This is a genomic window from Deefgea piscis (assembly GCF_013284055.1).
GTDB lineage: Bacteria > Pseudomonadota > Gammaproteobacteria > Burkholderiales > Chitinibacteraceae > Deefgea > Deefgea piscis.
The window spans coordinates 3,048,705-3,106,375 of the sequence record NZ_CP054143.1 but is presented as its reverse complement, the minus strand read 5'-3'; the positions used below and the strand labels follow the sequence as shown (position 1 = coordinate 3,106,375).

Below are 57,671 nucleotides of genomic sequence, written 5' to 3'. Positions count from 1 at the left end.
TGTTTTTGCCGGCGCAAGTGTGATTGCCTCAGGGTCTTGGGGGCCTGAACTCTTTACGGATGAATCTCGAGCCTATACCGGCGTTGAGGATGCTTACGCTGGCGTGATTGGCCGCAATACCACTGAGCAAGGAGGCGTTCGTCAAATGAGCTTGCTGTACGGGCGCAAAGCTTTTCAGGTTGATAATGGCATGATCCTCCGGTTGTCATCTGCCAATGGTGGTGAACGAGCTGCCTTGCAATCAAATCCCAGAAATGCGGCAGAGCAACTGATTCACGCGCAGTTTGTGTATGACGCGCATAAGCTGGAGATATTTCGCTTAGACCCAGATGAATTAGTAGAAACAGATAGCAAAACGCGTCTTCATGGTGTTAATTATGAGGGACAAGTACTACCTCAACTGCGCTTAGGAGCGATGTGGCTGCAGGTACCTAAGTCAAAATTCTCTTATTACACACTGAATGGCACGTTATCTCGCGAAGGCTTACGAGTAGCAGATCTTCGCCTTGCTTATGACGCGCTTGCGGGTGAGTCGAATTTTTACGCTCGTGCTGAAATTGCACGGCAAACCAATGCAAACTTTGATATGGATGCCCGTGGCGGCTACGTTGAAGCTGGCTACCAAGTGCTTAGTTTGCCGTGGCGGCCAACCTTCAGTTATCGCTACTCAAAATTTACGGGCGACAATCCTGATACGCCCACTTTCGAGCGCTGGGATCCTTTGTTTGCCGGAGGCAGTGGTGATGAATGGGTGCAAGGGTTGAATCAATATAAAGTGGTACAAACCTCAAATGTGATTGCCCATCGATTTATGTCTCGCCTGCAGCCTGCTCCGCGTTGGGAGTTAACACCGCAATTTTGGATATTTAAAGCCGATACCTTAAATAATTTGGGCGGTGCACAAGCTTTGTCGGTACTGCAATCGGACGACTTGGGTATGGAGCTTAACCTGACAGCAAGGTATGTGGCCAAGCCTAATTTGATTTTTGTTTTTTCTGCCGCTTATACCAAGCCTGGCGCCGCCATTCGCAAGGCATTAAACGATGATTACCGTAATTGGTTTAGTGCGAGCGCATTCATGATTGCACGCTTCTAAATGTTTGTCTCACGAGGTTTGTTCGTCTTTTAAAAGGAAAAATCATGCTTACGCTAAAAAAAACGTTAGGGATTGCTTTACTTGCCAGTAGTTTATTGGCTTTGGGTGGTCCGGCAATGGCAGCGTCTTATCAGACCGTCGATATAAAACCGCTTGATCCAGCTTTTTTTACCCCTAAGCGCCATGAAGGTCGCACCTATTTAATTACCGGTGGCGCACGCGGTATCGGCGCGGCATCGGCAATTCGCTTGGCGCGCGAAGGTGCCAAGATTGTGATTTTTGATGTGTTGGCAAAAGAGGGGAATGAGACCGTAGCACAAATCCGAAAAGAAGGTGGTCAAGCCGAATTTGTGAAAGGGGATGTTCGAAATAATGCAGATTTACAAAAGGCTGTGGATCTAGCGGTCAGTCAATATGGCGAACTCAATGGGGCACTCAATGCTGCTGGCGTGATGGCCGCCATGTCTCCTGATGTCGTGTTTGATTACCAAGCACAAAAAGATCTTTTACCCACGCCGATCGCCGATGCGGGCGATGAATATTTTGATACGTTGATGGCAATCAATGCGACGGGGGTATTTAAATCCATGCGTGCGGAATTAAAGCCCATGCTCAAACAGGGCAAAGGTGGTGCGATTGTTAATATTTGCTCGATTGCAGGGTTAACAGGCTTGGCAGGCAATTCGGCCTATGTTGCTAGTAAGCATGCGTGTAGTGGTCTTACTCGCAGCGGCGCCATTGATTATGCGCCATACGGTATTCGGGTAAATTCAGTCAATATGGCAGCGACCGAAACGGCCATGACCGATATGGCGATAAAGTATGTTATGGCTGCAGCTAAAGAAAATGCCCAGTCAACAGTGCCAAATATGGGGCGCACTAAGACGCTGAGTCTGCAAGCATATGCCGACAGTAAAAAACGTCAGGCAACGGTTTGGGAGCAGGCATCCGTGATTGCGTTTTTATTGTCAGATGAAGCCTCCAATTTAACCGGCGCACTTTATGCTACGGATGGGGGTTGGACTGCTTATTAAGTAGCTTGTCTCTTGCTTGAGTTGGGGCGCTAGTCGCTCGCAGCGTTCAAATTGCTTGGTATACGGTGTTCGTGTCGCCAGCACCAGCTTGGTGGTGCAGCATTTGACGGGTCGTTGGTAGTACTTGGGTTTAATTCGCTAATACAGGTATTGATTGATAGGGTATTGCGTTCTGTGCTTTTTTAAATAAAGCACAGAAGCCAATACCCTTTTATTTTGTGGGGTGTTTTTTGAACTATTGCTTGTGCTTCGCGCAAGAATAGCTGGAGCGCTCTAGACTGAGTGACAATTGATTGGAGTTTGTCTTTTGGGGGATTGAGATGATTTATTTGATCTGTGGGTTTTTACTGGTCGTCGCCACGGTGTTGATTCATGTGGTGGGCATTTTTTTAATTACTTATGTTGAAAAATTCTTAATCCAGCAATTTGCCAGCTCGATCATGGTTGAGGCGATTTTATTTGCCATCGTGACCTATTTATTGATGGTGGTGCATTTGGTATCGATCTTTCTTTGGGCCTTTGTGTATGTCGAGATTGGCGCCATGCATAATTTTAGCGATGCTTTTTTCTATTCGATTTCTAGTTATTCCACCGTCGGTTTTTATGCCGAAGGCCCAACTGGGCCGATTGGCCGATTAAGCGGGGCATTTGAATCTTGCGTTGGCATGGTGATGTTTGGCTTATCCGCGTCGTATTTATTTGGTATTCGCGGCAAGTTAAATGCCAATGCGCTTGCCAATAACTAAAGGGTATATGTCTGTGGTATATGTTTATAAATGATAGTGAACATATACCCTTGTATTTATGATAGGGCGAATTGAGCAACGTGTTGGATGTAATGACTCAATAGTGTTGAGGTCTGATTGTGTCTTTTTCCTTAATTTGGCTTTGACGAAGTGGGTGTTGCTGCGTCACTGGCTGCTTGCGCTAGTCGCTGGCGGCGTTCACGTTGTTTGGCGTCATAAGCCGATTTGTGCGCGATATACAATACGCGATCGACTTCGGCGCAGACATCGCCCTTGGCGTTCACCATTGCCACGGCATAGGTGCGGGTGATCTCTGGCGTGATGGCGAGTAATTGATGGATTTCAGTCAGTTCTGCTGCATCTAGTCTAAATTCCGCCGTTAGCGTGCTGAGCGCCGGGCGTTTAAAGCGGATGGTGCCGCCTTTATCCCAAACCACATACTCTTCGCCCAAATTAAAATACAGCATGCTCATATAAAAAGGATCGGTGGCGGCAAACATGCTGCCGCCAAACAGGCTGCCATTGAGGTTGCGCGTTTTCCAGTTTAGCGGCAATTTCACCGTGATTTGCCGCACGTCAGTGCTGATTTGGCTGACTTTGCAACCGGTGCGGCGGATCGCCGGATAGAAATTAAAACCGATTTTTAATAGCGCGGCAGCAAGGCGCGGTCGAGCAAGGATGGCAAAGGCGAGTTTTTTTACTAGGGGGGACATAGGTCATCCATCGGTTGATCATTGAGTTAAGCAATCCTGGTGCGCGTTGAACCCCAATTAAAATTCATAATCACGCTCCACTTTGGCAATGCGGGTTTTGTACTGGCTATACCACTGGGCGCGGCCTGACTTTTGCGCTAGTTGATGCTCGCTATGGGCTTTCCAGTTTTGGATTGAAGCTAAATCTGCCCAGTACGACACCGTGATGCCAATGCTGGCTCGGGCAGATTCAACCCCTAAGAATCCCGGTTGCTGTTGCGCTAATGCCAGCATTTTTTCCGCCATTTCAGCGTAGCCTTGGTCGTCCTCGGTGCGCGATGAGGTGAAAATCACGGCGTAGTAAGGTGGTTTTGGCGTGTTGGCATAGCTTGGGTGTTGGTTTTCAGTTGTCATGATGGTGCCGCCATTGCCTTGAAGTGTTAATCAGGGAAATCGTCAGTGATATGTCATGTTTACTGCATGCTGTACCACTGACGATGAGGGTTTAATCGGCTTCTTCGCCTAAAAATCCGCCGCTTTGATGTGACCACAGCCGCGCATACAGCCCGCCTTGTTCCAGCAGGCTTTGATGGTCGCCTTGCTCAACAATCCGTCCTTGGTCGAGCACGATCAGGCGATCCATCGCGGCAATGGTGGATAAACGATGGGCAATCGCCACCACGGTTTTGCCTTCCATTAAGCGGTATAAGCTGGTTTGAATCGCCGCTTCCACTTCAGAATCGAGCGCGCTGGTGGCTTCATCGAGCAATAAAATCGGGGCGTCTTTAAGCATTACACGCGCAATCGCAATCCGTTGGCGTTGCCCACCCGAGAGTTTGACGCCGCGCTCGCCCACATGCGCGTCGTAGCCGGTGCGGCCAGCAGGATCGCTTAAGTTCAGAATAAAATCATGCGCTTCGGCGCGTTTGGCGGCCGCAATCATTTCCTCATCGCTGGCATTGGGGCGACCGTATAGGATGTTTTCGCGCACCGAGCGATGTAATAGCGACGTGTCTTGCGTCACCATGCCGATATGGGCGCGTAAGCTGTCTTGCGATACTTGCGCGATGTTTTGGCCGTCTATCGTGATTTGCCCCGCCTGAATATCGTAAAAGCGCAGCAATAGATTAACAATCGTTGATTTTCCCGCGCCGGATCGACCGACTAAACCGATTTTTTCGCCGGCGCGAATGTGTAGCGACAATTGTTTCAGTAGCAAGCGATCTGCTTCGTAGCCAAAATCAACGTGTTGAAATTGCACCTCTCCGCGTGGAACGGTGAGTGCGGTGGCGTCTGGGGCGTCGTTGACTTCATGTGGCGTGGTGAGGGTGTTGATGCCGTCTTGTACGGTACCAATATGCTCAAACAGCGCGGCGATTTCCCACATAATCCATTGCGACATGCCGTTTAAACGCAGTGCCATCGCCAATGAGGCCGCCACCGCGCCCGCAGTCACTTGGCCGTGGCTCCATAAATACAATGCCGTCCCAGCGCTGGCAATAATCAAGCCGACGCTTAAGGTGTGATTGACGACTTCAAAGCTGCTGACCAAACGCATTTGCCCATGCACGGTATGCATAAACTCTTGCATGGCGCTGCGGGCAAATGCCGCTTCTCGGCGGCCGTGCGAAAACAGCTTTACTGTTGCAATATTGGTATAAGCATCGGTAATTCGCCCCGTCATCAATGAGCGAGCGTCTGCTTGGTTTTGCGCCGCTTTGCCTAGGCGCGGCACAAAATAAAACATCGCGCCAATATACAGCAGCATCCATGACAAGAGCGGCACCAGTAGCCACAGATCAAAGCTGCCAGCAACGGCCAGCATGGTGAAAAAATAAATCGCGACAAACACCATAATGTCGGTCACGATAAATACCGTTTCGCGTACCGCTAACGCCGTTTGCATGACTTTGGCTGAAACGCGACCGGCAAATTCATCTTGATAAAAACTCATGCTTTGGTTGAGCATTTGCCGATGAAAATCCCAGCGCAGCAACATCGGGAAATTACCCGCTAAGGCTTGATGTTTCAGCAAAGTTTGCAGCCCGACCAGCAGTGGGCTGAGTAATAACACCCCCGCAATCAGGCTAAGGCGAAAGTGCTCTTGCGCCCAGAGTTGACTTGGCTCGACGTGAGCTAACCAATCAACAATATGCCCCAGCAAACTATACAAAATTGCTTCAAAAGAACCAATGATGGCGGTGCAGAGCATCATGCCAAAAATCAGTGGGCGTAGTCCTTTTGTACAGCGCCATATAAATGATTTGAAATCATGAGGTAAGGTTTTGTTTTGCTGTTCAGGGTAGGGGTGAACTATATTTTCAAAAAGTCGAAACACTGAGAGTGAGCCTTGCTGCCATTCGGATAGCTAGATTGTACCGAATCTGTCGCAAGCAGCGCGGGCTATTGTCAGTTATCATCCGGTTTTTATGCAGTTTGAGTTGAGTGATGTTGCTCAACTTAGCGCAAGGCAATTTCGGCTAAGCCGACTTAATTCGATGTGTGAGGGTGTGCCAGATGGATAGAAATGATTTACTCATTGCGACGCGCTCGGTGTTTTTGGCTGAATTTAATCAAAGAATGCCGATGGTGCTGGCGCATTCGACAGGGCAATTATTTAATCAGGCCGATCGGGCCACCTCAATGCTTGAGCAACGCCGTTTACTCGCTGCGCGGCAATTGATTATGAATCACGATCAAAAGTTGGAGCAGCAGCTATCGCGTCAAGTTGAGCAATTATTGCATCGCAGTTTTCAAACGGCTTACAACCATTTTCGTCCGTCCTTTACCGAGGGGCTTAATGCCACATTGTCCTTGGTGGAATCGGCGTCGTTTGAAGAAGAATTGCATATTGACCAAATTACCACGCGTTTTCGGCAAGAGGCCGAAGAAGGTATTCGTGATTTAAATATTCGTATTGCATTATTGCTTGAGCAAGACGTGATTAAAGAACGTGAAAACCCGTTTCGTACTTATATTATCTCGCGCAGTATTGCCAATGCTTTAGAAGAAACGGTGGCCGAAACCGCCAGCGATAATGAATTAATTCCTGTGCTATTAGCGCAACTCACCACATCAATGTGCCCGCATATCGCGCCGCTGTATGAGGCATTAAATCAGCTACTGGCCCAGCATGGGATTGCCGCCCAATTGCAGTTGAAGGTCAGAAAACAAAGTGAGCCAGCGGCCATCGCGGCCGGCAATTTGCTTGATCTACCGGATGAATCGCCCTCGGCATTAACGCCCGACGCGCAATACAGCGAACCGGCATCGCGAGGCAGTGAGTCGCCGCGTGCCGCGTCAACCCCACGTTTGGCGGGCTCATCCACGGGTTCATCGGCGGGCTCGGTAGCCGCAGCACCGTGGGGCGCACGCTCGGAAGATCAATTTTTGGATTTTGTGCAATCTAGACCGTCTGCATCGCAGGCTGCATTGCAAGGGGCTGCGCCAGCGAGTGTACCGAATGCTGTGGCAGGCATGGGGTCTGGCGGTTCTGGCGGTTCTGGCTTGATGGATTCGGCGGCAGAGCCGTTGATGGCGTCGAGTAACGAGGCACGCGCCAGCATGGTGCGGGCACCGTCATGGCTGAGTCATATTGGGCAGGTGGGTCGCAGCATTCAGCAATTTTTTAGTGGGCATAGTCTGCAGCAAGGTGCGCAGGGGCAAGCCCCGGTGTGGGATGACGCCGCATCGCTGGAACTGCGTTCGGTGAGTGCGCCGCTGAGCCAATCACTGCAAAGTCTGATTGAAGTCGCCACGCCAACGGCAGAAGCCATGTGGAATGGCGATGGCAAGCTACGCAATTTGATTTTAGAGCAGCGCCAACAATTGGGTGCCAGCACCAGCGATGTCAATGAAGCAATGACCATTGATGTGGTGGCCATGCTGTTTGAATTTATTTTGCGTGACGATAAAGTGCCGGCCGAAGTTCGGGCGCAGCTAGGGCGTTTGCAGTTTTTGGTATTAAAAATCGCGCTGCAAGATCCAAATCTATTTGCCAGAAAAACCCACCCGGCGCGCATGTTGGTTAACCGAATTGGCTCGATCTCTCTGGGGATGCAGCAAAACAGTGAAAGTGCCGTCCGAGTCAATACCGAAATTTGCCGCATTGTGGCGATTATTTTGGCCGATGAAAACGAAGATCTGGCCTTGTTTGTGCAAATGCTCGATGCGCTGGATGCGTGGGTCGCCAATGAATTAGCGCATTGTGAAAAAATGGCCAGTAGCGCCACGCAAGTTTTGGATTCTGCCAAACAGCGCACATTACATTTTGCGCGTATTACCGCGATGATTTCCGACGCTTTATCGCCCTATACCATTGAGCCGTATTTGTATGATTTTTTGGTCAGCACTTGGGCGCGAGTGATTGAGTTAGCGGGGCGCGAAGCGCCGCATAAAGCAACGCAGTATCGCTTATTGGTGCCCGATTTAATTTGGAGCTTGGCGCCAAAAGTTGATCGTGATGAATGCAAAATTTTATTGGGTTTGATTCCAACCATGATCGCCACTTTGCGCGAAGGGGTGTTAACGCTCAATTGGACGGCCGAACAATTACAAGAATTAAATCTGCACTTGGTTGACGCGCATCGTTTGGCGATGCGCTCAGGCTCAAGTCAGGTGCTGAGTGCTGTGCCGCCGCCTTTGTCAGTGATGCACGAGGCTTTTGCGCCGTTTTTGGATGCGGTGCATAGCACTGAAATCACCGAGAATGAGGTCGTGGTCACGTTAAATCCACTGTTTATTCAAGCTGAGATCGATGCTTTAGAAGTTAATCTCAATCTGATTGATCAATTGATAGAGTCGGAATTAGGGCCGCAAACTGCAGTTGAAATCGACAGCGTAGATGAAGATTTTACGGCGTGTTTAAGTAATGGCGTGGCGGTGGAGGTTAATTTTGCTGGCACCGCGCGTATTGCCCAGTTGAGCTGGCAAGCGAATCATCCCGATGCGATTGTCTTGACTTGGCCTGATCAAGACGCGCCGGCAGTATTGAGCTTGCGGGCGTTTCGCCGTTTGTTTGCGCGTGATCGCGTGCGCTTTTTAGAGCAAGCACCACTCTTTGATCGGGCAATGAGCGAATTATTGGCCTCGGCCGAGCAAGTGGCCAGTACCGAAACGGCATTGCCCAGCATGGCAATGGCCTAAATCGCCCCAGTCATGGTAATGGCTTAAAACAACCCAAGTAGGGGAATGGCCTAAAACGGCCCAAGCATGCAATGCCCTAAAATCGCGTCTGGCTGGTGCTGGCCTTAATTTTGGCTCAGCGTGACGTGCCGATTGCGGTTCAAAACCTACTTTGTGCGCCTTTTCTGGCAACTGAAGTCAGCTTAACAAGGTAGAATAAGTCTTGCTTCTTACTTCGGTGCCCGCATGTCCAGCCGCCTGCATATTTACCAGTCCAATCGCCTCGAAAATCTGTTCGAATTATTGCAAGCGCTGTATGGCGTCGCTTTGAGCGATCCGTTTGCCAGCGAAAAAATCATTGTTTCCAGTAAAGGTATGGAGCGCTGGCTGCGGTTTAAATTGGCCGATCGCGTTGGGATTTGCGCGGGGATAGACTTTCAACTGCCCGCCAGCTTTGTCTGGTCTTTGCTCAAAGACGCATTACCGCATTTACAAGCTGATTCGCCATATAGCGCTAGCCCGCTGGCTTGGCGCTTATTTGGGGTGTTGCCAACATCCGGCGCTCGCGCTGCTAGCCCGATTGTGGCGGCGTATTTGAGTGAGGGGGACGCGCGGCGGCAAATGGCGTTGGCGGGTAAATTGGCCGACGTGTTCGATCAGTATTTGGTGTTTCGCAGCCATTGGATTGCAGCGTGGGAAGCGGGTCAGTTAGTGGGCTTGGGGCCCGATGAAGCGTGGCAAGCCACATTGTGGCGTGAAGTGAAAGCCAGTATCGACGGCGATTTTGGCGCCATGCCACATCGTGCCGATATGTTTGTGCAGCTATTTAATGCGTGGCAAAACGATGGGCCAAGTCGTTTGCCTGAGCGCATTACCGTGTTTGGTATTGCCGGCATGCCGCCGGCGTATATCGACGTGCTGGGCGCTTTGGCTGAGCACATCGACGTGAATTTATTTTTGCTTAATCCTTGCCGCGAAGAATGGGGGGCGATTGTCAGTGCCCAAGTGATTGCGCGCCGCGAGTTAGACCGCAAGCAAGAATCACTCTACCTCGATATTGGTCATCCTTTATTGGCCTCGATGGGTAAGGCGGGGCGTGATTTTTATCGCGCGGTAACGGAGGCTTTCCCGTGGAGTGGTGGCGGTGAGCAGTGGTTGTTTTATGATCCACTCGAGCATATTGCCACGCCAAGCCTATTGCAAACGCTGCAATCGGATGTGCTCAATTTACTTAATCGTGATGTATTAAACGCTCAAGTAGTCGCAAAGAACGATCGCTCACTAACGTTTCATAACGCACATAGCGCGATGCGTGAAGTTGAAATCTTGCATGATGAAATTGCCGCCATGCTGGTCAATGACGACAGTTTATTGGCCTCCGAAATTGCCGTGTTACTGCCCGATATGGGGCCGTATGCCCCGCTGATTGAGGCGGTTTTTGGCGATGCCAAAGCCTCTGGCGCACCCAATATTCCGTTTAATATCGCCGACTTAACCACGCAACAAGAATGCCCGGCGGTTGATGTGTTGATGCAGCTCTTGCAATTGCCGGAAAGCCGCTGCAAAGCCGATGAAATGTATGGCTTACTCGAAACGCCGCAAGTGGCGGCGCGCTTTGATATCAGTAGCGATCAGCTATTGACCCTAAGGCATTGGATTGCGGCAGTCGGCATCCGTTGGGGCTTAGATGCGGCGCACCGGGCTGAGTTTGATTTGTCCGATATGGGCGCGGCCAATACCTGGCAGTTGGGTTTAGATCGATTGCTGTTGGGTTTAGCCTTGCCCAATGCATTGGCCGGTGACGCAGTACCGCTGTGGGGCGAGGACACTTCTGAATTAGCCGCGCTGGCGCCGTGGGATGATTTGGAGGGCTCGCAAGCGAGCTTATTGGCCAAATTAACCACATTTATTACCGCCGTAGGGCAATGGCGGGCGGCGCTCAGTGTTGCGCGCACTTTGCCGGAGTGGCGCGATGCAGCTTTATTGCTACTCGAAAATTTTATTTTATTTGACGAACATGACGAGGCCGAACTCAAACTGGCTGAAGCCATACGCACGACGCTAGCGGATTTGGCCGATGAAGCGCAATTGGCCGGTTTAACTGAGCCCGTGCCGCGCGAAGTGGTGTGCGATTGGTTGCAACATCGCTTTGAAAACAGTAGCCGTGGCTCGGGCTTTATGTCGCGCGGGGTGACGTTTTGCACCATGGTGCCGATGCGTGGCTTGCCGTTTCGGGTGGTGGCGGTGTTGGGTTTGAATGAAAATGATTTTCCACGCAATCCGCCCACGGCGGGATTTGATTTAATTGCTCAGCATCCGCGCTTAGGCGACCGTTCGCGCCGCTTGGATGATCGGTATTTGTTTTTAGATTTGATATTGGCAGCACGAGAAAAACTCTATTTGTCGTGGGTTGGGCGCAGCTTAAAAGACGATGCGCATTTTCCGCCTTCGGTATTGGTGAGCGATGTGCTCGATTGTGTGGCGCAAGGGTTTTTCCTTGAGGGCGATATCGACGCAAGTATCGAAGTGCGACGAGCCAATTTATTGCAGCATTTAACCCTTGAGTATCCCTTGCAGCCCTTTAGCCTACAAAACTTTGTTGGCCATACCCCTGAAAACAATGCAAATGCCATTGCGTCGTTTAATCCGCTGTGGTGCCGTGCTGCCGAACAAATTGCATTGGCGGCCATGGGGCGAGTGTCGAGCGTTACTAAGAGCGCAGACGAGGGTGAGGCGGTATTGAGTGAGCAGATGCAAAGCGATGCGCTGAACGATGCAGTCGCGAGCAATTTAGCCGCCGCCGAGCAATATCCGCCATTTGCCATGCCCAATAGTTTGCGCTGGGATGAATTGGCGCAATGTTTGGCCAAACCAGCGGCTTACTTTTTGCGGCATCGGGCGAATTTGCATTTTCAGCCTAGTGCCAATGATGCCGGCTTAGAGGACGATGAAGCGTTTGATTTAAAAGATTTTCGCGATAATGCCGTGCGCGATCTTGGCCTTAAGTATGGGCTTGAAGCGCATGATCTGGCTTTTGCGCGAGGTAATACCCCTTTGGGTGTGCCGGGTGAAATGCTGGTGGATGAGCAGCTGTTTGCCGCTTGTGCGCTGCTGGACGCTTTGCCGCGCTATCAATGCAGTGATCAGTTGCCCGCGCAAATGGTGCAAATGACTTTGTCGCCGTCTTGGTCGCGATCACCATCTGATGTGCAAATTACCGGTTGGTTAGATGCGTGTTATGCCGATGGGCGCATTGTTTTAAAAAGCCAAATTTATCCGCGCGATGTGTTTCGGGCGTGGGTTGAGCATTTACTACTGTGCGCCATGCAGCCCAGCGCCATGCAAACTGTGACCCGTTGGCTGTCGCCTGAGCGTGTTTTGTACTGCTCGCCGATTGCACCGGAACAAGCGACAGCGTATTTGAGTGATATTTTGGCTTTATATCAAGCCGCAATGGCCGCGCCATTGCCGTTTTTCCCGCACAGTGCTTTGGCGTGGGGTAAGGCGCTGCCAAGCGATACGGTCGAGGATGAAGACACCCAAGCCTTACGTTGGGCAGCGGCGATCAAGCGTTGGTTGCCGAGCTTTAACCGCGATGGCGAATGGCTAGAAGTACAAAATCAATTGCTATGGCCGCAAGATCCGCTGCAAATCGATAGTGCCAACGGCGTGCAATTTACGGCGTGGGCGACGCGAATTGTGTTGCCGATGTTGGCTGCAGTCGAGGAGCGAACCTTGCATCATGATTTAAACCGCTTGTTAGCCGAACAAGGAGCTGCGTGATGACTGAACGCCAATTGGATGGATCGATGGCGCACGCCAGCGTGGTAGAGGGTACTGCCGCCGACAAGTCGGGCCTGCCTGAATTTGCGCCGTTAATGGTGCACGATGTGGCACTCGGTGGCCGAGTATTGATCGAAGCTTCGGCCGGTACCGGAAAAACCTTTAATATCACCGGCCTGTATGCGCGTTTGATTTTAGGCGCGGGTATTGCTCCCGACGAGCCAGCATATAACGCAGCCAAAGGATTACTCCCCGAGAGTATCTTGGTGGTGACGTTTACCAAGGCGGCAACGGCCGAACTCAAAGATCGGATTCGTTTACGCTTGGCGCAATTGACGCAAACCTTTGTTGAGCAAACGCCGGTGATGGTGGGCGGCGCGCCAGAGCCATTCTGTGCCGAGGTGTGGGAGCGGGTCATCGCCGAAGGGTTGGACCCCGATCCTTTATTGCGGCAACTGCGCTTGGCGCTCGCGACGCTCGATTGCGCCGCGATTTCGACGATTCATAGTTTTTGCCAGCGCTTATTAACGGAGCAAGCGTTTGAGGCGGGCTTTGATTTTGATCGGCAATTGCTTGAGGACGAAAGCGAGTTACTGGCTGAAATTACCCATGATTTTTGGCGCAGTCAGGTGTATGCGGCTGATATGGCGTGGGTGGCGTATTTGCGCGAGCAAAAAATCGATGTGCCGTATTTAGAGCAATGGGCTGGTCAAGTAAAAAGCCTTGATCCGGGGTATTTTTTGCCTTTGCCTGATTTGCCATCGGCCACGTATCGGAATGAGCGCCGCGCGCAATATGCTGAGCAATGGCGACAATGCCAGTATTGGTGGGATCAAGACGAAATCGCCGCGTTGTTACTCAATGCCCAAGCCGGCGGCATTTTTTCTGGCACGTATAAGCTGACGAACGAAAAATGGCAGGATGGGCTAGCAGCGGTGAATCGTTTATTGCAAAGCCCAACGCCCAGCGTGTCTTTATGTAAAGACTGGGAAAAATTCACCCAAAGTCATTTGCTCAAAATGACTAAAAAAGAATTTAAACCGGTGGTGCCGCAACATGAGTTTTTTGCCGCCGCCGAGGCTTTATTGGCCAATGCCGACAGTATGGCCGCGGATTTGGCCTTGCAACTCAAATACTGGCGCTTGGATTTTGCGCGCTATGTGCGTGAGCAATTGGCGCTTCGCAAAGCGCACAGCGGCAAAATGTCGTTTGATGACAGCATTACTTGCTTGGCTGCGGCACTGGACGATACGGTGCGGGCGCAAAACTTAGCCAATAAGGTCAATCAAAAATATCGCGCGGCCTTAGTCGATGAGTTTCAAGATACCGATCCGTTGCAATTTAAAATTATTGATCGTTTGTTTGGTCATGCTTTAAGCGACGGTAGCGAGCCGCCGTTTTTTATGGTGGGCGACCCGAAGCAAGCGATTTACGCTTTTCGCGGTGCCGACGTGTATGCCTATTTGGGCGCGCGAGGGCAGGCTAAAGCGTGTTATTCGATTGAGACTAATTTTCGCTCTGACGCGCCGATTGTTGAATTTGTGAACGCGCTATTTGCGCCCAAAGATGCTTTTGTTGAACGGCAAATTAGTCATCCCACCATTGCCGCCAAGCAAAGCGGTGAATCTAAATGGCAATGCGCCGATGATCGCGCCGCGGTGCACGCTTTTGTGTTTGATGGTGGTAATCCCGACACGGCGGAAAAAATGCTATTGGCGGCAACGGCCGATGAAATTGCTGGTTTACTGAATGCCGCCAGCCAAGGCAAGGCCACGCTAAGTGGGAACGCTTTAAGTCCAAAAGATATTGCGGTTTTAGTGCCGAGCCATCGGCAAGCGCACGCCATGCGCCATGCGCTGGCGGAGCGCGGCGTGGCGGCGGTGATGCAAACCCGAGAAAGTGTTTTTGCCTCGAGTGAGGCGCAAGGCTTGTGTGCGATGCTGGCGGCGATTGAAGCGCCAGCGCAAACCAGTTTGCTGCGTAAAGCCTTGGTGAGCTCGGTGATGGGCATTAGCGTGGCGCAATTATTGGCGCTGCAATTGGATGATGCAGCGTGGCAAGACGAAGTCGAAAACCTACAAAGTTGGCGCGATGAATGGCGCAAGTTTGGCTTTATGCCGATGTTTCGGCGCTGGTTGGTCGAGGCCGATATTGCCAGCCGTGTATTAAAGCAAGACGGTGGCGAGCGGCGCTTGACCAATTTACTGCATGTGGCGGAGCTGGTGCAGCATGAATCCAGATCTCGCCCCAATCCGGCCTTATTGCTGGCGTGGCTCGAGCGGCAAATTGCTGAGCCCAATCAGGGCGCAGAAAGCCAGCAAATGCGTTTAGAAAGCGACGCTGATCGTGTGCGCTTGGTGACGATTCATGCGTCCAAAGGCTTGGAATATCCGATTGTGTTTTGCCCATTTGCATGGAAAGGCAAGGGGGAATTGGTGCGTAACCCGCAATGGGTGTCGTTTCACCAACCAAGCGCGGCGCATGCGTTGCAGATTGATGTGGGCACGTCTGAGCTTGAAGCGCATCTGGCGCAAGCTGAGCACGAAGCGTATGCCGAGCAGATTCGTCTGTTGTATGTGGCCGTCACTCGCGCCAAGCATCGGCTGTATTTAGCGTATCCGGCGTTTGAAAAGCTCGCTTGGCAGTCGCAGGCGGGACTAAAAAATGCGCCGTTAACGCATTTATTGCGCACGGAATCAGGTCAAGCCATTAGCGAACACCTCAAATCGCTCACGCTGCCTTTGCTCAGTGACGCATTTAAGCGCTTAGATGCGCGCGTGTCGGTGAGTGGCCTACCTGAGTGGACGCGATATGCCGGCACGGATCGTGCACTACCTGAGTTGCAATTGGCTGCGCGCTCTAAGCGCTTTGATTACGCGCCGTGGAGTTTGGCTGCGCCGTGGCGCTTAGCCAGCTTTACTTCGCTCACGCGCAGTTACGCCAGCGATGCAGTGGCTGAAGCGGGGACGGATTACGACGCTGATGGGGTGCAAGTGCCTCGCTTGGATAGCGAAGCGTTGTCGGATGAAATGCGCTTTCGATTTATGCGCGGTAGTCGGGCCGGTACCACATTGCATTCGGTGTTTGAGCACACTGACTTTACGCGAGTCGATGCCGCAGTCTTGGCGCAAACGGTGACGCAAGCGATGCAAAAATCCGGCTTGGCCTTGGCGCTCGATGCCGCACCTCAGGTCGCCGATTGGTTGCTGGCCGTGCTCGCCGCGCCCATTGAGCTGGCGACGGGTGTGTTGCGGTTAAATCAATTAACGCATCGCCAGCGCTTAAATGAATGGCAGTTCTTATTGGGGTGTAAGTCGGTGGATATCGCCGCCTTTTGCCGCGTATTGGCCCAGCCTGAGTTTGGCGTTGAGCCGCGCTTTATTGCCGCTGCCCAGCGGCTAAAGCCAGAAAAATTCGTCGGTTATTTAAATGGTTTTGTCGATTTGGTTTTTTTCTGGCAAGGCCAGTATTTTATTGCCGATTACAAATCCAACTTTTTGGGCGATCGCTTGAGCGATTACGATCCTGCCGCATTGCGTGACGTGATGAGCGACTCGCATTATTACTTACAGTATTTATTGTATAGCTGCGCTTGGCATCGGCATATGTTGGCGCGCTTGGGAGAGCGCTATGACTATGCGCGTGATTTTGGTGGGGTGTTGTATTTATTTATTCGAGGTATGTCGCCAGAAGTCGCTAATTGTGGCGTTTGGCACGATAAACCCCCTTTAAAACTCATTGAGGCGCTCAATCGTGCCCTAGGTGAAGGAGTGGCGCAATGAGTAATACCGTAGAAACCAGCACGCCATTGACGGCGATGAATCCCAGCGCAGTAGAAAAAATCGATTTTTCTAGCGTGCTGCTGGATTTATTGCGGCGTAAAAACCCCAACGCCCCCGCTGATTTATTGGGGCTTGCCGCACAATTGGCTAAAGCCAGCGAGCGCGGCGATGTCTGTGTGGATATTCCGGCGCAAACCGATTTGGCGGCATGGCTAGCCAGTGGTTTGGTGGGCGAGGCTGGGGACTTTATGCCCTTAATTGCCTCGCATCAGCGGCTGTATTTAGCGCGTTATCACGCGTATGAGTCGCGATTGGCCTTGCAATTGCGCGCCATGGCGCTTGATGCGCCGCCAGCGCCAGATGAAGCTCGACTGGCGGCACATTTACAGACTTTTTTTGCCGGCAGCCATGAAAACCCCGATTGGCAAAAAATCGCCGTGACCGCTGCGCTGCATCAACGACTGAGTATTGTCAGCGGTGGCCCCGGGACTGGAAAAACCACCACGTTGATTAAATTATTAACCTTGCTGCAAATCAGTAGCGATCGCGTGCTCAATATTGCGCTGGCGGCGCCGACAGGTAAGGCGGCCATGCGCATGCAGGCGGCGATTAGTCAGGGCAAGCAAGATTTAGCCGCAAAAGGCTTGTTAAGCGCGGAGTTGGCAGCGCAAATCCCCGATCAAGCCACGACTTTGCATCGTTTGCTCGGTAGCCAATTTAATTCAGTGCAGTTTCGCCATCATGCCGCGCGCCCTTTAGTGCTCGATGTGCTGGTGCTGGACGAAGCGTCGATGATCGATTTGGCCTTGATGAGTAAATTGGTCGATGCTTTGCCGCCACACGCTCGGCTGATTTTATTGGGCGATAAAGATCAGCTCGCTTCGGTTGAAGCGGGCGCAGTGATGGGGGATTTATGTGCCGAAAGTGGGTTTTCGCCTGACTTTGCTGCCAAATTATCGCGCTTAACTGGCCAAGTGGTTGAGCCAAGCTTTTCCGCATCGGCACTGGGCGAGCATGTGTTGACGTTGCATAAAAGCTATCGGTTTTCTGGCGCGATTGGCGCTTTGGCCAAGGCGATTAATGGCGGCGATTTACGCACAATCAGTACGCTATTGCAGGCCGCTGCCAGCCCAGTCAATAGTGATGCGCCATTGCTTTGGTATGCCAGCAATCCAGCTGCCAGCGGTCAGGATTTAACTGCGCCATTGCTGGCGGGATACGCAGCATTTTTTGCGGCAGTGGCGGCCAATGCCGCGCCAAGCGAGGTGTTTAAGGCGTTTGATGCGTTTCGAGTATTGAGCCCGGTGCGACAAGGCGCCGCCAGTGTGTCGCGTGTGAATCATTTGATTGAGGCGCAATTGGTCAAACAAGGCTTAAGAATGAATGACCAAGTTTGGTATGCCGGCCGACCGGTATTGGTGCCGCAAAATCTATACGATTTGGCACTATATAACGGCGATATTGGTCTGACTTTGATGGATGACGCCGGCAAGTTATGGGTGCATTTTCCCGATAGCAATGGCGGTACACGCAAAGTTGCGCCTGCGCGCTTGCCCTCGGTGGAAACCGCGTTTGCAATGACGGTGCATAAATCACAAGGCTCGGAGTTTGCGCATGTGTTGTTGCTGTTGCCCAGCCCAAGTGATGGCAGCGTGAGCGCTTTAAGTCGGGAGCTGGTTTATACCGCGATTACGCGTGCGCGCCAGCAAGTGAGCTTGTGGGGTGAGGAAAGCATTATTACCAGCGCCAGCCGCAAAGGCATTACGCGGCAATCGGGTTTGGCGCTGCGTTTATTGGCGTGAGATTAGTGCTAAACAAAAATTTGGCGCTGCAGTGACGTACTCGGTTGCGGTGCTTGGTACTCGATTTGGTGGGTATCTAAAGCCGCTAAGCAGCCTAATTCTTGGATTACCCAGCTCATATCGGCGGCGACTGGCGCAGTAATACTGAGCATTTGTCCGCTAATGGGGTGTTTAAACTGCATCTGAGTGCACGCCAATAATAGGCGATTCACGCCAAAAGCTTGCGCAAAGGCGCGATTGTGTCGACCCTTGCCGTAGGTGGTGTCGCCAATAATTGGATGGCTTAGGTGTTTGAGGTGGCGGCGAATTTGATGGCGGCGGCCAGTAATTGGATCGAGCGTGACTAAGGCGTAGCGGCTGCTGGGGTATTTGTCGACCATCCACGGCAGCTCGACACTGGCAATACGTCGATAGTGGGTTTGACTGGCTTGCGCGGCTTTTTCAACAATGCCACCAAACACTTCGGCGTCGTCTTTACGGATTTCTAATGGATGATCGATTTCGCCTTGCTCATCCGGCCAGCCGCGCACTACCGCAAGATAGTTTTTTGCCACTTGCCGTTCGGCAAATTGCATCGACAGGGCGCGGGCGCTGTCTGAGTTAAGGCCAAACAATAAAACCCCCGAAGTGGCTTTGTCCAAGCGATGCGCCGGAAAAACATGCTGGCCAATTTGATCGCGTAATAGTTGCACCGCAAAGCGCGTTTCGTAGGCGTCTAAGCTACTGCGGTGAACCAATAAATCACTGGGTTTGTGAATGGCAACGAGATGATCGTCTTGATACAAAATGGGGAGCATAGTGCTGCTTTGTGGCGAGGGGTTTTGATGAGACTGGCTGGTTTATGACGAAATCAGTCAGCATGTGCTAATGTAATGGTTGTCTGCATGTGTTTTGGGTACGTCATGTCTATGGTTCAGCAATTGCCACATTACATTTGTGGCCATCATCATCCGCTTGAAGCCTATCAGCAAGCGGATGATCACTCACAAACTTTGTGCTGGTCAGCAATGACCTTACCATGCCCAAATTGCTGCACGCAAATTGTGCAAACCTTAGATTTGAATCCGCAAGTTTACGTTAATCTTCAGCAATTATCATCCAGTTTGACCGCTTTTGTGATTGAGGTGAGCGAGGTGAGTCAGCCTTTGGATGGCGTTTTATCACTGACGGGTTATGTGCAGCGCGCGGCGTCGATTGATGAATTGCATCCTGGCGGTGATATTTTTGACTTGCCAAATGCAGTGTGGCGCAAAGAATATTGGTTTGATAATGACACTGAGCCGATGCACGTGGTGGCTTTGCTCAGGCATTTAAAACAAGAAATGCGCTGGCTAGAAACATACCTGCCGCAAGGCATGCGCGCGATTCATTTTGCTGATTTTGTCGGCACGGCTTAATTTTTAATGGGTCATCGATGGTAAAAAGCCCCAACGTTGTAAGGCGTTGGGGCTTGGTTGTTTTTAGTCAGCTGAAACCATCATCCAAATAGATTTTGCCAAGTGGCTTGCACCGATTGCAGATCGTTTTCCAGCGGTGCAATCATATCGGGCGTGAGCGGCGTGCCGTTGAGGCGATTGATATGCTGCAAGCGGCGTAGTGCGCGGTAGGCAATGCGGGCGTGCTCAGCAGCGTGGCTGCTGATTAAGCCGTGTTGGGCGGCGGTGTCGAGTAAGGCGATATTGCCCAAATTGGCAGTGAGCGCCGGAATGGTGGCTGAATACGCCAAAATCAAAAATTGCATAATAAATTCAATATCCACAATCCCACCGCGTAAATGCTTCACATCCACGGCGCTGGCGGGGTGGGTTTCAAGGATTTTTTCGCGCATTTTTTTAACTTCGGCTTTGAGCGAATCAATATCACGCTCAAGGCAAATCACCGCATTGCGAATGAGCGTGAATTTTTGACCGATGGCGACATCCCCCGCGCAATAGCGAGCGCGTGTGAGGGCTTGATGCTCCCAAACCCAGGCTGAATTGCGCTGATATTGCTCGAAAGCATCAATGCTAGAGACCAGCAATCCCGATGTGCCATTAGGGCGTAAGCGTAAATCAATATCGTACAGCTGACCGGCCGAGGTCATGCTGGTGAGCCAGTTGACCACCCGCTTAGCAAAGCGAGCGTAGATTTCGCCCGCATTGGGGTGCTCGTCCTCGTATAAAAACACCAGATCCAAGTCCGACGCGTAGCCTAATTCTTTACCCCCCAATTTGCCGTAACCAATGATGGCAAATTGCGGCGTTTCGAGGTGTTTATTGGGCATTTCGCGCCAAACTTCTTCGATGGCGACCGATAAAATGAGATCAGCAAGATCGGATAAATGATCCGATAGCGTTTCTAAAGGCAATAAGTCGGCCAAGTCTTGCGAAACTAAGCGAAAAATCTGCGTGTGTTGAAAGTGCCGTAAGCAATCCATCTTGGCTTCGGTGTCGTCTTTAAGCTGGCCAATGTCTTGCCTCAGCTGCTCGCCTAATTTGCCCCAATCTGGCGCTTGATGTAGTAAGCGTGAGTCGAGTAATTCATCGAGCAAGATCGGGTGGCGAGTGAGGTATTCAGACACCCAAGGGCTAGCGCTATACAGTGATGCGAGCCGTTTTAACGCCTGTGGGTGTTCTGCTAGTAGTGCCAAGTATGATTCGCGGCGACCAATGGCTTCGAGTAAGTCAAGTAATCGCGTGAGCGTAATGTCGGGGTTGCTCACTTGGGCCGAGATGGTAATCAGTGACGGTAAGATCGCATCGAGTCGTTGTCGGCAGCGATCGGGCATTTGCCGATATTTGCTGCTGTCATGTAAAGCATTGAGTCGACGTTGGATTTCCAGCGGTTTGGCAAAACCCAGTGCGCTCAATTGGCTGGTGTCTTCGTCAAGGTATTGGTCGATATGCGTTTCGGTATTGCTGGCATTGAGAGCACTGTGCTCAGGTAGCGCAAAAATTTGTTCAAATTGCGCGGTCACTTGCGCGCGGTGCATGTCGAGCGTGGCTTTAAATTGCGCCCAGTTGTCGAACCCCATGCTGAGTGCCAGTCGCGCCTGATCGTCGCTTTGCGTTGGCAGCATTTGGGTTTGCGCATCGTCTAAATACATAATTCGATGTTCGACATTGCGTAAAAACACATACGCCGCTTGCAGTTGATTGACGATGTCGACAGGGAGTGTGCCTTGTTGTTCCAGCTCGTTCAAAATGACTTGTGTGGGTCTTTGCTGCAAAGCCTTGGTGCGCCCACCGCGGATGAGCTGGAACACTTGGCCGATAAATTCAATTTCACGAATGCCGCCAGGGCCCAATTTGACGTTTTCAAAACGATCTTTGCGCGCCACTTCACGGCGGATTTGGCTGTGCAGCTCTCGCATAGAGTGATACGCGCCGTAATCGAGGTATTTTCGGTAAATAAACGGCGTGACTAAGCTCATTAAGCCAGCGGCGTCACCACTTAAAGCGCGGCCTTTAATCCACGCGTATCGCTCCCACTCGCGCCCTTGGGTGAGTAGGTAGTTTTCTAAAGCGGCAAAGCTGGTGACCAAGGGGCCAGAGTCACCAAAGGGGCGTAAGCGCATGTCGACTCGAAATACAAACCCATCGGCGGTGGTGTCGCCAATGATGCGAATTAGCTTTTTGCCAATTTGGGCAAAGTACTCATGATTGCTGATGCGCTTAGTGCCATTGGTTTCGCCGTCTTCGGGGTAGACAAAGATTAAATCAATGTCCGATGAGACATTGAGCTCACGGCCACCTAATTTACCCATGCCAACAATAATCAGCTCTTGCACCGTGCCGCTGTCTTCGCCAATGGGTTGACCTATGCGTTCGGTGGCTTGGCTTAAAAATTGTAATGCGTGGCTGAGTGCCACTTCAGCTAAATCGCTAGTGGTGGTGACTACTTCATTGAGGTCAGATCGACCGCTGATTTCTCGGGAGATGAGTCTGGCCATCACCGCTTGGCGCAAATTACGTAATTGTTGGCTGAGTTGTTCTTCGGTTTCAATGGGCTCTTGCGCCAGTTGATCGAGCATCGCTTGCCGAGTAAAGACTTGCTCGAGCGACGCGATGGTGGTGTCGATCAAGTGGGGGTGACGCATAAAGAGATTATTAAGGTAGCGGCTATGCTGGCGTGCGGCAAGAATGGCAGGGTTGGCGGAGGCGATATCGGTCATAGGCTCACTCGTAGGCATTGGCAATTGGCGCTATGGGGCTTTCCCTGAAGGTGTCTAGTGTGATGCGGGGCATAGACGGCGGCAAATCTTTGCGAGAAATGCCAAGTGAAGCAGAATGCCGCTTTGGAATCAGGGTAAAATAGCGTTCTTGTGCGTAACCCTAGCATAGCCGAGCCTGTTTGGGCGCTTTCCCTCTTTTGAATTTGGACGTTTTTTAGTGCGCCGCATCAAACTTGCTTTATTTCATCTTCCGCACAGCCTCTATCGTTGGCTCAAGCGTCTTGTGCTGGCTTTTTTGTTGCTGTTGCTGATTGTGGCGAGTGCTTGGCAGTTTTGGTTTATGCCGCGATTGAATGATTATCGGCCTTGGCTGATGACGCAGCTCGAACAGGCGATGGGTGTGCCGGTGTTTATTGGGCAAGTCAGTGGCGGCTGGCAAGGGGGCTATCCACAGTTAATGGTGCGCGATTTTGCTGTAGGTAAGAATCGCCAAGCGCCCGACCTGCGCTTTGCGACCCTCAGTGCCACTTTATCGATTCGCACGCTATTTTTAGGGCGGATTCAATTTCATCAAATTGTGCTTCAGTCGCCTTTGCTCGACATTAGTCGCTCTATGGATGGTCGTTGGTGGATGGGGGGTGTGGCATTAAGCCAACAATCTAGCGAGCACCGCGATGCCAGTATGCTCAATTGGTTATTGGCGCAAAATGAAATCGTCATTGAGCAAGGGCAAGTGCGGTTTAGTGACGCACAAGGCCAGTATCCTAGTTTGACGGTCAGTCAGGTGGACTTTTCTACCGATCAATTTTTAGGCGCACATCGCTTTAATTTGGCTTTAACGCCACCACCCAGTGTGGGGCCGCGCATTCAAGTGCAGGGGCGATTAAAAGGGCGAGATGTTGCGCAGCTGCAGCAATGGTCGGGCTGGCTTAAATTGCAATTGCCCGAAAGTAATCTGATTAAGTTTATGCCGTGGCTGAATGCCTTAATGCCTAAAACTTTGTTGCTTGAGCATGGTGTGGGGCAGTTAAATTTGCGTGTTGATTTAGCACAAGGCCAATTGCAAGCCATCGAGGCCGATTTGGGCGCGCGTGATTGGCAAATGCGTGATCAAGCTACGGCCACCCTGTATCAGCTGCCAAGGCTTGATGCCGTTGTCTTCTGGTCTGATACCCCCAAGGGAAAAACCTTAAAAATTAATGGTCGGCAGATTGCCTCGCCGTCTGGGGTGTTGTGTACCTCTTGTAATCTGACATATAGCCAAACCAAGACCGAATCGACGACCGAGGCGGCTCTACAGTTAAAGCAGTGGCAACTTGCGGGTTTAAATGCGTATTTGCCGTTACTCAAGCCTTATTTGGCTAGAGCAAGGATGCCGCAATTGAGCAGTGCCCCCGCTGAGGTGGGCGGGCTGATTCAAGAGGCAGAGCTTAGTTGGCAAGGCCCATTATCTGCCGCCAAGGCATTCGCAGGACGTTTTGATGCGCAAGCGCTGGTGCTGCGCCATGCAGATTTGAATCTAGGTCCGGTTGATTTGACGGGGCAGTGGCAAGAACAAGGTGGACGACTTGATGTACGGGGACGTAATACCGAGTTTAACTACCCGGCACAATTTGTCGATCCCATGCTGCTCAACGAGCTAAGTACCCGCATCGAATGGCAAAAGAAGGCGCAAAACTGGCGCTTTGATTTGCTGAATTTCTCAATGATGAATCCAGCCATTCAGTTGAAATTAGATGGTCACTATGAAGGGCCAAGTTCAGGATTGGGTAAGGTCAAAGTGTCGGGAGATATTACGCATCTGTCGGCCAATCAGGCGTATCGCTATTTGCCACGAATTTTGGGCGATGATGTCCTTGATTGGTTAAAACAAGCTTTGTTGGCAGGGGATGCCAGTCAGGGGCGAATTACTTGGCAGGGGGATGTTGCGGGATTTCCTTATCATAAAGGTTCGGCGGATGAGGCGCGTGGCCAATTTGCAATTTATGCTAAAGCGGCGGATGTGACGCTGAACTATGTGCCAGGCTGGCCAATGATTGACCATATCAATGGTGATTTGGCTTTTGAAGGCTTGGCGATGAAAATTAATGCATCGGCTGGCGAAATCTCAAAAACCCGTTTAAGTGGCGTGCAGGTTGAAATTCCGAATTTAGAACAAGATCAGCATATCTTGGTGAGCGGTCAAGTGAATGGTCGTACGCATGACTTTTTGTCGTTTGTTGCCAATAGTCCGGTTAAGGAGAGCACACAAGGGTTTTTAGATACTTTGGAGGCCGAAGGCGATGGCACGCTGGATTTAAAACTCGATATGCCCATGATCAATATTGAAAATACCAAAGTGAGTGGTCGTTATCGCTTTAAGCAAAATCAATTGCGCTTTGGCGGTGCGATTCCGGTACTCAATGCCGCGACTGGCGAGGTCGAGTTTTCCGAATCGGCGATTAAAGTGCCCTATGCTCAGGCCAAAGCGCTTGGCGGTACGGTTAAATTATTGGGCTCGAACGATGTGAATGGCGCTTTGGTATTGAATTTAACCGGCGACGCAGCAATGGGGCAGATTGCGACCGCCTATTTGCCGGCACTGCAAGCGCAGATTTCGGGGCAAAGTCAGTATCAAGCGCAGCTTAAAGTCGCACCTAAGCAATTTGATCTGTCGGTGAGTAGTGATTTGCAGGGCGCTAAAGTCAATCTGCCAGCGCCCTTGGGCAAAAATGCCGCGCAAAGCCGGGCGCTGAATGTCAAAGCCAGCGGTGGGGCTTTGCAGCATCAATTAACGTTTTCTTTAGGCCAATTATTATTCGGCAAAATGCAAAGTAAGCAATCGAGCCCTAGCGCCGAACCGAAAGTGCAAATGGTGCTTGGTCTAGGGAGTGAAGTGAGGGCGTTACCAGAAAGTGGCGTCCTAGTGACTGGGCATTGGCCAGCGCTAGATGTTGAAAATTGGCTCGATTTTGTTGAGAAAATGCCGCGACCATCGAGTGGCTCGGCAAATGCCGCTAGCAATAGCCTGCCGGCAATTACCGTGAAAGAGCTGGGTTTTAAGCAGGTGAATGCATGGGGGCGCTTATTTAATGGCGTCACCATCAGCGCTAAGCCTGCAGCACAAAATTGGCAGGTTGATTTAGAGAGTAAAGAGTTGGCGGGCCGAATCAACTGGCAGGCCGGTAGTCGGCAACTGAATGCCAAACTGAGTAAATTATGGTTGCCATTATCAATGGAGTCGCAGGCAGCCCCGACGCACGTGATGGGTTTAACTGGGCCGGTTCAAAATAATGCATTAGACGAGCCAAGTGCTTGGCCGCAAATGAATTTGGATGTGGCTGATTTACGCTATGAGCAGATTGAATTGGGTCGGTTAAATGTATTGGCGGTACCGCAAGGCGCGGCGCTCAATATTGAGCAGTTACAGTTAAAAAATACCGACGGTGATTTAACATTAAATGGAATCTGGCGGCAAAAAGACGGTAAAAATCTGACTCAAGGGCAGGTGCAACTGACTTCAGCCAATTTGGGGCGATTATTGACTCGGTTTGGCTACCCAGAGGCGATGACGATGGCGCCGCTGCATTTTGGCGGCAATGTTGAATGGCAAGGTCCACCGTGGTCTCCCAAACTCAATTCAATGCAAGGTCAGTTTAAGATTGATGTGGGCGCGGGGCAGTTTTTAAAAATTGATCCGGGCGCAGGACGGTTTTTAACGGTGCTGAATTTACAAGCAATTCCACGGCGTTTAAAACTCGATTTTGAAGATTTAATTTCACAAGGCTTTGGCTTTGATCGAATCACCGGGGACGCCACGATGAATCAGGGCGTTGCTAAGACTAAAAACCTCACGATTGACGCGCCATCGGCCAAAGTGCGTTTTAAAGGCGACGCCAATTTTGTCGCTGGGACGCAAGACATCGTAGTGCGTATCGTTCCAGCAGTGGGCGATGCAGTGGCTTTGGGCGTGGCGGCGATTAATCCCATTGCGGGTTTGGCGACTTTTGCCGCGCAGCGCTTGTTTGATCAAAATCCCTTGGGAGAGCTGGTTTCGTTTGAGTATCAAATCAGCGGTTCAATGCGTGATCCACAGGTTAAAAAATTAAACTAATGGGTATGTTGCTGTAGTTAATATTGAATGTGGCTTTTGTGGCTATACATGGCGAGGGTAATATGCAGTCAGTTCAAGTCTGTGCGATTCAAATGATTTCTGGCCCGGTGGTGGCTGACAATTTACAGCGCGCCAAGCTGCTGATCGCTCAGGCTGCTCAGGCGGGGGCCAAGCTGGTGCTGTTGCCGGAATATTTTGCGATGATGGGGCAAACAGATCAAGACAAATTGGCAATACAAGAAACCTTTGGCGCTGGGCCGATCCAAGACTTTCTGGCCGCAGCGGCGCGCGAGCACGACATTTATTTGGTGGCCGGTACGATCGCATTGCGCTCTGAGCATGCCACAAAGGTTAAAAATAGCTGTCTGGTATTTGACCCCGCTGGCGCGTGTATTGCGCGCTACGACAAAATTCATTTATTTGGTTTTGACAGTGATACCGAGCAGTTTTGTGAAAGTAATACCATTGTTGCAGGCGATGCAGTAGTGACGTTTGACACGCCATTTGGCCGCGTCGGTTTGGCCATTTGTTATGATTTGCGCTTTCCAGAGTTGTTTCGCCAAGTGGACGGTGTTGATATTTGGTTATTACCGGCGGCATTTACTGCAACGACCGGCCGCGCGCATTGGGAAGTATTGCTGCGTGCTCGGGCGATTGAAAATCAATGTTTTGTCATTGCTGCCGATCAAGGTGGCGAACATCCCAGTGGTCGAACCACCTATGGGCATAGCATGATTATTGATCCTTGGGGGCAGGTGCTAAACTGCCTAGCCAGTGGTGATGGGCTGGTGGTGGCCGAATTAAAGGCCAGCCAGATGCAGCGGGTTCGCAGTAGTTTGCCCGCCTTGTCGCATCGGGTGCTGTCATTGCCGGCAAGCGACTAACCGGCGCTCGATGGCGATGATGTTTTCTTTGCTTTAAATTGCCGTTCGGACGCGATGAAATTGTTCGTACTTTTTTTGGTCTTTGATGGACAATCGCGGTAACTGAATGTTGTAAAAATGTGCAGGGTTAATTTTGATTGCAAGGCCTTGCCGACTTGCTGCTCCACGACAACTTAAACACCCTAATTAAAAGTGAAATCCAATGACCGTTTTTGCCTTAGCTGAACAGCAATTACTAACCCCATTTAATTTGGATGAGGCGGCGCTCAGCCAAGTTTTTAGCGACATCATGACGCACAATATTGATTACGCCGATTTGTATTTTCAGTACAGCCGCTCTGAAGCGTGGAGTTTGGACGAAGGGATTGTAAAGTCAGGTAGCTTTAGCATTGACCAAGGCGTGGGTGTGCGGGCGATTCAAGGCGAGAAAACGGCGTTTGCCTATTCAGACGACATCAGCTTGCCCGCATTAACGCAGGCCGCTTATGCCACTCGGGCGATTGGTCGGCAAGGGGGTGAGGGTATTGCTCGCCATGTCACAAAACATAATGCACGTCAGCTTTATACCCCAACTGATCCTATTTCTAGCTTGAATGAAGCGGCCAAAGTGGCCATGTTGGAAAAACTGGAGCAATTGGCGCGCAGTCTCGATCCTCGCGTAGTGCAAGTGATGGCCAGCTTGGCGGGCGAGTATGAATTGGTGTATATCGCGCGTCACGATGGCCATCGTGCTGCGGATGTGCGCCCGATGGTGCGCTTGTCGATTAATGTGATTGTCGAAGCCAATGGTAAGCGTGAACAAGGTAGTGCCGGTGGTGGCGGTCGTTTTGATTATGGCTATTTTACCGACATGGTCTTGCTTGATTACGCCAAAAAAGCGGTTGATCAGGCGGTGCTCAATTTAGATGCTAGACCGGCTCCGGCGGGCGAAATGACGGTGGTGTTAGGGAATGGCTGGCCAGGTATTTTGTTGCACGAGGCCATTGGTCATGGTTTAGAGGGTGATTTTAATCGCAAAGGCAGCTCGGCTTTTGCTGGCAAAATTGGTCAGCGTGTTGCGGCGCCGGGCGTAACGGTGGTCGATGACGGCACGATTGGTGATCGTCGTGGCTCGCTCAATGTTGATGATGAAGGCAATCCAACGCAGCGCACGGTGTTGATTGAAGACGGTATTTTACAAGGCTATCTGCAAGATAGTCTCAATGCTCGTTTGATGGGGCAGCCGGTGACTGGCAATGGCCGCCGTGAAAGTTACGCGCACATCACCATGCCGCGCATGACCAATACCTTGATGGAAAACGGCGATAAAGATCCGCAAGAAATTATTGCGTCGATTAAACGCGGTTTGTATGCGGTGAACTTCGGTGGTGGTCAGGTGGATATCACCAGCGGCAAATTTGTGTTTTCTGCGGCTGAAGCATGGTGGGTTGAAGACGGCAAAATGCTGTATCCGGTGAAGGGCGCAACGCTGATTGGTAATGGCCCAGATGTGCTGACTAAAGTGTCGATGCTGGGTAACGATTTGTCGCTCGATCCCGGTGTGGGAACGTGCGGTAAAGACGGGCAAAGCGTGCCCGTTGGTGTAGGGCAGCCCACGATGCGAATTGATGGCGGCTTAACGGTGGGTGGTACTGGGGGTTAAGATGGCATTGGTGATTCGAAAAATTGTCGCCGATGAATATCAGCGTGCCTCAGAGGTGGTGCAAACCACTTTTGCGCATTTGGCGGTGCAGTATCAGCCCCCTGCTGGGGTGGCAACGTTTACCCGCTTGTCGACTGCCGATGAGATTGCCAGTCGCGATGCGCGGCACTCGGTGACGTATGTGGCTTTGATTCAAAACGTGATCATTGGCGTATTGCAGGTGAGGTCGTCGCAACATATAGCCATGCTGTTTGTATTGCCGGAAATGCAAAGTCGCGGGGTAGGCCGCGCTTTACTCAAAGCGGCGGAGCACGATGCGCCACTACAAACGGTGAATGCGAGCCTCAATAGTGTGATGGCGTATATGCGCTATGGCTTTATGCCCAGCGGCGCCGACCAAATCAGCCCGTCGGGGATTCGTTTTGTGCCGATGCAAAAAGGGTAATGAATTGATTTATTCTGCCACTTTTATTTTTGACACCAAGCAATTTGACGCTGAATTTCATCAGCTTGACCAGCAAATTGCTCAAGCAGCCAAAGAAACCGAGGGTTATTTGGGTGAAGAGGCTTGGCAGAATGTAGCGAGTGGTCGGCTTTGCAATGTGTATTATTGGCAATCTGAGGCGGGCTTAAAGGCGTTAATGCAGCATCCAGCGCATTTGGAAGCCAAGCAGCGTTACGCGCAATGGTTGTCTGGTTATCAAGTTATTATTGCTCAGGTGGTTCGATCTTACGGTGATTCGCTAATCAATCATCCTTGCGCAGTTAATCAGTCTTAAAACACGCTCAGAATTTCTTGGCATGCTTCATTCATCTCGTTGATCAAGTTGGTGTATTGCGGGTCGCTGAGCTCGGTGGGTACAAAGGCTTCGGGCAGATCTTGTTTGTTGATTTCGTCCAACCCGCCGGCGAATAAATTGGCCACATAAATCACGTCGGTTAGGCGTCTTAATTGTGTGGTCGGTGGCCGAGGCAAATCATTGTCTCTGACTGCTTCGATGATTTCTTCTGGTAGCGATAAGGTATCAAGCAAGACGGTGCCAATGCTGTCATGCCATTGCGCGACTAAATATTCTACAGTTTTGGGTCTTTCGAGAAGTTCAGGGTTTCTGCCGGCGCGATCGAGCATAAAGAAAGCACCTAAATCGTGAACCAATCCGGCTAAAAAAGCGACTTCTGGGTTGAGACGCGGCGCGAGGTGTTTGCAAAGAACTCGGGCGACGGCGGCAGTTTTGAGGCTATGTTGCCACCAGAGGCGAGATTGCGCCTCAAAGGGCGCCAGTTGCGCTGAGCGTGATAGTTGATCCATTGCACAAGCTAGCGCAGCCGAACGTGCGACCCCCATGCCTAGGCGAATCACGGCATTTTCGATATTTACAATGGCGCGCCCTGAAGGGTTGTAGCTGGCAGAGTTGGCGAGCTTAAGTAGCTTGGTTGTGATGAGTGGATCTTTTTCTACTTCGCTGGCGATTTTTTGTATCGAAGCATTGGGGTCTTTCATCGCCGCGCCAATTTGGATTGAAATATCAAAACAAACTGGAAAAATCGTATTGCCGTCGAGCTCTTTGGCAATATCCTCTAGCATTGCGAGGTATTGGTCTCTGAGCTCAGTGCTGGATTTGTTTTCAGTGGCTGTCATGGTCATGGCATGCTGAGGCTATTTGATAATGGTTGTCGCTTAAGAATAGTATGTATTTAACTGTGTGTTGCCTTCGCTGTAAAATAATAAGCGCTTTCTGGCGCTAACAATGTCTTATTTACAGTCTTTTTTGCATAAACACCGTAAAATTGCGAATCTCGGCTTTTTTAGGAAATGTGCGTATGTCGCAAAATAAAATTATTCATGGGTTTCATGCAGTCACATCGCGCTTGCGGCGTTTTCCCGATTCTGTGCTGGAGGTTTACGTTAATAGTGAACGTAGCGACCCACGGATGAAAGACTTACTGAAAACCGTGAAATTACAAGATGTAAAACTGGTTCAGGTGGATGGTGCGCGTTTGGATGGTATTGCTGGCCATGTGCGTCATCAAGGTGTTGCGGCGCTGATTGATACTGAAAAAAGCTATTTGTCGATTGAAGATGTGTTGGATGATTTAGATGAGCCACCGTTTTTATTGATCTTAGACGGGATTACCGATCCGCATAATTTGGGCGCCTGCCTTCGGGTGGCCGATGCCATGGGCGTGCATGCGGTGATTGCACCGAAAGATAAATGTGTTGGCGTAACGGCGACCGTATCCAAAGTGGCGTGTGGTGCCGCTGAAGTCGTGCCGTATGTGATGGTGACGAATTTGGCACGAACGATTCGCGACTTAAAAGAGCGTGGCATTTGGGTGGTGGGTACTGCGGCTGATGGTCAGTGCGATTTGTTCCATTATGGCCAAACAGGTCCGATTGCTTGGGTGTTGGGTAATGAGGGTGAAGGCATGCGCCGTTTGACGCGTGAGCTTTGCGATAGTTTGGTATCGATTCCAATGTATGGTTCGGTCGAAAGTTTGAATGTTTCGGTAGCCGCAGGGATCGTCTTGTCTGAAAGCCGTCGTCAGCGCGTGATGGCCAAGTAAGCCATAGTCGCTGCGTTGGGTTTGGGTGTGCTTGACTGAAAGTTGGCATGATTAAATAGGTATTGCGATGTAGGCTTTGTTCCATAAGCGCTGCATTGCAATACCTATTTTTGTTTGCGCTTAATTGCTAGGCGTAGATTGCGTGGGGATTTGTAAAATAAAGCTGGCTAATTGTTGGGCTGGCGAAGTATTAGTTTGGCTCCATGGGCCAAAAAATTGGCGTTGTAATGGAGAGTAGGGCTGGAAGTCGTGTGCTGGCTGCTGGCTGAGAAATTCGTTGGCAAGCTGTTGTAGTGCGATGCATTGTTGTTGCTGTTTACCCATTTGCTGGGCGAGCTCGGCAATGAACTGTGCTTGGTTGAGCGGATTGGGTGTGGGTAGGCTTGGGATGTTTTGCCAAAAGGCGGGGTTTTCTTGTGAGGGGTTGCCGGTCATGATTTGCCAGGCGCGATGTGCAAAGCTGGCCGCGCCAAAGTCGCCAATATGCAGCCAACCATTGGCAATCGGGGCGAGTGCATCCAGTAGCGGGGCCGCACTTTGTAGTGCGGTTATCGAGCCCGCTGCGGCAAAGATAAAGCCGTGATCGGCTGCTTGTAGTGCTGGCAGGGCGAGTAGTTCAATATCGGCGTGGAAAGTGTTGGATGCCGCGTGTGGATTGGCTTGGACAAACATCATTGCCGATTGGGCGTTGGTTTTGTCGCAAAATTGATAGTCAATCGCCGCGAAATGTTTGAGACGATGTGCGAGCAGTGCTTGTAGAGGTTGTGGCGCGACGATGGTGTAATGCATTGTAGCTCCATTGGGCTGCCGTGATGAATTGGGCAGCCCGTGCGAGATTATTCGCCTTGGCAGTTGCTCAACAGCTTTTTCAAACTGTCACCATCAATGATTTCAATTAATCGATTTTGAACTTTGATAAAACCTTGGTCTTGAAATTTTGATAGCGTGCGGCTGACGGTTTCAAGTTTGAGCCCGAGGTAGCTACCGATTTCTTCACGCGTCATCCGCAAATGAAAGCTAGTCGATGAGTAGCCGCGAATGGCAAAGCGTTGCGATAGATTGAGTAAAAAGGCTGCCAAGCGTTCTTCTGCTTTCATATTACCTAATAGCAGCATGACGCCATGATCGCGAACGATTTCGCGGCTCATTACTTTATATAGGTGGCGCTGCAAGAGCGGTACATCGCCGGCTAATTCTTCAATTTCGCCAAACGGCAGTTCACATACTTCACTGTCTTCGAGTGCGATGGCGTCGCAAGTGTGAAAGTCTGAACTAATCGCATCCATGCCCATTAATTCACCTGACATATGAAAGCCAGTGACTTGTTCTCGGCCATCTTCGGAAATCACACTGGCTTTAAAAAAACCAACGCGGATGGCAAACAGCGATTTAAATGGTTCACCTGCACGGTAAAGGGCTTCGCCGCGTTTGATCGGTCGGGCTTGCGTGATAATGGCATCGAGCTCTTGCATTTCTTCGGGGTTAAGACCGATAGGGAGGCAAAGTTCACGCAAGCTGCAGTTAGAACATGATTGACGAAGGTGGCGAGGAGTGAGTTCGCGTATTTGAATATTTTGAATCATATAAGGCTCGATGTACGCTTGAATGATAATTTCAGCAGCTGTTGTAAAGCAAAATCAGCTATCTATAAAGAGGGATGTTATATTTTATCTGATTTAGATCAAACTTTATTCTACAGGTCCATCTTATCCTGCGACCAAAGTAAAGTTACTGGGAAAGACCATGATCTCGAAAAAAATTAACATTACTGCGCCAGCTATTGATTTCGATCGTGAGTTAATCGTGCGTTACGATGGCAAAGGCCCTCGATATACCTCCTACCCAACCGCAGATCGATTTGTTGCTGGCCTTAGCCAAGAGGCGCATTCGGCTTGCCTAAGTCAGCGCATGCCTGGCGCTTTGTCGATGCCTTTGTCATTGTACTTCCATTTGCCGTTCTGTAATACGATATGTTACTACTGCGGTTGTAATAAAATTATTACTAAAGATCAGTCTAAAGCCGATGAATACCTCGATTATCTCACGCAAGAGGTAAAGATGTACGGTGATTTGTTGCCGAATCGACCTAAAGTAAGCCAGTTGCACTTAGGGGGCGGCACGCCGACCTTTTTGTCGCATGCTCAGCTGCAGCGTTTAATGGATGTGGTCAATACCCATTTTACTTTGCTGGAAAATGGCGAGTATTCAATTGAAATTGACCCGCGCAAAGTCGGTGAAGAGACGATTAAGCATTTGGCCAATCTTGGCTTTAATCGAATGAGTGTTGGCATTCAAGATTTTAATCCCGAGGTGCAGGTTGCAGTCAATCGCGTGCAATCGGAAGCCGAAACGCGCACCGTGATTGAAGCGGCTAGAATGTATGGTTTTCGCTCGGTCAGCGTTGATTTGATTTATGGTTTGCCAAAACAAACGGCGGCATCGCTGGCGGAAACCATTGATCGCGTGCTGTTGCTCAAGCCTGATCGTATTGCGCTATATAACTACGCGCATTTGCCCGAGCGATTTATGCCACAACGTCGGATCAATGCCGATGAGTTGCCATCGGCAGAAGTGAAGCTCGATATTTTACAAAATTCAATCGAGCAATTAACTCAGGCCGGTTATGTCTTAATTGGGATGGATCACTTTGCGCTACCCAATGATGATTTGGCCGTCGCGCAACGTCGTGGCCGCTTGCAGCGAAATTTCCAAGGTTATTCAACGCATGCCGATTGTGATTTGCTGGCATTTGGCGTGTCTTCGATTGGTAAAGTTGGTGCGAGCTACTACCAAAATGTGAAAACATTAGAAGCGTATTACGCCAAGCTAGCCGTAAATGAATTTCCGATTGAACGTGGCTTGACCATGAATCGAGATGATGCGCTGCGCCGTGCGGTGATTCAGGCTTTAATGTGTCAGTTTGAATTATTCTTTCAGACGTTTGAATCTGGCTACATGATTGATTTTGTTGACTACTTTGCCGAAGAGCTTGAGCTGCTTAAGCCTTTTGTTGCAGATGGTTTGTTGGTGTTGGAAGCGGATTCTATCGTGGTAACGCCTAAAGGACGGATGTTGATTCGTTCGATTGCGATGGTGTTTGATGCGTATTTACGGACAAAAGCGACTAAAGCAAGGTATTCTCAGCTGATTTAATTGCTTGTGAAGCGGTATGCTTGAACTAGATTGGCTGGCGTTATTTTTAGCAGGTTTACTCGGCGGCGGTCACTGCGCAGGGATGTGTGGTGGTATTGTTGCAGCGTTTAGTGCCAATTTACCCAAAGGCCCAAGGTGGATGTACGACTTGGGCTTTAATTTTGGCCGCTTAGCAGGGTATGTCGCTGTAGGCGCAATATTGGGTGGCATTGCGAGCTTTACTGCCCTTGGTCAGCTGCAGATATTAAAATCAATTTTATTTATTTTGGCCAATATATTGCTCATTGTTTTGGGTTTATATATTGCAGGTTGGTCGTTGTGGCTCACTCAAGTTGAGAAAGTCGGCCAGCCGCTTTGGCGGGCGATTCAACCGATTTTACGGCGTTTTTTACCGATACGTTCGGTATGGCATACACCTTTGATTGGTTTTTTATGGGGCTGGATTCCTTGTGGTCTGGTTTATACCGCCAGCTTGGCCGCGCTATCAACGGCATCGGCATTCAAGGGTGGGGCGGTGATGTTGGCGTTTGGTTTGGGGACGCTGCCGAACTTGTTGCTGATGGGGTTTTTTGCCGCACGCTTTATGCGCGTATTAAATTACCCTGGAGTTCGTCCTAGCTTTGGTTTGGTGATTATGGCTTTTGGGGTGTATCGACTATTGAGTCTGATTTGATTTTTGTCTGAAAAAAAGCGCCGCGGTGAGTGCGGCGCTTTTTTTATTTTCTATTAGACTGTGGCGTAAGAATGGTCGGTTTGGCTTGCGGAGCCATGTCTGGGTAATCCCGGCTGTAATGTAGGCCACGGCTTTCTTTTCTGGCCATGGCGCAACGAACGATAAGCTCGGCGGTAATAACCAGATTACGTAATTCAATTAAATCGTTTGATACGCGGAAATTGCGATAAAACTCATGAATTTCGCTCTTGAGTAATTCAATCCGGTGTAGTGCGCGCTCAAGTCGTTTGGTGGTGCGCACGATGCCAACGTAGTCCCACATAAAGCGTCGCAGCTCGTCCCAGTTGTGGGAAATCACCACTTCTTCGTCAGGGTCGGTTACGCGGCTTTCATCCCATTCGGCAACGTGAGGGAGGGTGCGAGGGGTTTGTTGTAAGATGTGCTCGGCGGCCGATTTGCCTAAAACCATGCATTCAAGCAAGGAGTTTGAGGCGAGTCGATTGGCGCCGTGTAGACCGGTGCAAGCTACTTCACCTACACCGTAAAGGCCGGCAACGTCGGTTTGCCCGTTCAGATTGGTGACTAAACCGCCGCACGTATAATGCGCGGCGGGTACCACGGGAATCGGTTCTTTAGTGATGTCGATACCCAGCTCAAGGCAGCGCAGGTAAATATTGGGGAAGTGCTCTTTAACAAAGGCGGCGGGTTTATAGGAAATGTCTAAATAAACACAATCAAAGCCGCCTTTTTTCATTTCAAAGTCAATGGCGCGCGCCACGATATCCCGAGGCGCTAATTCTGCCCGCTCATCGTGATTGGGCATAAATCGCGTGCCGTCCGGTAGACGCAAGATGCCGCCTTCACCGCGCACGGCTTCGGTAATCAAAAAAGATTTAGCGTGGGGATGGTAGAGGCAGGTTGGGTGAAATTGAATGAATTCCATATTGGCAACGCGGCAACCTGCGCGCCAGCCCATGGCGATGCCGTCGCCAGTGGCCACATCCGGATTGGTGGTATACAGATAGACTTTGCCAGCGCCGCCAGTAGCGAGTACGGTGTGTTGCGCAAGAATGGTTTCAACTTGGTCGGCGATTTTGTTGTATACATAGGCGCCGATGCAGCGATTTTCGCTGGTTTTATCAGTAATTAAATCGACGGCGATATGTTCTTCAAGTACGGTAATATTCGGGTGTGCGGCTACTTTGATAGCCAGCGTGTCAATCACTGCCGCGCCTGTAGCGTCGGCGGCATGAATGATTCGGCGGTGACTGTGGCCACCTTCTCTGGTGAGATGAAAGCCGTGGTAGCTGGTTTGGCCTTCGTCGTCTTTGGTGAAAGGCACGCCCATTTCGATGAGCCAATCAATGGCTTCTTTGGAGTTTTCGATGATAAATCGAGTAGCGTCAAGGTCGCACAAACCTGCGCCAGCCACTTGCGTGTCATTGATGTGTAGCTCGCTGCTGTCGGAGCCGTCGAGTACTGCGGCGATACCACCTTGTGCCCATCCGCTGCCACCATCGCGAAGCGCGCGTTTGGTAATGAGGCCGACTTTAAGTTGGTTTGCCAATTGAAGTGCGATGGTCATGCCACCGAGTCCGCTGCCCAGAATCAATACATCAAATGTGCGCATGGTGATTTATTTCGAAAAATGGATGGGCAAATATTAACAGAGCGAACGATCTCTGGCTTGGCTTACAACAATGTGGCTTGCAATTTTCAAGCCAAACCCAATATATCAAGGTTGAAATGTAATAAATGCAATTAACTGTGGGAGTTTTTACCCTTGCTTAAAATCAGTGAGCGCGATTTAGATCATGAATTGGTCTTGCGGGCGCAAAATGGCGACCAGCGTGCTTTTGAACTGTTGGTTGTAAAGTATCAGCGACGTGTGGTGCGACTGTTGTCGAGAATGATTCGTGATCAAAATGAAATCGAAGACGTAACCCAAGAGGCTTTTATTAAGGCCTATCGGGCTTTGCCGTCTTTTCGCGGTGAAAGTGCGTTTTATACTTGGCTGTATCGCATTGCGATTAATACCGCGAAAAACTACCTGTCGACGTTGGGTCGCCGGCCGATTTTGTCTGCGGAGTATGAAGATGAGGATGGCGATACCGTCGATGCGGCTGCATTAGTACCAGACTTTCATACGCCAGAGACTGAACTATCCAATAAGCAGATTGTCTCTACAGTCAATGAGGCGGTTGATGCTTTGCCTGATGAATTGCGCGAAGCGATTACTTTGCGTGAGATGGATGGGATGAGTTATGACGAAATCGCTTTGGCGATGGATTGTCCGATAGGTACCGTGCGTTCGCGTATCTTTCGCGCGCGGGAGGCGATTGCCAATCGCCTGCGTCCTTTGCTGGGCGATGTGGGCAAGGATAAACGCTGGTAGTCGGGCGTGGCGTATGGCGGCGGTTAAAGACAGGGGTTTGTAGTATGAGTGAAAAAATTTCAGCCTTAATGGATTGTGAAGTTGCGCCGCAAGATGTTGCAGCTGTAGTGGATGAGTTGCTTGCGTCGGCAGAGCAGCAAGAGGATTGGTGTCGTTGGCATTTGGCGCGAGATGCGATTGGGCAGCCGCATCTGACGACGTCGTCTGAATTTATGCAAAAATTTTCTGCCAGATTGGCGCAAGAGCCGGTGGTGATTGCGCCTCGCCAGTTGCGACCAAAGAAAACACCGTGGGTGCCATTGGCGGCGGTTGCTTCCGTGGTTTTTGTCGGTTTGATCGCGTGGCAATATACTTTACCAAGCGCTTTGCCTGTTAATGTGATGGCGCAGCAAAAACCGATTGAATTAAAATCAGCAGAAATTAGCCCTTATTTGGTTGCGCATCGGGACGGCTTTTCAAATCCTTTGGCCTCTGAGCAATTTGCTCAAGCGCATTTTGAAGTTGGAGAGCAGCATTGATGGTGGTGAAAGTGTATTGCCAAATTGTGGTTATATTGGGATGTTTATGCGCCTTTAGCGCGCAAGCCACGCCTTTAGATAAAGCTGAAGCGCAGCGTGTGTTGGCGCGATCTGCGTCGGCCGCCGAGGCGGTGAGCTATACGGGCAATTATATTTATCAATCAGGCGAGAATATTGCCAATTATAAAATCAGTCATGCGATCGAGAATGGCGTGGCCGCAGAGCACCGTGAGCTATTAGATGGTGAGCCGCGTGAGTATTTGCGAGTGGGTGATAAAGTAAGCATGTATCCGGCGCAAGGCTATGCTGTGCAATTGGATCGTCGCTATACCTCTAAATTATTTCCAAATCATTTGCCTGATGATGTGAGCGAGTTGCTGCATTCTTACGGGGTTTCTAAAGTAGGGCGTGAGCGGGTTGTTGGTCGAGAGACGACGATTTATCAGCTTGATCCATTGGATGCTTACCGTTATCCGCAGCGTTTTTGGGTGGATGATGAAAGTGGTTTGATTTTGAAATGGTTGATGATGGGTATGCGCCAAGAAATGGTGCAGTCGTTTAGCTTTACCCAAATTCAGGTTGGCGGCAAAATTAATCAAAAATTGCTAAAGCCCATTTATCCGTTACGTAGCGTAAAGGTGAATGACGGCGCTGTGTTGGATCTGGCTGAAGATAAAAAATGGCGAATTAAGCCGACTGTGCCGGGTTTTAAGCTGATCAAAAAAAGCACCCGAAGCTTGCCGCATAAATCACGCGAAGTGGTGCACTACTTATTTAGTGATGGGGCGGTAACGCTGTCGGTGTTTGTTGAGCCGATGAATGCCAATATTCCCCTTGGGTTGGCGCATCAAGGTGCGATTCATTTGTATGCGCGGCAAGTTGATCAATATTTATTGAGCTGCTTGGGTGAAGTGCCTGCCGTGACGGTGGAGCGTTTTGCTAAAGCGTATACGCTGCGTTGAATTAATGAATAAGGTTTAATCTCAGAATGATAATCACAGAGGCGCAAGTTGAGCGCTGTGAAGGTGGGCAGGCATGGGTCAAAATCCGGCCTCGTAGTCCTTGTGGTAATTGCGATCCAAAATATGGCTGCAAGTCTGTGGCGATTACGCGCTTGTTTGGGCAGGGGCAAGAGAGCTATCCGGTGCAAAATCAATTGGGGGCAAAGGCTAGCGACTGGGTAAAAGTGGCGGTAAATGACGGGGTGTTGCTGCAAAGTGCGCTGTGGGGTTATGGCTTGCCTTTGTTGTTGTTGCTGTTGGGGGCTGCATTGGCTTTGTTGGTTGCGCCAGCGGCTTGGTCTGAGTTGGCGTCCTTGTTGGGTGCTGCGCTGGGTTTTGTTATTGCGTTTGTAGTGCTGCGTTGGCGTAATGCCAAAATGCAAGCATTTCAGCCGCGAGTGGTCGAAATTATGTCAGCCACATCAGGCTCTACGATGTGCGCGGGACGGCAATAATGGTTGTTTTTTCTGGTTTGCATTGGGCGCAGTAGCGCGCGTAAAGGGTTTATGAAATTAAAATTATATGGCCGCGCCTATTGCAGCCTATGTACACAGATGCAAGCGCAGTTGTTGGCGCAAGCTGCTGGACGATTTGAGCTTGAGTGGATTGATATCGATGATATTGATGAATTAGAGGCAAAATACGGTGAGTGGGTGCCGGTTTTGCTTGATTCTGATGGTGTTGAAATCTGTCATTACCACCTTGATCAACAGGCTTTGGATGCTAGCCTGGCAAAAATCAGTTAAAATAGGCGGTTATCGCTAGTATGGGCACGCGCAGCGTGCCTTTTTCTATTCGCAAATTGTGTAACAGCTTAGTGGCTGCGGGACTCATGGATCACATTCGTAATTTCTCTATTATCGCGCACATCGACCACGGTAAAAGTACCTTGGCTGATCGTTTTATTCAATTTTGTGGTGGCTTGGAAATGCGTGAAATGAGCGCCCAAGTCCTTGATTCCATGGATATTGAAAAAGAGCGTGGCATTACCATTAAAGCGCAAACTGCGGCTTTAAAATACAAAGCACGTGACGGCAAAATATACAATCTCAATTTGATTGATACCCCAGGCCACGTTGACTTTAGCTATGAAGTGAGCCGATCGCTGGCCGCCTGTGAAGGTGCGTTGTTGGTGGTTGATGCCTCGCAAGGCGTTGAGGCACAAACCGTCGCTAACTGCTACACCGCGCTTGAACTCGGTGTTGAAGTGCGTACTGTGCTCAACAAAATTGACTTGCCTGCTGCCGATCCTGATCGGGTTGCACAAGAAGTCGAAGACATTATTGGTATTGAGGCGGTGAATGCGGTTCATGCTTCGGCCAAGTCGGGTATTGGTATCGAAGACATTCTGGAAGAGGTTGTCAACAAGATACCCTGTCCGAAAGGCGATCCAGATGGTCCATTAAAAGCGCTAATTATTGACTCTTGGTTTGATAATTATGTTGGCGTGATTATGTTGGTTCGCGTTATTGATGGTGAAATCCGCCCGAAAGACAAGATTTTATTTATGTCGACCAAGGCACAGCACTTGTGTGAACAAGTCGGCGTATTTACACCTAAGTCAGTACAACGCGATGCGCTTCGTGCTGGTGAAGTTGGCTTTATCATTGCTGGTATTAAAGAAATTGCCAGCGCCAAAGTGGGCGATACCATCACCACCGTTAAACATCCTGCTGCAGCTGCCTTGCCGGGATTTAAGGATGTTAAATCACAAGTTTTTGCCGGACTTTATCCAGTAGAAAGTCATGATTATGAAAAGCTGCGTGATAGTTTAGAAAAACTTCAGCTCAATGATGCGTCCTTGCATTATGAACCTGAGGTTTCGCAAGCCTTGGGCTTTGGTTTCCGTTGTGGCTTCTTAGGACTCTTGCATTTAGAAATTGTGCAAGAACGCTTAGAGCGCGAATTTGATATGGATTTGATTACGACGGCACCAAGCGTAGTTTTTGAGTTGGTACTCAAAGGCGGCGAAGTGGTGCAAATCGAAAATCCATCCAAGCTGCCAGACCCATCAAAATACGATGAAGTCCGTGAGCCGATTATTACTGCTACGATTTTAGTGCCGCAAGATTACGTCGGCCCCGTGATGACTTTGTGTAATCAAAAACGCGGTATGCAAATTAATATGCAATATATGGGTCGTCAAGTGATGTTGACCTATGAAATGCCAATGGCCGAAGTGGTGATGGATTTCTTTGATAAGCTCAAATCAGTGAGTCGTGGTTATGCCTCGCTCGATTATGATTTTAAAGAATTCCGCGTTGGCGATTTAGTGAAGTTGGATGTTTTGGTCAATAGCGAGCGCGTTGATGCGCTGAGTTTGATCGTTCACCGCAGTACTAGCCAATATCGTGGTCGTGAATTGGTTTCGAAAATGCGTGAGTTAATTCCACGGCAAATGTTTGATATTGCAATTCAAGCGGCAATTGGTAGTCATATTATTGCGCGTGAAACGGTTAAAGCCGTGCGAAAAGACGTATTGGCTAAATGTTATGGTGGCGATGTGTCACGTAAACGTAAATTGCTAGATAAACAAAAGGCCGGTAAAAAACGCATGAAGCAAGTGGGGAATGTGGAAATTCCACAAGAAGCCTTCTTAGCAATTTTACAAGTTAGCGACAAATAACAAAACGACTTCGTTAAAAGGAACAGTCAATGAATTGGCTCGTAATTGGTATTCTTTCTTTGGTGTTAGGCCCGATTTTAATTATGGCAGGGGCTAAGCACGAACGAAAAAATAATGAACCACCTCAGTTGGTGCAATACGGCTATTTATTGGCTGTTGTTGGCTTGTTTATTTTGTTGGTGCAGTTTTTTAGTATTAGTGCCGCCATGTTGATTTTTGTTGCTCTGACCGGTGTGGTCTGGGCAATGGATAAATTTGTTTGGGGTAAAACACGCGGCGATAAACAAATCGCTGATTGGGTTGAGTACGCGCGTGGATTTTTCCCGGTTATTTTAGCGGTATTTGTATTGCGCTCGTTTATTGTTGAGCCGTTTCAAATTCCATCTTCTTCTATGCGTCCAGGATTGGTCGTAGGTGATTTTATTTTAGTGAATAAATTTTCTTACGGACTGCGCTTGCCGATCTTGAATAAAGTGATCGTGCCAGTAGGTGAGCCTGAGCGTGGGGATGTGATGGTGTTTGATTATCCAGATAATCCGAAAATTCAATATATTAAGCGGGTTATTGGTTTGCCCGGTGATGTAATTGAATATCACGGTAAAAAACTAACGGTTAATGGTAAGCCGGTCAAAACGACAGCTCAAGGCGAGCACCAATATGTTGAGAATGGCGTTTATTTGGTCAATAACCAACAATTTGTTGAGCAACTCGATGAGAAGCAATATAAAACATTAAATATGGCCGAAGTGCCGGCGCTCAATTTGCGTGAAGTGGGTGACTTCCCGTTTAGAGAAAATTGTAGCTACGATGATTCAGGCTTTAAATGTACGGTGCCTCAAGGTCAGTACTTTATGATGGGCGATAATCGGGATCATAGCGCTGATAGCCGTTATTGGGGTTTTGTTCCTAGCGAAAATATTGTTGGTAAAGCGTTTTTTGTTTGGATGAATTTCAAACATTTTGATCGTATTGGTACTGCTATTAAATAGGGGTGTGGCAATGAAAAAGCAATTAGGGCTATCTTTTTTTGGTTTTATTATTGTCGCGATGGCGGTGGCCATGGCTTTGATTGTCGGCTTTAAAGTCGTTCCAACGTATACCCAGTTTTTTTCTATACAAAATACAGTTCAGAAGTTAGCAAAAAATAGTGCCGGACAAAGTCCAGATGCGATTCGTGAGTCTTTTGATAAAGATGCCGCAATCGGTTACATCACGGACGTGACGGGTAAAGATTTGTCGATTACCCAAGTTGGTGGTGTGACGACAATCGCAGCTAGTTATGAAAAGGTTGTACCTTTAGTCGCTAATGTGAGTCTTTTGTTTGATTTTCAAATTGAGCAGTCTTCCGGCACGAGTGTTCAATAATTTGAGGGATATTTAATTTGTCAGTCGTCTTACCCGCCGAGCGTTTGCAAAAAACGCTCGGTTATGTTTTTTCTGAGCCTAAGCTGCTAAAGCAAGCATTGACGCATCGTAGTTTCTCATCGAAACACAATGAGCGGCTTGAGTTTGTTGGCGATGGTATTTTGAACTCAATTGTGGCGCGTAGCTTGTATTTTGCTTTCCCACAGTTGAGTGAAGGCGATTTGTCACGTTTGCGTGCGCATTTTGTTCGGCAAGAGTCATTGGCGGTGATTGCCAGTGAATTGCAGCTGGGTGATTACCTTTCGCTGGGCGAAGGGGAGTTAAAAAGCGGTGGTCATCGTCGCCCGAGTATTTTGGCAGATGCACTCGAAGCGATTTTGGGCGCGATTTGGCTCGATGGCGGCTTTGCCGCTGTAGAGGCGGTATTAAATCAGTTGTTTGCTGCGCGTATTGCTGCGGTTAATCCTGAAGAAGCAATGAAAGATCCAAAAACCTCATTGCAAGAGTGGTTACAAGCTCGCAAAGTTGAATTGCCTAACTACGTGATTGAACGGCAGCAGGGTGATTCACCTGACCAAATTTTTGAAGTAAGTTGCACCATTGCTGAATTAAAAGTCAGCGCAAAAGCAGAAGGTACTAGCCGGCGAGCCGCAGAGCAGCTTGCTGCTGGCGCAGTACTCCATCAATTGCGTGAGCAATTTCCAGGCAAAAAGGTTGTACGAAAATGAATGATTTAATACATAAAGAAAGTGCAGTAAGCGACGGTTTTCGCTGTGGTTTTGTTGCCATTGTTGGTCAACCTAACGTTGGTAAGTCAACGTTAATGAATCATTTGATTGGTCAAAAATTAAGTATTACGTCGCGTAAGGCACAAACTACCCGTCATCGTATTACTGGGATTTTAACCTCTGAGACTGCACAGTTTGTTTTTGTAGATACGCCAGGGTTTCAAAAGCGGTTTAGAAATGCGCTCAATCAAGCGATGAATCGTAGTGTAACGACAACGTTAGCCGATGTTGACGCGATTTTATTTGTGGTTGAAGCTGGGCGTTTTGGTCCTGCAGATCAAGCGGTACTTGAGTTATTGCCTAAAGATCGTCCGGTTATTTTGGTGATTAATAAAGTCGATATGCTGCCCAATAAGTCGGCGTTATTCCCGTTTATTGAAGAAGTTGCTCAGAGTTTTAACTTTGCCGCAATTGTGCCGGTATCGGCCCAAAAAGGCTTGAAATTAGATGTCTTGGTGTCGGCGATCGAACCGTTGCTACCAGAGTCAGTGCCGATGTTTGGTGAAGATCAGATTACCGACCGTAACGAGCGATTTTTGGCTTCGGAAATTATTCGTGAGAAAATTTTCCGCATGATGGGCGAAGAATTGCCCTATGTAATGGCAGTAGAAATCGAAAAATTCGAAGAAGAAACACTGGCTGATGGCCGTGAATTACGTCGAATTTATGCAGCGATTTTGGTGGATAGAGAAAATCAAAAGCCGATTTTGATTGGTAAAAATGGCACCAAATTAAAGAAAATCGCTACCGATGCCCGTATTGATATGGAAAAATTGTTTGATGCCAAAGTGCATTTAGAGGTTTGGGTCAAAGTAAAAAGTGGTTGGGCTGATGACACCCGTTTGGTGCGTCAATTCGGTTACGAATAAAGTATGACGCGTTCGTCAAGTAAGCTGCGGATTAATTTGCAGCCTGCTTTTGTTCTGCACCAGTATGCGTATCGTGAAACGAGCCGCTTGTTGGATGTGTTTTCTCGAGATCATGGTCGTGTAACGCTCTACGCACGTGGCGTGCAGCGACCAGGGTCGCAAATTCGCAGTGTTTTGCTGGGTTTTCAACCATTGTTGTTGTCATGGTTTGGGGGCGGGGATTTAAAAACACTGCATGCTGCACAATGGCAGCCTGGCTTGCCCCAGTTAAGCGGCTTGCCGCTGTTGTGTGGTTTTTATATGAACGAGCTGTTGCAGCGTTTATGTCCTAAAGAAGAGGCCAATCCCGCCTTATTTACCGCTTATTTTTCTGCAATTCAAGCTTTAGGCAAACTCGGCACGGATCAGCGTGCGGTTGAACCTATTTTGCGCTTGTTTGAACGTCAATTACTCGATAGCTTGGGTTATGGTATTGATTGGCAGCGTATCGCCCGATCTGATCAACCGCTCAATTTGCGTGAACGGTATGAGTTTGAATATGGCGTTGGTTTAGTGCCCAGTCAAAGTGCTACAGCTTGTCCTGCAACGCTGATTTTGGCATTTGCTGCGGGAGATTTTACCGACGGAAACGTTTTGCCATGGGCCAAAATGTGGATGCGACAATCGATTGCTGCAGTTTTGGGTGATTCCGTATTGCACACGCGACAATTGCTGATTGATTTGCAGAAGTTATAATAGGGTATGCTTTACTAGCGCATACTATTGCTATGTTGCTGGCTTATACCTTAATTAATAGGATTAATTTGCACATGTCTCGCTCTATTTTACTCGGTGTTAATATTGACCATGTTGCAACGGTACGCAATGCCCGTGGTACGCTTTATCCACAGCCAGTGTTGGCAGCGCAACTTGCTGAGCAGGCGGGCGCGGATTTAATTACCTTGCATCTACGTGAAGATCGTCGGCATATTCGTGATGAAGATGTCCGGTTAGTGCGTGCGGTATTGCAAACGCGCATGAATTTAGAAATGGCATTAACCGAAGAAATGCTGGCCCATGCGCTAGACATTCAGCCGCAAGACGTTTGTTTGGTGCCTGAGCATCGTGCTGAAGTGACCACCGAAGGTGGGCTTGATGTCTTAGCTAATCCAGCGCATTGCGGTCGATATATTCAAACATTACAAGACGCAGGGATTCGCACTTCAATTTTTATTGATCCGGATCACGCGCAAATTAAAATGGCCCATGAATTGGGCGCGCCAGTGATTGAGATTCATACTGGCCGTTATGCTGATGCTAAAAATAGGGTTGAGCAACAATCTGAATTAGAACGCGTTAAAGAAGCGGCAACTTATGCTGCATCTTTAGGTTTGGTGGTTAATGCTGGGCATGGTTTGCATTATCACAATGTACAAGCCATTGCCGCTATAGCTGAAATTGAAGAGCTTAATATTGGGCATGCTTTAATTTCGCATTCAATTTTTGTCGGTTTAAAAACCGCAATTGTCGAAATGAAGGCATTAATGCAGGCTGCGCGCTGCGGTTAATTGTGAGCATGAAGACGCCTAACTGAATCTTTAGGTGATCAGTTTTACCTTAGTTGTTCATACTTGAGGGGATAGCCATGATTAGTATTTCACACGAAGCTAAATATACGCATGCGGTGGTATTTGAACAATTTACCCTGCAAGACTATAAAGAGTTCGAAGATAATGTCTTGTATGACATTCGTTTTCATGGGGCAACCCGGCTTTTGCTCGATTTGAGATTAATGGATGGCTATACCATCGATATGGCACTCGAAGAGATTCGATTTTCAAAACAAAATCGGCAAAATTTTGATCGAGTGGCCGTGGTGAGTGATGATCAGTGGGTGGTTTGGTCAGTTTGGTTAAATCAAGTTATTTCTGAGTCCGAAATAAAAGTATTTGCCGATATTGTGAGCGCACAGCAGTGGCTTGAAGATATGAATATTGCCGCCTAAATGTCGTATTTTATGTTGACGACAAAACATGCAGTTTGGATATAAATATGCTCGATCGAATTAGTTCGCTTTTTTCGCGTGAAAAATCACCGCTAGCAAATCAAAAATCTGCGCAGCAGTGGTGCAAACAAATATTGCAATTAGATCCTGCATCTCGTTGTAATAAAGTGCACGAGTTAGTCACAGATTTTATTGCTGCAGCGGATAAGGTTTCATTTGAACGCTTGCAAGCTTTAATGCTAATTGATGAACAAATCCAAGAGTCATTTGACGCGGTTTGTTACCAATATATTTCTAATCCACGCATGTCTAAAGAAATGGAGCAGCAGCTCTGGAAATCCGTAGTGAGTTTTTCTACCGATATGGTGGATGCTTATCAGCGATTTGTGCAAGCCGATGGCAGTGAAAGCCCGCAACAGTCATTTGATGCTTTAATGCCTGTTGTATTGGCACGTAGTTTGCGTTATCTCGCGATTCAAGCCAAATGGCATTACTTCCGTTTTGAAAAAGTGCCGCCAAAGTTGTGGTTACAAGCCCATCAAATGTATCGCTTATCTGAAATCGGCGGTTTTGATTGTAATTCATTCGAGCTTTATTCAAATGGCAAAGATGAAGTATCGTCATGTGCGGATGAATATATTCAAATGCTCATGCTCAATACCTTATCGAATAATAATTTATCGGTGCGCCAGATTGACATGATTGATGGCTGGCTAGAGCAATGGTCTAAATTCATTCAGATCGGGCGAAAATATCAAGATACGCAGCATCATTTCTGTATCAATTTGCAAGAATCGCAAGGGCCGCAGAAGATCAATAACGATTTATTGGGAGAGCCTTATCGTTATTGGGGGTTGAATGATTTAATTGGGCATATTCAAGAGACATTGGGCAAATTAATGACCGGCTCTAGTTATGCCTCATTAGGCTTGAATTCCGATTCACGTGGTTCAACGGTGAGTGATTTACTCAAACACTTGGATGTATTTTGGACCATGTGTATGCGTAATAGTCAGGTGAAACGCAGCGCTAGACAAAAGGTTAGTAAATCGGCAGATGTTATTTATGGTTTGGATCGTATTTGTCGCTATGTAAAATTAGATAATGATAAATTTAATCGACAAGGTGCTGAGGCTAAAGGTACGGTTGATTATGATGAAATCATGGATATGCGTTTGTATGGATTTGTTTCTTCAAGAACCAAAGAAAAACTAGCCGCCAATCCATATAGTTTTACCAATAATACCAAGCAAGAAGTGGACTGGCATAGTTGGTCTATTGATAATGAAAGCGCTGACGGTTTTGGCGCGACATTACGGTTTTCTGAAAACGAATGGATACGGCCTAGTTTATTATTAGCTTCGCGTGAAAATAATGAAGCCAATTGGCGTATTGGTATTTTGCGTCGAATTGCGCGCTTGAGTGATGATGAAGTTTCTGTGGGGGTGCAAATTATTTGTGTCTCACCGGTAATGGTTGGGATGAAGTCACTGCAAAAAGATCGTGCAGAAACAATTACCGTTGCTGATTTGAATTTTACTGCAGGACTTGAATTACCTAATGTTCGTACTGCGCTGTATGTACCGCACCAAATCAATGGCACTAGTGTCAATACTTTGATTATGAATTTGGCTGATTATGGCTTGGATAAAGTTTATCAAGTGAATGCACGCGATAAAAAGTTTTCGGTCAGTTTAGGTACAGTGTTAGAAAAAGGGGTTGATTGGGCTTGGGTCACAGTGAATGTGTTGCGGCAAGCATAATAAATGCAACTGAATACGGTACATAAAAAATGGCGTGAGATTCACGCCATTTTTTATGGGTCAATTAATGCCGTATTGCTGATTTTGGGCGGAATGATTTTACAATTGCAGGGTCTGTTTCTATGTATGGACCGTCAAGTAATTGAATGCAATATGGAATAGCTGAGAAAATACCCGGCACAAGTGTTTGGCCTTGGTCGTTTTTTAAGCCTTCTAATGTTTCTTTAATCGATTTGGGTTGCCCTGGTAAGTTTAAAATTAAACTATTGCCGCGAATGACTGCAGTTTGTCGGGACAAAATGGCGGTCGGGACAAAGTGCAAGCTAATCTGCCGCATTTGCTCGCCAAACCCAGGCATTTCTTTATCCATTACGGCACGCGTCGCTTCCGGTGTTACATCACGTTTAGCCGGACCGGTGCCGCCCGTAGTGAGTACGAGTTGGCAAGCGGCGACATCAACCAGTTCCACTAAAGTTTGCTCGATCAGCGATTGCTCATCGGCAATTAGGCGCGTTTCTAGTGTGAATGGCGTAGTGAGTACTTGCGCTAGCCACTCACCAAGTGCCGGGATGCCTTGGTCTTCGTAAATGCCGCTGCTGGCTCGATCAGAGATAGAAACAAGCCCAATTTTTAATGCAGAATTCATGCGGAAATACTCAAGGTAAAGCAAGATGGCATGCGATTTAATTGCAGTGCAGTAAAGTCGCGAACGCTAAATTGCGCCAAGCTGGTGGAATCTGCCCCTGCTGCATGGCTAATGGCAATAACAACAGAACCTGCTGCGTGCGCTGAACGAATCCCCGCGGCTGCATCTTCAAATGCGATGCAATCACGAGCATTGAGCTGCAGTAATGCGGCGCCTTGTAAGTAGGGCGCTGGATTGGGCTTACCCAAAGTTACATCTTCTGCGCCAATTAAGTGTTTGGGCGTCGGTAGGCCTACAAAAGCCAGTTTTGCCAGCGCCAGTTCGCGTGGTGCCGAGGTGACCACTGCCCATTGATCAAGATCGAGTGATTCAAGAAAATCCTTCGCCCCTGCAATCGCTACCGAGCCATCTAGGCTTAGTAGTTCTTCAGCAATCAACTGTGCTGTTTCTGCTTGAGCATCTAAATGGGGTGCAACTAAGGCAATGGTTTCTTCGCCACGTCGGCCATGCATGACTTTTAATATGGCGGAGAAATCGATTTGATGACGTTCAGCCCAATTGCGCCAGATTTTTTCAATGCAAAGCGTTGAGTCAACCAAAGTGCCATCCATATCAAATAAGAAACCCTGCGCGCTAAGAATCGGAGCTGAATCGGGGTGCATAAATTAATCCTTGGTTGGGGCTTCTTCTTCTGGGTCTTGGTATCCGGTTGCCGGCTCTTTGATGAATGTTTTCATTAATTGAAATAATTCACGGAAGGCTTTTGGCGGTACGTGTTTGCCGGCTTCTTGTTGTTGGCGCTCTTTGATTGAATTGCGAATCAGTTGGCGCAGGTGTTGAATGTCAACTTCAGGGTAGTCAGCGATAAAGGTTTCAACGGTTTTTACATCGGTGAGCATTTTTTCGCGCAAACGCTCAATTTGGTGTAGCCAAATATTGTGCGTGTTTGAAATGCCTTTTTGCGCATCAAGAAACGCATAAATTGGTGCTGGATCGATATTTCGCATCAATTTGCCGATATACTGCTTCTGGCGAGCGGTGGCACCATTGGCCGTGATTTTCCGACCTTCTTTGACCGCATCCAAGATGTTTTCTGGTAGGTTCAAAGGGGCGAGTTGTTTTGGCGTATATTCCAGCAAAGTCGCGCCCAATTCTTGTAACGCAATGGCGTCACGTTTGGCTTGTGACTTGCTGATGATGCCAACGGGTTCATCGCTGTCGTATTGATTTAGGTTGGTCATGGTGTCAAGAACTTGTGCAAAAGCAGTATGATACCAAACGAAACCCTGTTACTGATTGTTCTTCTGGGAAAACTTCTGTGTCTGAATTTAGTTTTAGTGAACAAAACCTGCGTGATTTAGCCGCGCAAGTGTTACAAGAGGCGCAAAAACAAGGCGCAACCGCTTGCGACGTTGAGGTTTCCGAAGGCGCGGGCCAAAATGTATCGACTCGTTTGGACGAAATCGAAACGATTGAATACAACCGAGATAAAGGTGTGAATGTTACCGTTTATCTGGGGCAGCAAAAAGCGCATGCCAGTAGTAGCGACTTTTCGACTGCCGCTTTAGCTGAAACGGTCAATAAAGCGTTAAGTATTGCCAAATACACCGCAGCCGATGAATTTGCCGGTCAGGCCGATCCGGCGCGCTTGTGTACGCACTTTCCCGATTTGGATTTATACCACCCTTGGCCTTTATCGGTCGAAGGCGCTATTGAGTTGGCGCGAGAGTGTGAAGCGGCCGCTCGGGGCGTGGATGCGCGAATTAATAATTCTGATGGTGCCACGGTATCGACGTCTGGCTCGCGCTGGGTGTACGCCAATTCCTTGGGCTTTATGGGCACGGGTACCAGTACGCGCTACAGTATTTCTGCAGCAGTGATTGCCGAAGATGAAAGCGGCATGCAGCGCGATTACTGGTATAGCTCGGCGCGCGCCGAGACCGATTTAGATTCGGCCAAGAAAATTGGTCAACGCGCTGGCGAGCGCACGATTCGCCGATTGGGCGCACGTCGGCTAAAAACTGGCGAATACCCGGTGCTGTTTGAAGCGCCCGTGGCCAGCTCTTTGATCGGACATTGGATTGCAGCGGTCAGTGGCGCAAGTTTGTATCGAAAATCGAGCTTTTTGGTCGATAGCCTAGGCAAATCGGTGTTTTCGCCGTGCGTAACGATTACTGAAGATCCATTTTTAAAGCGCGGCTTTGCCAGCGGGGCTTTTGATGCCGAAGGCGTTGCCACCGTGGCGCGTACTGTGGTGGATGCCGGTGTGCAGCAAGGGTATTTCCTTGGTAGCTATTCAGCGCGCAAGCTAGGGATGGATACCACGGGTAATGCCGGTGGCCCACATAATCTATTGGTGGCGCCCACGATCGATGCGGCCAGTCTATTGGGTTTGATGGGAACGGGCTTATTGGTCACCGAATTACTGGGGCATGGCACCAATATGGTCACCGGGGATTATTCGCGTGGCGCGGCTGGGTTTTGGGTTGAAAATGGCGTGATTCAATATCCGGTTGAAGAAATCACCATTGCCGGTAATTTGCGCGAGATGTACCAGCAAATTATTGCCGTGGGTGATGACGGTTTGCGCTCAAGTAGTCGCCATGTTGGCTCGATTTTGATCGAAAAAATGACCGTGGCCGGTGAATGACCTCGCAGCTTCCCGCTTATTGGCAACAAGCTTGCCGACATTTGGCGGCGCAAGACCCCATCATGGCCAAGCTGATTGCAGCGCATCCTGCGGTGAGTTTGCAAAGCCGAGGGGATGTTTTTCATACCTTGGCCAGAGCCATTGTTGGGCAACAAATCTCGGTTAAAGCCGCTGATACAGTCTGGGCAAGATTCTGCGCGGCGCTGGGGGATGTATCAAGCGCCGCCGTGTTGCAGCAAGATCCAGAGGCACTACGCGCCTGTGGCTTGTCGGCCAGAAAGGTGGAATACCTCTGCGATTTGGCCGCGCAGCATCAAGCGGGGCGCTTAGACCCTAGCGTTTGGGTGGACTGGGATGATGGGGCGATTATTCAAGCTTTGATCGCCATCCGCGGAATAGGGCGCTGGTCGGCGGAGATGTTTTTATTGTTTTATTTATTGCGCCCCAATGTTTTGCCGCTGGCGGATATTGGTTTGATCAAAGCCATTGCACTGCATTACCACGCAGGTGAGCGTTTACCGCGTGCTGCGTTGATTGAGCTTGCCGCAGCGTGGCAGCCGTGGTGTAGTGTGGCCACGTGGTATCTGTGGCGCAGTTTAGACCCAGTTCCGGTCGAATATTAATGCTGTTCTTTGATAAGAAATGATATGACTCAATTAACGCAAGACCCGTTTGCTACATGGCATGAGTTGGCACAAAAAACGCAAGAAATGTGGCTCGATTCTGCCTTTGTCTTTTCACAGCGCACGCAAATGCTCGCGCAAGCGGGGATGAATCCGAATGCGGCCGAACAAGCTGAAATGACGCAGATGGGGATGGAAAAACTCGAAGCGGTGGGTGAATCTTCTGTCGCTGCTTTGCAGCAAATCGGTGCCATGCAGCAAGCTTTGTGGGCCAAAGCTTTGCAGCAAAATCAAGCGGCAATTGCTATGGTGACCGCCAGTATGACTTCACCGCAGGAGGCATTGGCCGCACAGCAACAATATTCTTATCAGTTGCTCAGTCCTGAGCTACTCACACAAGCCAGCGCCGATATGGCGCATGCCATTCTGCATCCAGTGCATAAACGAACCACTGAAAATGCAGAACGGTTGCGGGAAGAGAACGATTAATTACAAGGTTTTGAGCTTGCCATGAAATTGTGACAAGCTTGAATAGCCTTTCTTTTCCATGATTTCACTGAGTTCGGCTTTTACTCGGCCAAAAATGCTCGGGCCTTCTTCGTATAGCGCCGTGCCCATTTGTACCAAAGTCGCACCCGCCAAAATGTGCATAAAGGCTTCTTGGCCTGATTTCACGCCACCGCAGCCGATGATGGCTTTTTCTGGGCAGCGGCGATAGAAGGCATTCACATTGGCCAGTGCAGTCGGCAATACATAGTCGCCACCTAAGCCACCAAAGCCATCTTTCGGTTTGATGATGACCGATTCGCTGTCAATATCAATCGCCAGCGCATTCCCAATTGAATTAATGCAAGTTACGAAAGCAACACTTGGGTAGCGATTTAAAATCGCAGCGGCTTCGTCAAAATGTGCAATATCAAAATACGGTGGTAATTTAACGCCTAAAGCACGTTGCCCGTAACCGGAGGTGACTTCAGCCAATAAAGTATCCATGGCATCAAAATCATAACCCAGCTGCGCTTTGCCCGGTACATTCGGGCAGGACAAATTGATTTCTAAGATCGCCGGTGTGACCGCGTCTTTTAGGCTGTCGATCATCGCTAAATTATCATCCAGCGTAAGACCCGAAATCGAAATAAATAAAGGCTTGCTCTCATAATCATGGCGCTCGGTATAGCGCAAATAATAAGCAAAGCCTTCGTTGGGTAGACCCATCGAATTAATACTGCCCCACGGCTTATCCCCGTTGAGAACGCGGTAACGCGGCTCGGGATTGCCATCGCGCGGCTGTAAAGTACAGCTTTTGGTCACCATGGCGCCCGCTTCTGATTCTTGCAGTGCTTCGAGTTGTGAGCCCACGCTGCACCAAACCCCTGAGGCATTCATCAGTGGGTTGTTCAGAGGTAGATCTAAAAATGTTGTAGCTAAATTGGGCATGATAATGGCTCCCTAAAGACGATTAAATTCATCTTAGCGGCTAGAACGCAATGGGAATGTGAGCCTAATCAACAAAAGCTTGTTTTAAGATTTTGATGTGATTTGTTGGCTTAGCGTAGACATCATCTGGCGCCATGCCGTGGTGACCTCGGGGCCTAGCTCTGATTCAATGCGTCGCAGTAGTTCGCGCTGAGGGCTGGTGAGCTCATGCTCTAATTGCTGACCAAGTGGCGTCAAATATAGGTTTTTCACTCGTTTGTCATGTTCATCACTTTGACTGACAACCAATTGCGCGGCTTGCAAAGCTTTGAGTGGGCCGTGTAATGCCTGTTTGCTTACACCAAGTTTGCTTAATAGTTGGTGAATGGCAACGCCAGGATTTCTGGCAACAAAATACAACACTCGATGATGAACGCGTCCCCATTGGCGTTCGGCCAGTAAAGCGTCCGCTTGTGCGGTAAAGGCACGGTAGCCATAAAACAAGAGTTCAATATCGGCTTCAATTTTTTGGTCAATCATATTGACTTAATTTTCCTTGATGGGCATGATTTAGGTCTACTTAATTGACCTATATGGCGTATCTTATGCTAGCTAGAAGAATTGAACGTTTAACTTCGTCATTGGTTCGCGATATTTTAGCGGTCGCGCAACAGCCTGGGGTGATTTCATTTGCCGGTGGCTTGCCCGCTAGCGAAGCTTTGTTGTCGCTCGATTTAGCCGCATTGCCTGCCGACGTGGTGAAAAGTGCCCTGCAATATGGCCCGAGCGAGGGCGAGACGCAGTTGCGCGAATTGATCGCTCAGCGAATGCAAGCTATCGGTTTGGACTGCAGCGCCGCGCAAGTCTTGATTCTAAATGGCTCGCAACAAGGTATTGATCTCGTCAGTAAATTAATGATCGACGAGGGCACCCCAGTCTTGGTCGAAGAACCAGCGTATTTGGCCGCTTTACAATCCTTCCGTTTATTGGGGGCGGACTTACGCACGTTGCCGATTGCTGATGGCGTTGATTTGAAGGCGTTGGCCGAGCGCTTGCCAGAAGTGACCATGGCGTATTTAACGCCGACGTTTCAAAATCCGTCGGGCTATTGCTACAGCCAAGCAGAGCGGCAAGCAGTGGCCGCGCTGCTCGATACCCACGGTACGTGTTTGTTTGAGGACGACCCCTATCGCGAGCTAGCATACGATACCCCTGCACCCGCACCCTTGGTGAGTCATTTAACATCCGCGCCTTGGGTGTATCAAGGCTCGTTCAGCAAAACTTTGGCGCCGGGCTTACGCTTGGGCTATTTGATTGCACATCCAGATTTAATGCCGCATTTAGTGCGCTTAAAGCAAGCGGCTGATTTGCATAGCAATCGTTTAAGTCAATTGATTGTGACGCAGATATTGGCGAATGATCAGCTCGATCCGCATTTAGCCGCCGTATTGCCGCTGTATCGACAACGCCGTGATGCAATGGCCAATGCCTTGGCAACGCATTTAAGCCCTTATGCCACGTGGTCCTTACCGAGTGGCGGTTTGTTTTTTTGGGTCAAACTCAACACAGTCGATGACACTTTAGCGCTGATGCGCGCCGCTTTGGCGCAAAAACTGGCGATTATGCCGGGCGTGGCGTTTATGGCGTCAAATCAAGATGATGGGGCGATTCGACTCAATTTTAGTCATGCCAATCCCGAGCAAATTCAAATTGGGATTGCGCGCTTAGCGCAGATTTTGCGGGACTTTTGAGTGCAGAATCGGACTTGGCGCGGATTGCGAACTCAGCTTTGCAGCCACCAACTACAGGTGAACTTAGGCAAAAAGTTTGATCTAGTGCCGCACCGCGCCTGCGCTGAGACGGTACAATAGCCACTAGACTCGGGGTGCCGTGAGGGTCTGTTGCTGTGTGGTTTGCCAACTGGGAAATCCAACGTCAACAGGTCGAGCCGGCTGAGAGAAACCCGTTGTACCTGATCCAGATCATACTGGCGTAGGGATGTCTGCTGCGACTTGGCGACTTCCTGCGCTTTACAAGGAAATCGCGATGTCTCAAGTTGATCTTACAATTGCTGAACTGCCATTTCATTTAGTTGCCGATGAGCTAGAACGCTTACGCGCTAATACCCCCCTAGTGCATGTGCTGACCAATGAGGTCGTGCAATGCTTTACTGCCAATACCCTACTTGCCATTGGCGCTTCGCCAGCGATGATTGTGGCCGAAGCAGAGGTCGCTGATTTTGCGGCGATTGCCGATGCGCTGCTGATTAATATCGGCACCGTTTACCCAGTCCGACTACAAGCGATGAACTTAGCGATTGATGCCGCTAACGCCGCGGCAACGCCGTGGGTGCTCGATCCGGTGGCTGTTGGCGTATTGCAATACCGCCGCGATGCAGCGCTTGCGATGTTGGCGAAAAAACCAGCGGCAATTCGCGGCAATGGCTCAGAGATTTTGGCTTTGGCGGCTGCCTTGGCTTTGAATGCTGAGGCGATAGCGGGTGGTAAAGGCGTTGATAGTACGATGAGCTCAATGTCGGCATTGAGCGCCGCGCAGCAGTTGGCGCGCGCCACTGGCGCGATTGTTGCCGTGACGGGCGCGACCGATTACATCACCGATGGCGAGCAAACATGGGCGGTGCCGTGGGGTCACCCAATGATGACGCGCGTGGTGGGCACGGGTTGTGCATTGTCGGCCGTGGTGGCGGCCTTTTTGGCCGATGCCCCCAATCGACTCAATGCCGTGGCCGCAGCCTGCGCCGTGATGGCGATTGCTGGCGAGCGGGCGGTAGAGTGCTCTGATGGCCCGGGCACATTTGTTGCGCCGTTTTTAGACGCTTTACACGTGATTCATCCAGTGCAATTACGGAGCTATAGCGAATGACGACGACAGCGAATCCCATCGATTTAAGTTTGTATTTAGTGCTCGACCCGGATTTGTGTGGTGGACTGGACGAAATGGTCAGCACCGCGAAAATAGCCGCGCAAAACGGCGCCACCGTAGTGCAATTGCGCGCGCCGCAATGGAAAAAACGCCAATGGTTGCTGGCCGCGCAAGCGTTAAAAACCGTGCTGGCGCCGTACCATGTGCCACTGATTATTAACGATCAACTCGATATTGCGCTGGCGATGGATGCCGATGGGGTGCACGTTGGCCAACAAGATCTGCCCGCTAGTGAAGTACGGCGATTATTGGGGCCAAATAAAATCGTTGGTTTATCAACCAATGGTTTGGCGCAATTTCATGAGGCCGAAGCGATGTATCAGGCTGGCATCATCGATTATGTTGGGGTTGGGCCGGTATACCCTACAGGAACGAAAAAAGATGCTTCGCCAGTGATCGCCGTGGACGAAGTGGCCGCCATGTTGCAAAACCGCATCTTGCCAGCGGTGGTTATTGGTGGCATTCAGGCAGGGAAAGTGGCCCACTTGATGGCGCAGGGCTTTGATGGGGTTGCCGTGGTCTCAGCGATTTGCGGCCAAGCCGATATCGCTGGCGCAACGCAAGGTCTCTTGGCTGAAATTCATGCCGCAAAGGGAGGCACGAAATGACCATTCATACTTTAACCATTGCTGGCTCAGACTCTGGCGGCGGCGCAGGGATACAGGCTGATTTAAAGACTTTTTCAGCGCTTGGCACTTACGGCATGAGCGTGATTACCGCGCTCACCGCCCAAAACACCCAAGGCGTGCACGGCGTACAGGTGGTCTCCCCGGAATTTATCGCTGCGCAATGCGATGCGGTGTTTAGCGATATTCGCGTTGACGCCGTCAAAATGGGCATGCTTGGCAATGCGGCGACGATT

Annotated in this window: 51 protein-coding genes and 1 riboswitch (2 of these 52 cut by a window edge); of the genes, 37 read left to right on the top strand and 14 right to left on the bottom strand. The window is 49.5% G+C overall.

What is annotated here, in order from left to right:
• The 3 genes from HQN60_RS14480 to HQN60_RS14470 all read left to right on the top strand — a co-directional run.
• Positions 1-1,096, top strand: partial view of an alginate export family protein gene (locus HQN60_RS14480; RefSeq protein WP_173534331.1) — the 3' portion only. Its footprint begins 641 nt before the window's first position; 1,096 of the gene's 1,737 nt are visible here — the last part of the coding sequence; the start codon falls outside the window, past its left edge; the stop codon is at positions 1,094-1,096.
• A 44-nt stretch (positions 1,097-1,140) separates the two neighbouring features.
• Complete coding sequence (locus HQN60_RS14475) at positions 1,141-2,130, top strand: SDR family NAD(P)-dependent oxidoreductase (RefSeq protein WP_217390145.1); 990 nt, start codon at positions 1,141-1,143, stop codon at positions 2,128-2,130.
• Positions 2,131-2,450: 320 nt separating this feature from the next.
• Positions 2,451-2,876, top strand: coding sequence for an ion channel (locus tag HQN60_RS14470; protein WP_173534330.1), 426 nt, complete (start codon positions 2,451-2,453; stop codon positions 2,874-2,876).
• Between the two features lie 131 nt (positions 2,877-3,007).
• On the opposite strand, the gene HQN60_RS14465 is transcribed toward HQN60_RS14470, so the two are convergent.
• The 3 genes from HQN60_RS14465 to HQN60_RS14455 form a co-directional block, all read right to left on the bottom strand.
• Positions 3,008-3,589: a DUF4442 domain-containing protein gene (locus HQN60_RS14465; protein WP_173534329.1), complete on the bottom strand. Its 582-nt coding sequence runs from the start codon at positions 3,587-3,589 to the stop codon at positions 3,008-3,010.
• Positions 3,590-3,646: 57 nt separating this feature from the next.
• Positions 3,647-3,982 (bottom strand): antibiotic biosynthesis monooxygenase family protein, encoded by a 336-nt coding sequence (locus tag HQN60_RS14460; RefSeq protein ID WP_173534328.1) that lies wholly within the window; start codon positions 3,980-3,982, stop codon positions 3,647-3,649.
• Between the two features lie 91 nt (positions 3,983-4,073).
• Positions 4,074-5,906 carry an ABC transporter ATP-binding protein gene (locus tag HQN60_RS14455; RefSeq protein WP_173534327.1) on the bottom strand — a complete coding sequence of 611 codons (1,833 nt, stop codon included), beginning with the start codon at positions 5,904-5,906 and terminating at the stop codon, positions 4,074-4,076.
• A 179-nt stretch (positions 5,907-6,085) separates the two neighbouring features.
• Here HQN60_RS14455 and HQN60_RS14450 point away from each other — a divergent pair, with 179 nt between their 5' ends.
• The 4 genes from HQN60_RS14450 (at position 6,086) to recD (ending at position 18,059) form a co-directional block, all read left to right on the top strand.
• Positions 6,086-8,713, top strand: coding sequence for a DUF1631 family protein (locus HQN60_RS14450; protein WP_173534326.1), 2,628 nt, complete (start codon positions 6,086-6,088; stop codon positions 8,711-8,713).
• A 225-nt stretch (positions 8,714-8,938) separates the two neighbouring features.
• Positions 8,939-12,475, top strand: a complete 3,537-nt coding sequence (gene recC, locus HQN60_RS14445) for an exodeoxyribonuclease V subunit gamma (protein ID WP_173534325.1) — start codon at positions 8,939-8,941, stop codon at positions 12,473-12,475.
• Positions 12,475-16,257 carry an exodeoxyribonuclease V subunit beta gene (gene recB / locus HQN60_RS14440; RefSeq protein ID WP_173534324.1) on the top strand — a complete coding sequence of 1,261 codons (3,783 nt, stop codon included), beginning with the start codon at positions 12,475-12,477 and terminating at the stop codon, positions 16,255-16,257. Before recC ends, recB begins: the two co-directional genes overlap by 1 nt.
• Positions 16,254-18,059, top strand: a complete 1,806-nt coding sequence (gene recD, locus HQN60_RS14435; RefSeq protein ID WP_173534323.1) for an exodeoxyribonuclease V subunit alpha — start codon at positions 16,254-16,256, stop codon at positions 18,057-18,059. The genes recB and recD overlap by 4 nt, the downstream gene beginning before the upstream one ends.
• A gap of 8 nt (positions 18,060-18,067) precedes the next feature.
• Here the strand turns inward: recD and HQN60_RS14430 are convergent, their stop codons facing one another.
• Positions 18,068-18,856, bottom strand: a complete 789-nt coding sequence (locus HQN60_RS14430) for a tRNA pseudouridine(65) synthase TruC (RefSeq protein WP_173534322.1) — start codon at positions 18,854-18,856, stop codon at positions 18,068-18,070.
• Positions 18,857-18,961: 105 nt separating this feature from the next.
• Here HQN60_RS14430 and HQN60_RS14425 point away from each other — a divergent pair, with 105 nt between their 5' ends.
• Entirely contained in the window at positions 18,962-19,456 is a 495-nt protein-coding gene (locus HQN60_RS14425; protein WP_173534321.1) for a hypothetical protein, read from the top strand.
• Between the two features lie 80 nt (positions 19,457-19,536).
• Here the strand turns inward: HQN60_RS14425 and glnE are convergent, their stop codons facing one another.
• On the bottom strand, positions 19,537-22,212 hold the full coding sequence (gene glnE, locus HQN60_RS14420) for a bifunctional [glutamate--ammonia ligase]-adenylyl-L-tyrosine phosphorylase/[glutamate--ammonia-ligase] adenylyltransferase (RefSeq protein ID WP_173534320.1): 2,676 nt from the start codon (positions 22,210-22,212) through the stop codon (positions 19,537-19,539).
• A 217-nt stretch (positions 22,213-22,429) separates the two neighbouring features.
• Between glnE and HQN60_RS14415 the strand changes: the two genes are divergently transcribed.
• The 5 genes from HQN60_RS14415 (at position 22,430) to HQN60_RS14395 (ending at position 29,610) form a co-directional block, all read left to right on the top strand.
• Positions 22,430-26,305 carry a YhdP family protein gene (locus HQN60_RS14415; RefSeq protein WP_173534319.1) on the top strand — a complete coding sequence of 1,292 codons (3,876 nt, stop codon included), beginning with the start codon at positions 22,430-22,432 and terminating at the stop codon, positions 26,303-26,305.
• Positions 26,306-26,367: 62 nt separating this feature from the next.
• The gene (locus tag HQN60_RS14410) at positions 26,368-27,189 is read left to right on the top strand and encodes a carbon-nitrogen hydrolase family protein (RefSeq protein ID WP_173534318.1); all 822 of its coding nucleotides are present in this window, start codon (positions 26,368-26,370) and stop codon (positions 27,187-27,189) included.
• A 202-nt stretch (positions 27,190-27,391) separates the two neighbouring features.
• Entirely contained in the window at positions 27,392-28,831 is a 1,440-nt protein-coding gene (gene tldD, locus HQN60_RS14405) for a metalloprotease TldD (protein ID WP_173534317.1), read from the top strand.
• Position 28,832: 1 nt separating this feature from the next.
• Positions 28,833-29,276, top strand: coding sequence for a GNAT family N-acetyltransferase (locus HQN60_RS14400; protein ID WP_173534316.1), 444 nt, complete (start codon positions 28,833-28,835; stop codon positions 29,274-29,276).
• Between the two features lie 4 nt (positions 29,277-29,280).
• Complete coding sequence (locus HQN60_RS14395) at positions 29,281-29,610, top strand: antibiotic biosynthesis monooxygenase family protein (protein WP_254456639.1); 330 nt, start codon at positions 29,281-29,283, stop codon at positions 29,608-29,610.
• Here HQN60_RS14395 and HQN60_RS14390 read toward each other — a convergent pair.
• Positions 29,607-30,470: an HDOD domain-containing protein gene (locus HQN60_RS14390; protein ID WP_173534315.1), complete on the bottom strand. Its 864-nt coding sequence runs from the start codon at positions 30,468-30,470 to the stop codon at positions 29,607-29,609. The genes HQN60_RS14395 and HQN60_RS14390 overlap by 4 nt on opposite strands.
• A 182-nt stretch (positions 30,471-30,652) precedes the next feature.
• Between HQN60_RS14390 and rlmB the strand changes: the two genes are divergently transcribed.
• Positions 30,653-31,396: a 23S rRNA (guanosine(2251)-2'-O)-methyltransferase RlmB gene (rlmB, locus tag HQN60_RS14385; RefSeq protein WP_173534314.1), complete on the top strand. Its 744-nt coding sequence runs from the start codon at positions 30,653-30,655 to the stop codon at positions 31,394-31,396.
• Between the two features lie 120 nt (positions 31,397-31,516).
• Here the strand turns inward: rlmB and HQN60_RS14380 are convergent, their stop codons facing one another.
• Positions 31,517-32,185, bottom strand: a complete 669-nt coding sequence (locus tag HQN60_RS14380) for a hypothetical protein (protein ID WP_173534313.1) — start codon at positions 32,183-32,185, stop codon at positions 31,517-31,519.
• A gap of 47 nt (positions 32,186-32,232) precedes the next feature.
• A complete protein-coding gene (gene fnr / locus HQN60_RS14375) occupies positions 32,233-32,979 on the bottom strand; it encodes a fumarate/nitrate reduction transcriptional regulator Fnr (protein ID WP_173534312.1) in 747 nt (248 codons plus the stop codon).
• A gap of 160 nt (positions 32,980-33,139) precedes the next feature.
• On the opposite strand from fnr, the gene hemN reads away from it, so the two are divergent.
• Both hemN and HQN60_RS14365 read left to right on the top strand, forming a co-directional pair.
• Entirely contained in the window at positions 33,140-34,549 is a 1,410-nt protein-coding gene (gene hemN, locus HQN60_RS14370) for an oxygen-independent coproporphyrinogen III oxidase (RefSeq protein WP_173534311.1), read from the top strand.
• A 16-nt stretch (positions 34,550-34,565) separates the two neighbouring features.
• Positions 34,566-35,222, top strand: coding sequence for a sulfite exporter TauE/SafE family protein (locus HQN60_RS14365; RefSeq protein WP_173534310.1), 657 nt, complete (start codon positions 34,566-34,568; stop codon positions 35,220-35,222).
• Between the two features lie 43 nt (positions 35,223-35,265).
• Here the strand turns inward: HQN60_RS14365 and nadB are convergent, their stop codons facing one another.
• Positions 35,266-36,852, bottom strand: coding sequence for an L-aspartate oxidase (gene nadB, locus HQN60_RS14360; protein WP_173534309.1), 1,587 nt, complete (start codon positions 36,850-36,852; stop codon positions 35,266-35,268).
• Between the two features lie 162 nt (positions 36,853-37,014).
• Between nadB and rpoE the strand changes: the two genes are divergently transcribed.
• From rpoE to HQN60_RS14290, 14 genes are all read left to right on the top strand, one after another.
• Complete coding sequence (gene rpoE, locus HQN60_RS14355; protein ID WP_173534724.1) at positions 37,015-37,617, top strand: RNA polymerase sigma factor RpoE; 603 nt, start codon at positions 37,015-37,017, stop codon at positions 37,615-37,617.
• A 44-nt stretch (positions 37,618-37,661) separates the two neighbouring features.
• Positions 37,662-38,135 carry a sigma-E factor negative regulatory protein gene (locus tag HQN60_RS14350; RefSeq protein ID WP_173534308.1) on the top strand — a complete coding sequence of 158 codons (474 nt, stop codon included), beginning with the start codon at positions 37,662-37,664 and terminating at the stop codon, positions 38,133-38,135.
• Entirely contained in the window at positions 38,135-39,097 is a 963-nt protein-coding gene (locus HQN60_RS14345) for a MucB/RseB C-terminal domain-containing protein (RefSeq protein ID WP_254456723.1), read from the top strand. The genes HQN60_RS14350 and HQN60_RS14345 overlap by 1 nt, the downstream gene beginning before the upstream one ends.
• Before the next feature lie 26 nt (positions 39,098-39,123).
• The gene (locus tag HQN60_RS14340; protein ID WP_173534306.1) at positions 39,124-39,591 is read left to right on the top strand and encodes a SoxR reducing system RseC family protein; all 468 of its coding nucleotides are present in this window, start codon (positions 39,124-39,126) and stop codon (positions 39,589-39,591) included.
• A 51-nt stretch (positions 39,592-39,642) separates the two neighbouring features.
• The gene (locus tag HQN60_RS14335; RefSeq protein ID WP_173534305.1) at positions 39,643-39,882 is read left to right on the top strand and encodes a glutaredoxin family protein; all 240 of its coding nucleotides are present in this window, start codon (positions 39,643-39,645) and stop codon (positions 39,880-39,882) included.
• Between the two features lie 86 nt (positions 39,883-39,968).
• Positions 39,969-41,762: a translation elongation factor 4 gene (gene lepA / locus HQN60_RS14330; protein ID WP_173534304.1), complete on the top strand. Its 1,794-nt coding sequence runs from the start codon at positions 39,969-39,971 to the stop codon at positions 41,760-41,762.
• A gap of 29 nt (positions 41,763-41,791) precedes the next feature.
• Complete coding sequence (gene lepB / locus HQN60_RS14325) at positions 41,792-42,751, top strand: signal peptidase I (protein WP_173534303.1); 960 nt, start codon at positions 41,792-41,794, stop codon at positions 42,749-42,751.
• A 10-nt stretch (positions 42,752-42,761) separates the two neighbouring features.
• The gene (locus HQN60_RS14320; protein WP_173534302.1) at positions 42,762-43,127 is read left to right on the top strand and encodes a DUF4845 domain-containing protein; all 366 of its coding nucleotides are present in this window, start codon (positions 42,762-42,764) and stop codon (positions 43,125-43,127) included.
• 17 nt (positions 43,128-43,144) lie between these two features.
• Positions 43,145-43,855, top strand: a complete 711-nt coding sequence (gene rnc, locus HQN60_RS14315) for a ribonuclease III (protein ID WP_173534301.1) — start codon at positions 43,145-43,147, stop codon at positions 43,853-43,855.
• On the top strand, positions 43,852-44,784 hold the full coding sequence (gene era, locus HQN60_RS14310) for a GTPase Era (RefSeq protein ID WP_173534300.1): 933 nt from the start codon (positions 43,852-43,854) through the stop codon (positions 44,782-44,784). Before rnc ends, era begins: the two co-directional genes overlap by 4 nt.
• 3 nt (positions 44,785-44,787) lie before the next feature.
• Positions 44,788-45,519, top strand: coding sequence for a DNA repair protein RecO (gene recO, locus HQN60_RS14305; RefSeq protein ID WP_173534299.1), 732 nt, complete (start codon positions 44,788-44,790; stop codon positions 45,517-45,519).
• A 74-nt stretch (positions 45,520-45,593) separates the two neighbouring features.
• A complete protein-coding gene (pdxJ, locus tag HQN60_RS14300; protein ID WP_173534298.1) occupies positions 45,594-46,331 on the top strand; it encodes a pyridoxine 5'-phosphate synthase in 738 nt (245 codons plus the stop codon).
• Positions 46,332-46,408: 77 nt separating this feature from the next.
• Positions 46,409-46,768 carry a SpoIIAA family protein gene (locus tag HQN60_RS14295; RefSeq protein ID WP_173534297.1) on the top strand — a complete coding sequence of 120 codons (360 nt, stop codon included), beginning with the start codon at positions 46,409-46,411 and terminating at the stop codon, positions 46,766-46,768.
• 47 nt (positions 46,769-46,815) lie between these two features.
• Complete coding sequence (locus HQN60_RS14290; protein WP_173534296.1) at positions 46,816-48,531, top strand: cyclic-di-GMP receptor FimW-related protein; 1,716 nt, start codon at positions 46,816-46,818, stop codon at positions 48,529-48,531.
• Positions 48,532-48,595: 64 nt separating this feature from the next.
• Here HQN60_RS14290 and mog read toward each other — a convergent pair whose 3' ends face one another.
• From mog to yjgA, 3 genes are read right to left on the bottom strand one after another with little or no spacing between them, the layout of a single operon-like run.
• The gene (gene mog, locus HQN60_RS14285) at positions 48,596-49,177 is read right to left on the bottom strand and encodes a molybdopterin adenylyltransferase (protein ID WP_173534295.1); all 582 of its coding nucleotides are present in this window, start codon (positions 49,175-49,177) and stop codon (positions 48,596-48,598) included.
• Positions 49,174-49,839, bottom strand: a complete 666-nt coding sequence (locus HQN60_RS14280; RefSeq protein ID WP_173534294.1) for an HAD-IA family hydrolase — start codon at positions 49,837-49,839, stop codon at positions 49,174-49,176. The genes mog and HQN60_RS14280 overlap by 4 nt, the downstream gene beginning before the upstream one ends.
• 3 nt (positions 49,840-49,842) lie before the next feature.
• Positions 49,843-50,418 carry a ribosome biogenesis factor YjgA gene (gene yjgA, locus HQN60_RS14275; protein WP_173534293.1) on the bottom strand — a complete coding sequence of 192 codons (576 nt, stop codon included), beginning with the start codon at positions 50,416-50,418 and terminating at the stop codon, positions 49,843-49,845.
• A gap of 77 nt (positions 50,419-50,495) precedes the next feature.
• Here yjgA and pmbA point away from each other — a divergent pair, with 77 nt between their 5' ends.
• From pmbA to HQN60_RS14260, 3 genes are read left to right on the top strand one after another with little or no spacing between them, the layout of a single operon-like run.
• Positions 50,496-51,827, top strand: a complete 1,332-nt coding sequence (pmbA, locus tag HQN60_RS14270) for a metalloprotease PmbA (RefSeq protein ID WP_173534292.1) — start codon at positions 50,496-50,498, stop codon at positions 51,825-51,827.
• Positions 51,824-52,450, top strand: a complete 627-nt coding sequence (locus HQN60_RS14265) for a DNA-3-methyladenine glycosylase family protein (protein ID WP_173534291.1) — start codon at positions 51,824-51,826, stop codon at positions 52,448-52,450. The genes pmbA and HQN60_RS14265 overlap by 4 nt, the downstream gene beginning before the upstream one ends.
• Positions 52,451-52,474: 24 nt before the next feature.
• Positions 52,475-52,939: a polyhydroxyalkanoate granule-associated phasin gene (locus HQN60_RS14260; protein WP_173534290.1), complete on the top strand. Its 465-nt coding sequence runs from the start codon at positions 52,475-52,477 to the stop codon at positions 52,937-52,939.
• On the opposite strand, the gene HQN60_RS14255 is transcribed toward HQN60_RS14260, so the two are convergent.
• Positions 52,940-53,887, bottom strand: a complete 948-nt coding sequence (locus HQN60_RS14255; protein WP_173534289.1) for a dihydroorotate oxidase — start codon at positions 53,885-53,887, stop codon at positions 52,940-52,942. It abuts the gene before it with no gap.
• Between the two features lie 84 nt (positions 53,888-53,971).
• Positions 53,972-54,406 carry a MarR family winged helix-turn-helix transcriptional regulator gene (locus HQN60_RS14250; protein WP_254456638.1) on the bottom strand — a complete coding sequence of 145 codons (435 nt, stop codon included), beginning with the start codon at positions 54,404-54,406 and terminating at the stop codon, positions 53,972-53,974.
• 65 nt (positions 54,407-54,471) lie between these two features.
• Between HQN60_RS14250 and HQN60_RS14245 the strand changes: the two genes are divergently transcribed.
• The 4 genes from HQN60_RS14245 to thiD form a co-directional block, all read left to right on the top strand.
• A complete protein-coding gene (locus tag HQN60_RS14245) occupies positions 54,472-55,617 on the top strand; it encodes an aminotransferase-like domain-containing protein (protein WP_173534288.1) in 1,146 nt (381 codons plus the stop codon).
• Positions 55,618-55,737: 120 nt separating this feature from the next.
• Positions 55,738-55,882, top strand: a riboswitch (TPP riboswitch).
• A 30-nt stretch (positions 55,883-55,912) separates the two neighbouring features.
• Positions 55,913-56,749 (top strand): hydroxyethylthiazole kinase, encoded by an 837-nt coding sequence (thiM, locus tag HQN60_RS14240; RefSeq protein WP_173534287.1) that lies wholly within the window; start codon positions 55,913-55,915, stop codon positions 56,747-56,749.
• Entirely contained in the window at positions 56,746-57,417 is a 672-nt protein-coding gene (thiE, locus tag HQN60_RS14235; RefSeq protein WP_173534286.1) for a thiamine phosphate synthase, read from the top strand. The genes thiM and thiE overlap by 4 nt, the downstream gene beginning before the upstream one ends.
• On the top strand, positions 57,414-57,671 hold the start of the coding sequence (gene thiD, locus HQN60_RS14230; protein ID WP_173534285.1) for a bifunctional hydroxymethylpyrimidine kinase/phosphomethylpyrimidine kinase. Its footprint extends 540 nt past the window's final position; only the first 258 of its 798 coding nucleotides appear in the window; it begins with the start codon at positions 57,414-57,416; its stop codon lies off the right edge, out of view. The genes thiE and thiD overlap by 4 nt, the downstream gene beginning before the upstream one ends.

What these genes read in the sequence shown, in the direction of transcription:
- HQN60_RS14475 (WP_217390145.1), top strand. Translation starts at nt 1,141, where the DNA reads ATGCTTACGCTAAAAAAAACGTTAGGGATTGCTTTACTTGCCAGTAGT.
- HQN60_RS14470 (WP_173534330.1), top strand. Translation starts at nt 2,451, where the DNA reads ATGATTTATTTGATCTGTGGGTTTTTACTGGTCGTCGCCACGGTGTTG.
- HQN60_RS14465 (WP_173534329.1), bottom strand. Translation starts at nt 3,589, where the DNA reads ATGTCCCCCCTAGTAAAAAAACTCGCCTTTGCCATCCTTGCTCGACCG.
- HQN60_RS14460 (WP_173534328.1), bottom strand. Translation starts at nt 3,982, where the DNA reads ATGACAACTGAAAACCAACACCCAAGCTATGCCAACACGCCAAAACCA.
- HQN60_RS14450 (WP_173534326.1), top strand. Translation starts at nt 6,086, where the DNA reads ATGGATAGAAATGATTTACTCATTGCGACGCGCTCGGTGTTTTTGGCT.
- recC (WP_173534325.1), top strand. Translation starts at nt 8,939, where the DNA reads ATGTCCAGCCGCCTGCATATTTACCAGTCCAATCGCCTCGAAAATCTG.
- recB (WP_173534324.1), top strand. Translation starts at nt 12,475, where the DNA reads ATGACTGAACGCCAATTGGATGGATCGATGGCGCACGCCAGCGTGGTA.
- recD (WP_173534323.1), top strand. Translation starts at nt 16,254, where the DNA reads ATGAGTAATACCGTAGAAACCAGCACGCCATTGACGGCGATGAATCCC.
- HQN60_RS14430 (WP_173534322.1), bottom strand. Translation starts at nt 18,856, where the DNA reads ATGCTCCCCATTTTGTATCAAGACGATCATCTCGTTGCCATTCACAAA.
- HQN60_RS14425 (WP_173534321.1), top strand. Translation starts at nt 18,962, where the DNA reads ATGTCTATGGTTCAGCAATTGCCACATTACATTTGTGGCCATCATCAT.
- glnE (WP_173534320.1), bottom strand. Translation starts at nt 22,212, where the DNA reads ATGACCGATATCGCCTCCGCCAACCCTGCCATTCTTGCCGCACGCCAG.
- HQN60_RS14410 (WP_173534318.1), top strand. Translation starts at nt 26,368, where the DNA reads ATGCAGTCAGTTCAAGTCTGTGCGATTCAAATGATTTCTGGCCCGGTG.
- tldD (WP_173534317.1), top strand. Translation starts at nt 27,392, where the DNA reads ATGACCGTTTTTGCCTTAGCTGAACAGCAATTACTAACCCCATTTAAT.
- HQN60_RS14400 (WP_173534316.1), top strand. Translation starts at nt 28,833, where the DNA reads ATGGCATTGGTGATTCGAAAAATTGTCGCCGATGAATATCAGCGTGCC.
- HQN60_RS14390 (WP_173534315.1), bottom strand. Translation starts at nt 30,470, where the DNA reads ATGACAGCCACTGAAAACAAATCCAGCACTGAGCTCAGAGACCAATAC.
- rlmB (WP_173534314.1), top strand. Translation starts at nt 30,653, where the DNA reads ATGTCGCAAAATAAAATTATTCATGGGTTTCATGCAGTCACATCGCGC.
- HQN60_RS14380 (WP_173534313.1), bottom strand. Translation starts at nt 32,185, where the DNA reads ATGCATTACACCATCGTCGCGCCACAACCTCTACAAGCACTGCTCGCA.
- fnr (WP_173534312.1), bottom strand. Translation starts at nt 32,979, where the DNA reads ATGATTCAAAATATTCAAATACGCGAACTCACTCCTCGCCACCTTCGT.
- hemN (WP_173534311.1), top strand. Translation starts at nt 33,140, where the DNA reads ATGATCTCGAAAAAAATTAACATTACTGCGCCAGCTATTGATTTCGAT.
- HQN60_RS14365 (WP_173534310.1), top strand. Translation starts at nt 34,566, where the DNA reads ATGCTTGAACTAGATTGGCTGGCGTTATTTTTAGCAGGTTTACTCGGC.
- nadB (WP_173534309.1), bottom strand. Translation starts at nt 36,852, where the DNA reads ATGCGCACATTTGATGTATTGATTCTGGGCAGCGGACTCGGTGGCATG.
- HQN60_RS14350 (WP_173534308.1), top strand. Translation starts at nt 37,662, where the DNA reads ATGAGTGAAAAAATTTCAGCCTTAATGGATTGTGAAGTTGCGCCGCAA.
- HQN60_RS14345 (WP_254456723.1), top strand. Translation starts at nt 38,135, where the DNA reads ATGGTGGTGAAAGTGTATTGCCAAATTGTGGTTATATTGGGATGTTTA.
- HQN60_RS14340 (WP_173534306.1), top strand. Translation starts at nt 39,124, where the DNA reads ATGATAATCACAGAGGCGCAAGTTGAGCGCTGTGAAGGTGGGCAGGCA.
- HQN60_RS14335 (WP_173534305.1), top strand. Translation starts at nt 39,643, where the DNA reads ATGAAATTAAAATTATATGGCCGCGCCTATTGCAGCCTATGTACACAG.
- lepA (WP_173534304.1), top strand. Translation starts at nt 39,969, where the DNA reads ATGGATCACATTCGTAATTTCTCTATTATCGCGCACATCGACCACGGT.
- lepB (WP_173534303.1), top strand. Translation starts at nt 41,792, where the DNA reads ATGAATTGGCTCGTAATTGGTATTCTTTCTTTGGTGTTAGGCCCGATT.
- HQN60_RS14320 (WP_173534302.1), top strand. Translation starts at nt 42,762, where the DNA reads ATGAAAAAGCAATTAGGGCTATCTTTTTTTGGTTTTATTATTGTCGCG.
- era (WP_173534300.1), top strand. Translation starts at nt 43,852, where the DNA reads ATGAATGATTTAATACATAAAGAAAGTGCAGTAAGCGACGGTTTTCGC.
- recO (WP_173534299.1), top strand. Translation starts at nt 44,788, where the DNA reads ATGACGCGTTCGTCAAGTAAGCTGCGGATTAATTTGCAGCCTGCTTTT.
- pdxJ (WP_173534298.1), top strand. Translation starts at nt 45,594, where the DNA reads ATGTCTCGCTCTATTTTACTCGGTGTTAATATTGACCATGTTGCAACG.
- HQN60_RS14295 (WP_173534297.1), top strand. Translation starts at nt 46,409, where the DNA reads ATGATTAGTATTTCACACGAAGCTAAATATACGCATGCGGTGGTATTT.
- HQN60_RS14290 (WP_173534296.1), top strand. Translation starts at nt 46,816, where the DNA reads ATGCTCGATCGAATTAGTTCGCTTTTTTCGCGTGAAAAATCACCGCTA.
- mog (WP_173534295.1), bottom strand. Translation starts at nt 49,177, where the DNA reads ATGAATTCTGCATTAAAAATTGGGCTTGTTTCTATCTCTGATCGAGCC.
- HQN60_RS14280 (WP_173534294.1), bottom strand. Translation starts at nt 49,839, where the DNA reads ATGCACCCCGATTCAGCTCCGATTCTTAGCGCGCAGGGTTTCTTATTT.
- yjgA (WP_173534293.1), bottom strand. Translation starts at nt 50,418, where the DNA reads ATGACCAACCTAAATCAATACGACAGCGATGAACCCGTTGGCATCATC.
- HQN60_RS14265 (WP_173534291.1), top strand. Translation starts at nt 51,824, where the DNA reads ATGACCTCGCAGCTTCCCGCTTATTGGCAACAAGCTTGCCGACATTTG.
- HQN60_RS14260 (WP_173534290.1), top strand. Translation starts at nt 52,475, where the DNA reads ATGACTCAATTAACGCAAGACCCGTTTGCTACATGGCATGAGTTGGCA.
- HQN60_RS14255 (WP_173534289.1), bottom strand. Translation starts at nt 53,887, where the DNA reads ATGCCCAATTTAGCTACAACATTTTTAGATCTACCTCTGAACAACCCA.
- HQN60_RS14250 (WP_254456638.1), bottom strand. Translation starts at nt 54,406, where the DNA reads ATGATTGACCAAAAAATTGAAGCCGATATTGAACTCTTGTTTTATGGC.
- HQN60_RS14245 (WP_173534288.1), top strand. Translation starts at nt 54,472, where the DNA reads ATGCTAGCTAGAAGAATTGAACGTTTAACTTCGTCATTGGTTCGCGAT.
- thiM (WP_173534287.1), top strand. Translation starts at nt 55,913, where the DNA reads ATGTCTCAAGTTGATCTTACAATTGCTGAACTGCCATTTCATTTAGTT.
- thiE (WP_173534286.1), top strand. Translation starts at nt 56,746, where the DNA reads ATGACGACGACAGCGAATCCCATCGATTTAAGTTTGTATTTAGTGCTC.